Source organism: Paenibacillus dendritiformis, from assembly GCF_015845845.1.
In the GTDB taxonomy this organism is placed as follows: Bacteria; Bacillota; Bacilli; order Paenibacillales; family Paenibacillaceae; genus Paenibacillus_B; species Paenibacillus_B dendritiformis_C.
On record NZ_LDIG01000159.1, the window covers coordinates 115,344 to 165,829 of the forward strand.

General features: G+C 59.8%; 42 protein-coding genes. 40 read left to right on the forward strand and 2 right to left on the reverse strand.

Annotated features, from left to right (window positions below; all coding sequences use genetic code 11):
* Window positions 1-204: 204 nt before the first annotated feature.
* From ABD76_RS16235 to ABD76_RS16275, 9 genes are all read left to right on the forward strand, one after another.
* Complete coding sequence (locus ABD76_RS16235; protein ID WP_197258276.1) at window positions 205-1,389, forward strand: M20 metallopeptidase family protein; 1,185 nt, start codon at window positions 205-207, stop codon at window positions 1,387-1,389.
* Between the two features lie 56 nt (window positions 1,390-1,445).
* Window positions 1,446-1,874 (forward strand): CBS domain-containing protein, encoded by a 429-nt coding sequence (locus tag ABD76_RS16240; RefSeq protein ID WP_197258277.1) that lies wholly within the window; start codon window positions 1,446-1,448, stop codon window positions 1,872-1,874.
* 105 nt (window positions 1,875-1,979) lie between these two features.
* The gene (locus tag ABD76_RS16245; protein WP_197258278.1) at window positions 1,980-3,665 is read left to right on the forward strand and encodes a DNA repair helicase XPB; all 1,686 of its coding nucleotides are present in this window, start codon (window positions 1,980-1,982) and stop codon (window positions 3,663-3,665) included.
* Complete coding sequence (locus ABD76_RS16250) at window positions 3,625-5,604, forward strand: helicase-associated domain-containing protein (protein ID WP_197258279.1); 1,980 nt, start codon at window positions 3,625-3,627, stop codon at window positions 5,602-5,604. Before ABD76_RS16245 ends, ABD76_RS16250 begins: the two co-directional genes overlap by 41 nt.
* Window positions 5,605-5,630: 26 nt before the next feature.
* Entirely contained in the window at window positions 5,631-6,083 is a 453-nt protein-coding gene (locus ABD76_RS16255; protein ID WP_197258280.1) for a YlbF/YmcA family competence regulator, read from the forward strand.
* A gap of 33 nt (window positions 6,084-6,116) precedes the next feature.
* Window positions 6,117-6,380, forward strand: coding sequence for a YlbG family protein (locus tag ABD76_RS16260; RefSeq protein WP_197258281.1), 264 nt, complete (start codon window positions 6,117-6,119; stop codon window positions 6,378-6,380).
* A 509-nt stretch (window positions 6,381-6,889) separates the two neighbouring features.
* The gene (locus ABD76_RS16265) at window positions 6,890-7,327 is read left to right on the forward strand and encodes a hypothetical protein (protein ID WP_197258282.1); all 438 of its coding nucleotides are present in this window, start codon (window positions 6,890-6,892) and stop codon (window positions 7,325-7,327) included.
* Window positions 7,328-7,614: 287 nt separating this feature from the next.
* Window positions 7,615-8,529 (forward strand): selenium metabolism-associated LysR family transcriptional regulator, encoded by a 915-nt coding sequence (locus tag ABD76_RS16270; RefSeq protein WP_197258283.1) that lies wholly within the window; start codon window positions 7,615-7,617, stop codon window positions 8,527-8,529.
* Window positions 8,526-9,467, forward strand: a complete 942-nt coding sequence (locus ABD76_RS16275) for a PHP domain-containing protein (protein WP_197258284.1) — start codon at window positions 8,526-8,528, stop codon at window positions 9,465-9,467. The genes ABD76_RS16270 and ABD76_RS16275 overlap by 4 nt, the downstream gene beginning before the upstream one ends.
* Window positions 9,468-10,143: 676 nt before the next feature.
* Here the strand turns inward: ABD76_RS16275 and ABD76_RS16280 are convergent.
* Window positions 10,144-11,967, reverse strand: a complete 1,824-nt coding sequence (locus tag ABD76_RS16280; protein ID WP_197258285.1) for an Rqc2 family fibronectin-binding protein — start codon at window positions 11,965-11,967, stop codon at window positions 10,144-10,146.
* A 220-nt stretch (window positions 11,968-12,187) separates the two neighbouring features.
* Here ABD76_RS16280 and ABD76_RS16285 point away from each other — a divergent pair, with 220 nt between their 5' ends.
* The 19 genes from ABD76_RS16285 to ABD76_RS16375 all read left to right on the forward strand — a co-directional run bounded on the left by ABD76_RS16285 (window position 12,188) and on the right by ABD76_RS16375 (window position 34,633).
* The gene (locus ABD76_RS16285; RefSeq protein ID WP_197258286.1) at window positions 12,188-14,998 is read left to right on the forward strand and encodes a calcium-translocating P-type ATPase, SERCA-type; all 2,811 of its coding nucleotides are present in this window, start codon (window positions 12,188-12,190) and stop codon (window positions 14,996-14,998) included.
* A 222-nt stretch (window positions 14,999-15,220) separates the two neighbouring features.
* Complete coding sequence (locus ABD76_RS16290) at window positions 15,221-17,122, forward strand: bifunctional homocysteine S-methyltransferase/methylenetetrahydrofolate reductase (RefSeq protein ID WP_197258287.1); 1,902 nt, start codon at window positions 15,221-15,223, stop codon at window positions 17,120-17,122.
* A 32-nt stretch (window positions 17,123-17,154) separates the two neighbouring features.
* Window positions 17,155-18,039, forward strand: a complete 885-nt coding sequence (locus tag ABD76_RS16295) for a YicC/YloC family endoribonuclease (protein WP_197258316.1) — start codon at window positions 17,155-17,157, stop codon at window positions 18,037-18,039.
* Window positions 18,040-18,075: 36 nt separating this feature from the next.
* Complete coding sequence (gene remA, locus ABD76_RS16300) at window positions 18,076-18,336, forward strand: extracellular matrix/biofilm regulator RemA (protein ID WP_005548256.1); 261 nt, start codon at window positions 18,076-18,078, stop codon at window positions 18,334-18,336.
* 13 nt (window positions 18,337-18,349) lie between these two features.
* A complete protein-coding gene (gene gmk, locus ABD76_RS16305; protein ID WP_197258288.1) occupies window positions 18,350-18,928 on the forward strand; it encodes a guanylate kinase in 579 nt (192 codons plus the stop codon).
* Between the two features lie 390 nt (window positions 18,929-19,318).
* On the forward strand, window positions 19,319-19,522 hold the full coding sequence (rpoZ, locus tag ABD76_RS16310) for a DNA-directed RNA polymerase subunit omega (RefSeq protein ID WP_197258289.1): 204 nt from the start codon (window positions 19,319-19,321) through the stop codon (window positions 19,520-19,522).
* 208 nt (window positions 19,523-19,730) lie between these two features.
* The gene (coaBC, locus tag ABD76_RS16315; protein WP_197258290.1) at window positions 19,731-21,035 is read left to right on the forward strand and encodes a bifunctional phosphopantothenoylcysteine decarboxylase/phosphopantothenate--cysteine ligase CoaBC; all 1,305 of its coding nucleotides are present in this window, start codon (window positions 19,731-19,733) and stop codon (window positions 21,033-21,035) included.
* A complete protein-coding gene (priA, locus tag ABD76_RS16320) occupies window positions 21,025-23,637 on the forward strand; it encodes a primosomal protein N' (protein WP_206765686.1) in 2,613 nt (870 codons plus the stop codon). Before coaBC ends, priA begins: the two co-directional genes overlap by 11 nt.
* A 304-nt stretch (window positions 23,638-23,941) precedes the next feature.
* On the forward strand, window positions 23,942-24,424 hold the full coding sequence (gene def, locus ABD76_RS16325) for a peptide deformylase (protein WP_197258291.1): 483 nt from the start codon (window positions 23,942-23,944) through the stop codon (window positions 24,422-24,424).
* Window positions 24,421-25,362, forward strand: coding sequence for a methionyl-tRNA formyltransferase (gene fmt, locus ABD76_RS16330; RefSeq protein ID WP_197258292.1), 942 nt, complete (start codon window positions 24,421-24,423; stop codon window positions 25,360-25,362). The genes def and fmt overlap by 4 nt, the downstream gene beginning before the upstream one ends.
* Before the next feature lie 32 nt (window positions 25,363-25,394).
* Window positions 25,395-26,756, forward strand: a complete 1,362-nt coding sequence (gene rsmB, locus ABD76_RS16335; protein WP_197258318.1) for a 16S rRNA (cytosine(967)-C(5))-methyltransferase RsmB — start codon at window positions 25,395-25,397, stop codon at window positions 26,754-26,756.
* A 1,301-nt stretch (window positions 26,757-28,057) separates the two neighbouring features.
* Window positions 28,058-29,110 (forward strand): dual-specificity RNA methyltransferase RlmN, encoded by a 1,053-nt coding sequence (rlmN, locus tag ABD76_RS16340; protein ID WP_197258293.1) that lies wholly within the window; start codon window positions 28,058-28,060, stop codon window positions 29,108-29,110.
* A gap of 6 nt (window positions 29,111-29,116) precedes the next feature.
* On the forward strand, window positions 29,117-29,875 hold the full coding sequence (locus ABD76_RS16345) for a Stp1/IreP family PP2C-type Ser/Thr phosphatase (protein WP_197258294.1): 759 nt from the start codon (window positions 29,117-29,119) through the stop codon (window positions 29,873-29,875).
* 4 nt (window positions 29,876-29,879) lie between these two features.
* Entirely contained in the window at window positions 29,880-32,009 is a 2,130-nt protein-coding gene (gene pknB / locus ABD76_RS16350) for a Stk1 family PASTA domain-containing Ser/Thr kinase (protein ID WP_197258295.1), read from the forward strand.
* 134 nt (window positions 32,010-32,143) lie between these two features.
* Window positions 32,144-33,061: a ribosome small subunit-dependent GTPase A gene (rsgA, locus tag ABD76_RS16355; protein WP_197258296.1), complete on the forward strand. Its 918-nt coding sequence runs from the start codon at window positions 32,144-32,146 to the stop codon at window positions 33,059-33,061.
* A 1-nt stretch (window position 33,062) separates the two neighbouring features.
* Window positions 33,063-33,746, forward strand: coding sequence for a ribulose-phosphate 3-epimerase (gene rpe / locus ABD76_RS16360; protein ID WP_197258297.1), 684 nt, complete (start codon window positions 33,063-33,065; stop codon window positions 33,744-33,746).
* Window positions 33,747-33,775: 29 nt separating this feature from the next.
* The gene (locus tag ABD76_RS16365; protein ID WP_242069599.1) at window positions 33,776-34,042 is read left to right on the forward strand and encodes a hypothetical protein; all 267 of its coding nucleotides are present in this window, start codon (window positions 33,776-33,778) and stop codon (window positions 34,040-34,042) included.
* Between the two features lie 145 nt (window positions 34,043-34,187).
* Window positions 34,188-34,268, forward strand: a complete 81-nt coding sequence (gene spoVM, locus ABD76_RS16370; RefSeq protein WP_006675261.1) for a stage V sporulation protein SpoVM — start codon at window positions 34,188-34,190, stop codon at window positions 34,266-34,268.
* Window positions 34,269-34,357: 89 nt separating this feature from the next.
* Complete coding sequence (locus ABD76_RS16375; RefSeq protein WP_197258298.1) at window positions 34,358-34,633, forward strand: hypothetical protein; 276 nt, start codon at window positions 34,358-34,360, stop codon at window positions 34,631-34,633.
* Window positions 34,634-34,670: 37 nt separating this feature from the next.
* Here the strand turns inward: ABD76_RS16375 and rpmB are convergent, their stop codons facing one another.
* Complete coding sequence (rpmB, locus tag ABD76_RS16380; protein ID WP_087442928.1) at window positions 34,671-34,859, reverse strand: 50S ribosomal protein L28; 189 nt, start codon at window positions 34,857-34,859, stop codon at window positions 34,671-34,673.
* Window positions 34,860-35,029: 170 nt separating this feature from the next.
* Here rpmB and ABD76_RS16385 point away from each other — a divergent pair, with 170 nt between their 5' ends.
* From ABD76_RS16385 to ABD76_RS16440, 12 genes are all read left to right on the forward strand, one after another.
* Entirely contained in the window at window positions 35,030-35,389 is a 360-nt protein-coding gene (locus ABD76_RS16385) for an Asp23/Gls24 family envelope stress response protein (RefSeq protein WP_197258299.1), read from the forward strand.
* 54 nt (window positions 35,390-35,443) lie between these two features.
* Complete coding sequence (locus ABD76_RS16390; RefSeq protein ID WP_197258320.1) at window positions 35,444-37,138, forward strand: DAK2 domain-containing protein; 1,695 nt, start codon at window positions 35,444-35,446, stop codon at window positions 37,136-37,138.
* Window positions 37,139-37,154: 16 nt separating this feature from the next.
* Window positions 37,155-38,021, forward strand: a complete 867-nt coding sequence (locus ABD76_RS16395) for a DegV family protein (protein WP_197258300.1) — start codon at window positions 37,155-37,157, stop codon at window positions 38,019-38,021.
* A 21-nt stretch (window positions 38,022-38,042) separates the two neighbouring features.
* Window positions 38,043-40,091 (forward strand): ATP-dependent DNA helicase RecG, encoded by a 2,049-nt coding sequence (recG, locus tag ABD76_RS16400; protein WP_197258301.1) that lies wholly within the window; start codon window positions 38,043-38,045, stop codon window positions 40,089-40,091.
* 162 nt (window positions 40,092-40,253) lie between these two features.
* Window positions 40,254-40,541, forward strand: a complete 288-nt coding sequence (locus ABD76_RS16405) for a stage VI sporulation protein F (RefSeq protein WP_197258302.1) — start codon at window positions 40,254-40,256, stop codon at window positions 40,539-40,541.
* 337 nt (window positions 40,542-40,878) lie between these two features.
* Window positions 40,879-42,594, forward strand: coding sequence for an amylo-alpha-1,6-glucosidase (locus ABD76_RS16410; RefSeq protein ID WP_197258303.1), 1,716 nt, complete (start codon window positions 40,879-40,881; stop codon window positions 42,592-42,594).
* Between the two features lie 230 nt (window positions 42,595-42,824).
* Entirely contained in the window at window positions 42,825-44,555 is a 1,731-nt protein-coding gene (locus tag ABD76_RS16415; RefSeq protein WP_197258304.1) for a cache domain-containing sensor histidine kinase, read from the forward strand.
* Window positions 44,533-45,696 (forward strand): response regulator, encoded by a 1,164-nt coding sequence (locus ABD76_RS16420; protein ID WP_197258305.1) that lies wholly within the window; start codon window positions 44,533-44,535, stop codon window positions 45,694-45,696. The genes ABD76_RS16415 and ABD76_RS16420 overlap by 23 nt, the downstream gene beginning before the upstream one ends.
* Window positions 45,697-45,844: 148 nt before the next feature.
* Complete coding sequence (locus ABD76_RS16425; protein ID WP_197258306.1) at window positions 45,845-47,104, forward strand: ABC transporter substrate-binding protein; 1,260 nt, start codon at window positions 45,845-45,847, stop codon at window positions 47,102-47,104.
* Between the two features lie 73 nt (window positions 47,105-47,177).
* Window positions 47,178-48,095, forward strand: coding sequence for a carbohydrate ABC transporter permease (locus ABD76_RS16430; protein WP_168180850.1), 918 nt, complete (start codon window positions 47,178-47,180; stop codon window positions 48,093-48,095).
* Window positions 48,092-48,919 carry a carbohydrate ABC transporter permease gene (locus ABD76_RS16435; protein ID WP_242069600.1) on the forward strand — a complete coding sequence of 276 codons (828 nt, stop codon included), beginning with the start codon at window positions 48,092-48,094 and terminating at the stop codon, window positions 48,917-48,919. Before ABD76_RS16430 ends, ABD76_RS16435 begins: the two co-directional genes overlap by 4 nt.
* Window positions 48,920-48,957: 38 nt before the next feature.
* A complete protein-coding gene (locus tag ABD76_RS16440; protein WP_197258307.1) occupies window positions 48,958-49,938 on the forward strand; it encodes an EamA family transporter in 981 nt (326 codons plus the stop codon).
* Window positions 49,939-50,486 lie beyond the last annotated feature (548 nt).

Genomic DNA, 50,486 nt, shown 5'->3' on the forward strand with positions numbered 1-50,486 from the left:
ATGTTTCCCAGGCTTGCGCAAGACATCGCTTGCAGCGGAGGAGCGGATTGTTCAAAATTGAGGCAAAGGCGGTCGAACGAACGGGCCGGCTTGAATCGGAGCAAAAGGGGCCTCGTATACCCGGCTTTTATGGTACAATATAGAAAACGTTCACAACGGATAATGATTTCGGAATACAATCATGACAGATAAGGGGAATCGCTTATGATCAATACGACCGCACCGGTGTGGAAGGCCGCCTTGTCGTCCCGCTACGAGGAGACTGTCGCTTGGCGGCGCCATTTGCACCGGCATCCCGAAGTGTCTTATGAGGAAAGGCGGACCGCTCTGTTCGTCAAGGAGAAGCTCGAATCGTTCGGCCTGGAGGTAGCGGCCGGCGTGGGCGGGCATGGCGTGGTCGGCCACCTGAAGAACGGCGCAGGCCCGGTTGTCGCCTTGCGCGCCGACATGGACGCCCTGCCGATCCAGGACGAGAAGACATGCGAATACGCGTCGACCGTGCCTGGCGTCATGCATGCGTGCGGCCATGACGCGCATACGGCGACGCTGCTGTCCGTCGCCCGCGCGATGGCGGAGCACCGCGAAGGCTGGAGCGGGGAAGTGCGGTTTATATTTCAGCCGGCTGAGGAGGTCAGTCCCGGCGGTGCCCAAGCGATGATTAAGGAAGGGGCGCTGCAGGGCGTCGATCGGATGTATGGCGTCCACCTGTGGACCCCGATCCCTTCCGGCATCGTGGCGGTGCGGCCGGGGCCGATGATGGCGGCGGTGGATGACTTCTTCCTGACGGTATACGGCCGGGGCGGCCACGGCGGCATGCCGCATCTGTGCACGGATGCGGTCGTCATCGGCGTTCAGCTCGTACAGCAATGGCAGACGATCGTCAGCCGGACCGTGTCGCCGCTGCAGCCGGCCGTCGTGTCCGTCGGGGCGCTGCAGGCCGGCTCGACGCAAAATGTCATCGCCGACCGCGCGGTATTGAAAGGCACGATACGCTCTTTCGATCCGGCGGTCCGGAAGCTGCTTCGCGAGCGGTTCGAGACGATCCTTCAGCATACGTGCGCGATGCATGGCGCGGAATATGAGCTGGAATACCGCGTCGGCTATCCGGCGCTGGTCAACCATGAGAGCGAGGCGGAGCGGGTGCGCCGCGTCGCGGCAGGCTGCTTTGGGCCGGAGCGCGTGCAGGAGGCGGATATGCTGATGCCGGCCGAGGACTTCGCCTACTATATGAAGGAAGTTCCGGGCTGCTTCGTGCTGGTCGGGGCCGGCAATGGAGAGGCGGCCAGCTACCCGCATCATCATCCGCGCTTCGACATTGACGAGCCGGCGATGCTGACGGCAGGCGAGCTGCTGGCGGGGCTGGCATGCGACGCGCTCATGAATCCGTAATCCGGCATAATTCATAGGCATAACGGTTATCCTAATGGTTGAACAGGAGGATGATTATGCCAAACATTGAGAACATTATGACGGATTCCATCGTCACCTGCACGGCGCAGGACAATATTTATGAAGCCGCAGTCAAGATGAAGCAGCACGACACCGGATTCATTCCGATCGTTGACGGCGAACGCCTCATCGGTGTCCTTACCGACCGGGATCTCGTCATCCGCGCGATGGCCGAGAAGCACCCTGGGTCCACTTCCGTCCGTGACGTGATGACGGAAGATGTGATTTCCGTGGGTCCGGAGGCCACCATTGATGAGACGGCGGAGTTGATGGCCGACCACCAAGTGCGTCGTCTGCCGGTCGTCCGGGACGGCAAGCTGGTCGGCATCGTATCTCTCGGGGATCTTGCCGTACACGTGCATTTCGCGGATGAAGCGGGAGAGGCGTTAAGCGAGATTTCCGAACAATCGCCGTATACGCACTAGGCAAGGCTGGACGGCGCAAGTTCATCCTCTCTTCCGAGACGGATGAACTTTTTTGTGTTGCAGGACAGGAAAGGGGATAGAGGATTGGCTCAGGCATCTTTTCGAATGGTGGTACAACAGGATTGCACGGTGCTGGTGAACGAGCGGAGCCCGGACTATCCGGAGATTCGGGCGGCCGTGCAGCGGTTCGCCGAACTGATAAAAAACCCGGCGGGCATCCATACGTTCCGGATGACGCCGATCACGCTGTGGAACGCGGCCGCGAACGGCGCCACGGCCCAGTCGGTGGCGGAGACGCTGGATCGGTACGCGACCTACCCAACGCCCGTCAAGGTCAAGCAGGAGATCGAGATGTGGATGGGGAGGTACGGCCTGTTCATTCTGGAAGGGGAGGATAAAGAGACGCACTTCACCCTTCGCTCCGAGGATGAAAAGACGCTCGAACGATTCATGCACGATGCGGAAGTCGGCACGCTGTTCTCGGGCCGGCCGCAGCAGGGCCGGGTGCTCGTCCATGCCCGCAACCGCGGGCGGCTGAAGCGGGCCCTTGCGCGCGCGGGCTATCCTGTCATCGATCATTTGGGCTTCCGCGATGGAGAGCCGCTCTCATTCCGGCTGGAAGAGAGCTCATCCTTCTCCCTCCGGCCTTATCAGCAGGATGCGGTCGCCGCCTTCATCGGGTCGGGGACGCGGGCGGCCGGCGATGGCGTCATCGTGCTGCCCTGCGGAGCGGGCAAGACGATCGTCGGCCTGGCGGCGATGACGGCGCTGCAGAGCGAGACGCTCATTCTCACCTCGAACGCGACGTCGGTCAAGCAATGGAAGGAAGAGCTGCTGAAGCGGACGACCTTGAAGAGCGAGCATGTGGGCGAATATACGGGGGCGGACAAGCAGGTTCGCCCCGTGACGATATCCACCTATCAGATGATGACCTACCGCCAGCAGAAGGAGGGCGAATGGAGCCATATGCGTCTGTTCCATGAGCGCGATTGGGGGCTCATCATTTACGACGAGGTCCATCTGCTGCCGGCGCCGGTGTTCCGGACGACGGCGGATCTGCAGGCGACGCGGCGCCTCGGGCTGACCGCGACGCTGGTCCGCGAGGACGGCTGCGAGCGGGACGTGTTCTCTCTCATCGGGCCGAAGCGGTTCGAGCTGCCATGGAGGCAGCTCGAGGAGGCCGGGTGGATTGCCCAGGTGACCTGCACGGAGGTAAGGGTTCCGCTCCCTGCGGCGACCCGCATCGCTTATCAGCAGTCCGGGCTGCGCGAACGGGCGCGCATCGCGGCGGAGAACGGGGCCAAAATTCCGGTTGTCCGGAAGCTCATCGCGCGCCACCCGGGCGCGCCGACGCTGGTGATTGGGCAGTACTTGTCCCAGCTTGACACATTGGCCGCAGCTTTGCAGGCGCCGGTCCTGACCGGGCAGACGCCGCAGGCCGAGCGGCAGCGTCTCTATGAGGCGTTCAAGCGGGGCGAGCTGCCGGTGCTTATCGTATCGAAGGTGGCGAACTTTGCCGTCGACCTGCCGGACGCGACCGTGGCGATTCAAATATCCGGCAGCTACGGTTCCAGGCAGGAAGAAGCGCAGCGGCTCGGCAGGCTGCTGCGGCCCAAGAAGGACGGGCGGATGGCCTACTTCTATACGGTGGTAAGCGAAGCTACCAAGGAGCGGGATTACGCGCTCAAGCGGCAGCTGTTCCTGGTGGAGCAGGGCTATCGCTACCTTATCGAGGAGGGAGAAGAGAACCTTGAACACGAATCAGCTGTTGAAGCGGACGGAACCGGATGAAGTCTCGGCGCTCCGCCGCTGCTGGGAGCGTTATGCGCAGCAGCCGGAAGCGATTCGGGACGAGTTCCGGTCGCTTGCGCCGCCGCTGCGGCTTCCGCTGGTGATTATGTTGAAGCAGGCCGGCCCGCTCCCGTTCACGGTGGACAAGCTGCTGAGCTGGCATGGGCCGCAGGCGGCCGGAGCGGGGCTGCTGGCCGCTTGCGACCCGCTCGCCGAACGCGGGTTCGTGGCAAGCGTCAAGCGGGCGTGGGGCGAGCGCCTGCTCTTCCTGCCGTCGGATATATACGTTCACCTTCTGAGATGCCTGCTGGACGAACAGCTCCAGGCGGAAGGCGGTCAGCCGGAACGGGGGGAGCCAGAGGACAGGACGGCCGGTCCGGAACCGGAAGGCGATCTGTCCGAAGCGGGACGCGGCATCGTCTTCGGCCTCTTCTCCCTGCTCGCCTTCGCGGCGAAGGAAGGGCTGCCGCTGACGGCGAAAGGAACGCTTCACAAGCGTGCGGTTACCCGGCTGTCGGCGCTTAATCCATGGGCGGCAGCGGAGCTTCCGAATGATATGGGAGCGCAGTATCCGTTCGCCGACGCGCTGCCGCTCCCGCTTGCCCTGGTCATCGATATCGCGCTGCGCTTCGAGCTGCTGAAGAAGGAGGCGAACCGGTATGCGGTGAACGAGCCGGAGCTGGCCCGGTGGCTGCGGCTTCCTCCGTATGTCTGGAGCGAGGCGGTGATGTCCGTGGTGGAGGAGCATTATTTGCCTCCGGATGCGCAGCTGCGCCATCTCGTGCTGGCCGTGCGCCTTATCGGTGCGGACGGAGCATGGCATGGCGAGCGGGAGATCATTGCGCGGCTGAGCCGCCTCGGCCTGCTGGGCGAGGCGGACCGGGCGGAGCGCCAGCTTCGCGGCTGGCTGCGGACCTTCCACGCGCTCGGCTTCTGTCATCTGGCTCGGCCGGAGCAGGGGGACGGGGAGTGGGCTTACCGGCTCGCGGAACAGGACGCGGCGGAGGGGCCGGGGTTTTTCATTCAACCGGACTTCGAAATCTTGCTTCCCGCCTCGGCCCCGTTCTATCTCCGATGGGAGCTGGAAGCGATCGCGGAATGCGTCCGCACCGATCAGATGGATGTGTACCGGTTGACTAAAGCCTCTTTTGAGCAAGGGGTGGAGCATGGGCGGACGTTGTCGTCCGTCTTGCGCTTCATGGAGGCGCATGCCTGGACGGGCGTGCCCGAAAATATTCAGGACGCGATGGAGCTGTGGAGCTTGCAATACGGCCGCGTCCGCTTCGCCGAAGTGACGCTGCTTCGATGCGAGGACAGCGCCGCCGCGGCGGAAGTGAAGGAAGCGCTGCTCCGCGAACCTTCCGGGATGGCCGGAATCGAGCCGATCGGGGATCGGGACTTCATCGTCGATCGGGAGCGCGTCCGCGAGTTGGGACAGACGCTGGATAAAGCGGGAATCGCTCCTCTGCGCCAGTGGGCCGGGAAGGAGGAGACGGGCTCCATGATATCGGTGTGGGAGGAGGCTTCCGCCGACATGGGAGCGTCTCCGGAGGAAGCGGGGAAAGCGATGGTTTACAGTCCTTCTCCGTTGCAGTATTATGAAATGGAAACCGAACCGCTGCTTGGCGAAGAAATGGCGGCGCCTTATCGGGAGGTGCCCGGCCAATGGACAAGAACGCTGCGTTCCTATCATGCTTCCACACAGAAGGATTTGGTGTCGACGGCCATTCGGCTCTTGACCCCCATCGAAGTGGAGCAGTCGGGGCAGTGTTCCACGCTTATTCCCGTTCGTATCCGGGACGGAGAGAAGGAAGCGTGGCTGTTGGAAGCTTATGATGCCGGCGAGGGAGACGCCGCTGAGCTGAAGACATGGTCCCCGGCCGATTGGGAACGGCAGCGGCTGGTGCTTCCCGCAGGTTGCCCTGGATCAAGCCGGTAATTTTAGATAGAATTGAGCGTGATAACATGTCAGTAGGACCGTATGAATCCGTTGTCGACATGGCCGTTCTGCTCACGAACGCTTACCAATTGGGCGATATGATTAACCAGTCGGCGGAAGTAGCCGAATATCTATATTGGAAAGAACGTATGGAGCAGAACGCGGAGGTCAAGCGCCTCGTTCGCGAATTCGCTCGCAAGAAGGAGCTGTTCGAGGAGACGGAGCGCTTCGGACATTTCCATCCGGATTATCACCGGGCGAAGGATGAAGTGATGGCCGTGCAGGCGCAGCTGGACGCGATTGACGAAGTGGCCCGCTTCAAGCAGGCGGAGCAAGCGCTGGACGAGCTGCTTCATGACCTGTCAGAGGTGATTGCCCATGCGGTCTCCGATACCATCAAAGTACCCGGCAACGACCCGCTGCCGTCAAAAGGCTGCGGAAGCGGAGGATGCAGTGGCGGCTGCAGCAGCTGCTCTTAACCAGCCTTCATTCGGGGGAAAGCGAGGAGAATTATGTTTCCTGAACGAACGGGATATATTATATGGGTCACCGATGTGAAGGCGGCCCGGAATTTGGACAAATACGGAACGCTTCACTATATTTCTCGCAAAATGCATTATGCCGTTCTGTATGTCAACTCGGATCGAGCCGAGGATACGATGAAGAATATTCGCCGGTTGAATTACGTCAAAAAAATCGAACGCTCGTACCGGAACGAAATCAAGACGGAATATAGCGGGGAGACGCAGGACAAGACCCAATATTTCGGAATGTGAGAGCATGGATCCAGACCTATTCCTACAAACGGAGTAGGTCTTTTTGTTACGGACGTACCGCGCCGCTCCGGACTCCGTTCGGGAGGGTTGTCCGTCTGAGACCGATCTGTTGCCAGTTTCCTGCCGATTTGTTGCCGGTTTGCTGGTTGTTGCCGGACTGCTCCGGACTGCTGCCGGATTGCTGTCGGTCTCCTGCTGGACTGCTGTCGGTCTGCTGTTGTCGGTCTGCTGTCTGTCTGCTGCCGGACTGCTGCCGGTCGGTTGCGGAAGGCGTTTATGCGGCAAAGATTGCTCGCCACACTCGTCCGGGAAGGGTTGATTTGCAGAAAAAAGTGGAAGCGGAACTAGAAAAGGTTGGAGAATGTGTCTTTTTTGGAACACTTTGTTAAAATTGCGTAAAAACCGGCCTGGAGAGCGTGGGGTGAACTTGAGAACGGGTTCCGCTTCATGTAATATATTGGGTAAATATACATAGACAAAAAGACCTAACGTGGTGGAGAGTGGTACCAGTGAGAGATAAAGTCATGGAACGATGGAGCACGTACGAACCTTTTTACGTCTTGTTAGGGGAGAACAAGGTGGCTGATATCGTCATCACCCATCATGCCAGATCCCGCTGGGCAGATCGGATTTCCAAGACAGATGCCGATACCGAATCGATCGCCGCGTTTATGTGGGATTGTCTGAAGCAGGAACGAATCGCTCCTTATTACCGCAACGAGCAGGATGTGTTTCTGATTGACGGAGACTTGGTCGTGGTGGCGGAATTTACGCCTTCCGATCGGGACTTCGATCTGGCGGGAGAGCCGATGATGAAGATGATTGTCGTTACGTTTCTTGGCAAGATGTCGGAGACGATGGAACTGCGGGATTTGAAGACATACTACTCCTGGCTCCGTCATTCCCGCCGCATGACGCTCGTGAAGAACAGCCGCAAGCGCAAGTAGCGGGAGCGCTTCCGAAGCGCGCCGCACAGGCAGCTCTGTATAACATACGCCATTCCATAGGAGGCCGCCCCTGCCCGGGGACGGCCATTTTATTGTTGCGGTACGGCGTGGGCGGGAACGACGGTCGGCCCTGCTTCGGCTCAAGCCGCTCCTGCCGCGCAGCCGTCCACCTCCGCCGCGCAGCCCGCTGCCGTCCGGCTGGAGCGGTCTTTGCGGGCAGACTTTCTAATGTTTGCTCCCGTTGGAGTATAATGAGGTAGAGAGTCATGGGAGAGGATGAAGGACGCATGGGGTTGAGTTTCCATCAGCTTCATATTTTCTATACGGTCGCCACGCGGGGCAGCTTCTCCGCGGCGGCCCAGACGCTGCATATGACCCAGCCCGCGGTGACGATGCAGATTCAGGCGCTTGAGGAATATTTCGGCACGAAGCTGCTGCACCGCTCTACGAAGAAGCTCAATCTGTCCGAGGCCGGGCAGAAGCTGCTGCCCTATGCGAAGCGTTGCCTCGATCTCGTCCGCGAGACGGAAGAGATGATGTCCAACTATACGCTTGATCTGCAGGGCAGATTGAAGCTGGCCGCCAGTCTGACGATTGGCGAATATGCGCTGCCCCATTTGCTCGGCGCGTTCGCGAAGCAGCACCCGCAGCTGGATATCCAGCTTCAGATTATGAACACGTCCCAGATTGTGGCCGGCGTCCGTTCGCAGCAATTGCATCTCGGGCTGGTCGAGGCTCCGGTGACCGAGACGGACATCCATGTCGAAGCGGTGATGGAAGACGAGCTTATGCTCATTACCCCGCGCGATCATCCGCTCGCGAAGGCGGAGAAGGTTCGGCTGGAGGATGTGATGCAGTATCCGTTCGTGCTGCGCGAGACCGGATCGGGAACGCGCATCGTGATGGAAGAGGCGCTGCGCGCGTACGGGGCCGATCCCGCCAAGCTGCGGGTCGTCATGGAGCTGGGCAGCACCGGCGCGGTCAAATCGGCCGTGGAGGCGGGCATCGGCATTACGATGCTCTCGCCGTCCGTCGTCCGCCACGAACAGGCGCTGGGCCTGGTCCATGTGCTCCGCATCGAGTCGCTTCGCATCAAGCGGCAGTTCTATGCGGTGCATGCCCAAGCCGGCCTGCTGTCGCTGCCGGCAACGACCTTTATGACCTATTTGCGTACCCGACAAGAAAAGGAGTGGTTGCCATGACCGATTCACAACATGTTACCTCCGCTTCAGCGGATGCGGAGCAGCCGCGGCTGGCGGCGATGGAAGGCGCTGGGGGTTCCCCGGTCCGGACAGGGGGAGCGGATCTGCACACCCATACGGAGGCCTCCGACGGAATGACCCGGCCGGAAGAGAATGTCCGCTTGGCGAAGGAGGCCGGGCTTGAAGCGTTGGCCATTACCGATCATGACACGGTGGCCGGCATCGGAGAGGCGCTCGCCGCCGGCCGGCGCTTGGGCATCGAGATTGTGCCCGGCGTCGAGATCAGCACGGTCGAGGAGGGCACCGATATTCATGTGCTCGGCTATTTCGTGCGGGTGGAGGACGAGCGGTTCCTGCAGCGGTTGAGCGAGCTGCGCGCGGTCCGGGACCGCCGCAACGAGATGCTGATCGCGAAGCTGAACGAGCTGGGCATTCCGCTGACGATGGAGGAGGTTCTGTCCGGCCTCCGCCGGCCGCTGTCGCCGGGCGAAACGGTGGGCCGCCCGCATATCGCGGACGCCCTCGTCCGCCGCGGCGCGGTGCGGGACATGCAGGAGGCGTTCGAGCGCTATATCGGCGTCGGCGGGGCGGCTTACGTCAATCCGCCCCGCATCCGGCCTGGCGAGGCCGTGCGCTGGATCAAGGAAGCGGGAGGCGCCGCCGTGCTCGCCCACCCGGGCATCTACGGCAATGACGAGCTGGTCGCGCGGCTGCTGGATGAATCGCCATGGGACGGCATCGAGGCATGGCATTCCGATCATTCAGCCGCGGACGCGGAGCGGTATTTGCAGTTGGCGGAGCGGTACGGCCTGATCGCGACCGCCGGCTCGGACTTCCATGGCGCGCGGCAGGGGAAGGTGTTCCATGGCGCGCTGGGCGGCCGGCGCGTCGGGCTGGAGGCCGTACGGCGCCTGAGGGAGCGAAGCGGGCGGGATTGACCCGCGGCCGGCGTCCGTTCTCCCCTGGAGAGCGGGCGTGCAGGCAGGCGACCGGAGCAGGGGCAATCCTGCAAAACTGCAGCATTTTTCAAGGGGAACGGCTGATTTGGCGGAAAATCCTGCAAAAGTGCAGGAATCTGCGCCTATTGAGCCCTGAACGCGTGGTTGAGACGGGGAAAAGATGCATTTTTGCAGGAATCGTTCGCCGTGTATCTGCAATGTTTTGAAAAGATGTAATTTTGCAGGATTTCCGCCGCCGCCGCGGCTTCTCTTAACGAGACTGCACCGGAGATGTATGTCCTGCACCTGTACGGAACGCGCCCGGAGATGCATCTTGCGTACTTACTGGACGCGCTCCCGAGGCACACATCCCGCAATTGTACTGGACGCGCTCCCGAGGTACACATCCCGCACCTGTACTGGACACACTACGCAGACATCCATTCCCGTACTGTCCCGGATATGCTCCAAACACGCTCCGGGCATGCCCCAATCTTGCTCCAGTCTTGACCCAGACTAAGCCCCGGACCGAAAATGCCATCGTCCCGGAAGGAGCCTCTTCTCGGGAAAACGGGAACAGCTGCGGAGCCGCAACGCAGACATGAACGGGACAAAAAAGCCTGGAAGCAAGGAACCGAATGGTTCCTACCCCAGGCGTCTTGCTGTGTGTGCTGGTTCAACCGCTCGTCTTGACGGTGACCGGAAGCTGTCCGACCCGATCCGCGTCCGGCGTAATGAACAATGTCTTCTGCCGCTCGTAAATGACGAAGCCCGGCTTCGCCCCGTTCGGCTTGCGGACATGGCGGATGAGTGTGTAGTCGACAGGGACGAGGCTGGAATGCTTGCCCTGGCTGAAATAGGCTGCCAACTGGGCCGCTTCCTCCAGGGTGGCGTCCCCGAACCGCTCGCTCCGGATGACGACATGCGATCCGGGAATGTCCTTCGTGTGAAGCCATGTGTCGTTCGGCTGGGCCAGCCGGTTGGTGACGTACTCATTTTGCAAGTTGTTCTTGCCCACATAGATCGGTATGCCCTCGGAGGAGGTGTAGCAGTACACCGTCGGCCGCGCGTCTTTTTTCTTCCGCTTGCCCTTCCGTTCCCGATCGCGCAAATAGCCTTCCTGGACGAGCTCCTCCCGAATCTCCTGCGCATCCTGCAGATTGGCTCCCGCGAGCTGATGCAGCAGCATCTCGAAGTACCGGTTCTCTTCCTCCGCCGCGCGCATCTGCTCCTGCACGACGGCGATGCTGTTCTTCGCCTTGTTGTATTTCTTGAAATAGCGCTGCGCGTTGTCGGAAGGCGAGAGCAGCGGGTCAAGCGGGATCGTGATCATGCCCCCGTCCTCATCATAGTAATTCGGAAGCTCGACCGAAGCGTCTCCCTTGCGAAGCATATGGAGCGAGGCGAACAGCAGCTCGCCCATCACCCGGTAGCGGTCCGCATCCTTCGCATCCTCCAATGTCGCCTGGAGCTTCTCCAGTTTTTTCGTGTTTTTGTCATGCTCCTGCTGGAGGAAGCGGGCCAAGTCGCCTACGCGCTGCTTGATCATGTCCCGTTCGGCCTTGTCGCCATAGAAAGCCTCCATGCAGTCGCTCATCGATTCATATTGCTTGCGGGTCCCCTCAATATGCGTAAGCGGCAGCGCCGAGAAGTAGGATTTGCCGGCTTCATCCTCGACGAGCGTCGGCTCGTAACGATGGTCCCGCACCTGTTCCATCATGCGGGAGAAGGCCTCCCAGAGCGCCGGACCGTGAAGAAGCCCATCCGCGTTCGCTTCCGCCTGGCCCGCGCGGTAGACCATCTCTTCCGCGAGCCGGGGGCTGAGCCCGGAGAAGCGGCTGACAAGCCACTTGGCCGCCTGCTTGGCAGGAAGGCCACGGCTCGCCCCGGATTCGTCCATTGCCGCGGGGAGGTGATCGGCCGCGGTGGCCTCCGCAGCGGCTTCCTCCCACCATGCGAGGAACTGCGCCGAGTCCGTGCCGAGCGGATCGGCCTTATGCTGCTCCGGCGGAGCCGTATAGGCGAAGCCCGGCATAACGATGCGGTAGCTGCTGATGGCCGGGGTCACATGGTGAATGCCGTCCACAATGGCGGCGGTCGCCGCATCAAGCAAAATAATATTGCTGTGGCGTCCCGTCAATTCCACCACAATCGTTTTGATCGCCTCATCCCCCAGTTCGTCCCGTTGGCGGACGCGGAAGTGCAGTATCCGCTCGCTGCCGATCTGCTCCACTTGCTCGATAATGCCGCTTTCGCAATATTTTCGCATCAGCATGCAGAACATGGGCGGCTCCGGCGGATTGGCGAAGCTCTCTTCGGTAAAATGCACCCGCGGGTAGGTCGGGTTCGCGGACAGCAGCAGCTTGCGGTTCCGTCCCGCTGTCCGGATATGAAGCACGATGTCATGCTCGGTCGGCTGATAAATTTTATGAATGCGCGCGCCGGTGGTCTGCCGCAATTCATGCGCAAGGGCGCGGGTAACGATTCCATCCAATGCCATATTGATTGCTCCTATCCTGCGGGGCCGGGGTCGGTCTCCCGCTCATTTGCCTTATCTCCCTATGATGCCATATTTTTGGACAAAACTTAAGAGTTCCGTGTGCACATTGGGATATTTTCCGACTTGTCCGAATAAAGTTACCCTGAAGACCGTTTCTTTGGACGAGTCGGATTGTCCCGCCAAAGAGGGCCATCATTCGGGAGGAAAGGGGAACGTACCAATGGATCAATTAAAGTGGCACCAGTCAACGGCAGAAGACTTGCTGAACACGTTGGGGGTCCACGCCGATCAAGGCTTGACTGAGGAAGAAGCGGCGGCGAGAAGGGAGCGATACGGATCCAACGAGTTGTCGGCAGGGCGGCGCGTTTCGCCGATAACGTTATTTTTGAATCAATTCAAAGATTTCATGGTGCTCATTTTGGCGGGGGCGACTCTCGTCTCGGGCATGCTCGGCGAATACTTGGACTCGATTACGATTATCGCGATAATTTTGCTGAACGGCGTGCTTGGATTCATTCAGGAGTTCCGGGCCGAGCGCTCTCTGACCGCCTTGAAGCAGCTGTCCGCGCCGACGGCCAAAGTGATGCGCTCCGGCACGGTAAGCCACATTCCTGCCAAACAGCTCGTTCCCGGCGATATCGTTCTGCTCGAGAGCGGCGATCGCGTTCCGGCCGATATTCGCTGGGTGGAGACCAATAGCTGCTATGTCGAGGAATCGACCCTGACGGGCGAATCGGTTCCGGTCAGCAAGCACCATCAACGGATTCCGGAAGCGGAGCTGCCCCTCGGAGATCAGAAAAATATCGGCTTCATGGGCACGATGGTGACGCGGGGGACCGGGAAAGGCGTCGTCATTCGCACGGGAATGGATACCGAGATGGGCAAGATCGCTCATCTGATCGAAAATACAGAAACGATGGACACGCCGCTGCAGCATCGGCTGGAGCAGCTTGGCAAGATGCTCATCATCGTGGCGCTCATCCTCACCGTCATGGTCGTCGTTGCGGGCATCATGCACGGCCAGCCCGCCCTTGCCATGTTCCTGGCCGGGGTCAGCCTGGCGGTGGCCGCCATACCGGAAGGGCTGCCGGCCATCGTGACGATTGCGCTATCGCTTGGAGTCCAGCGCATGATTAAGCGCAAAGCGATCGTGCGCAAGCTGCCTTCGGTGGAGACGCTGGGCTGCGCCTCCGTCATTTGCTCCGACAAAACCGGGACGCTGACGCAGAACAAAATGACGGTGACCCGGATGTGGCTTGGCGGACGTCTGCTGGAGGTGACCGGAGAAGGCTTCGAGCCGCACGGTCAAGTGTGCGAGAAGGGGAAGCCGATCGAGCTCAAGCATGATCAGGAGCTGCGCCGCTTCCTGCAGATCAGCGCGCTCTGCAACAATGCAAGCTTGACGGAAACTTACCCGGAGGAGATGCGAGCGGCGAGAGGGGGGCGCAAGGGAGACAAAGCGGCCGAGCCGCAAGACCTGAAGGCCGTCTGGAACGTGACGGGCGATCCGACGGAAGGGGCGCTGCTCGTCCTCGCGGCCAAGCTGGGCATGACGCCGAGAGCGCTGCAAGGCATGTACGAACGGACGCAGGAGTACCCGTTCGATTCCGAGCGCAAGCGGATGTCGGTCGTCGTCACGCATCAGGGAGGACGCCATATCTTGACCAAGGGCGCGCCGGATGTGCTGCTGGAACGCTGCAAATATATGCTGTGGGACGGCAAGGTGGTGCCGTTCACGGGAACGCTGAAGCAGAAGGTGCTGGCGGAGAACGAGGCGATGGCGAAGCAGGCTTTGCGCGTGCTCGGTCTGGCGTACCGGGAGCTTAAGCCGCACGAGACAATTCATGATGAAGCGGAAGCCGAGTCCCAGCTCGTGTTCGTCGGGCTCGCCGGCATGATCGATCCGCCGCGCCGCGAAGTGCGCGAAGCGATCAGCTTGTGCCGCCGCGCCGGCATCAAGACCGTGATGATCACGGGAGATCATCAGACGACGGCGGAAGCGATTGCGAATCAGCTTGGCATCATTCCCCGGGGCGGGATGAGCGTGAACGGGGCTCAACTGGCCGGGATGGATGACGAAGCGCTGGACAAAGTCGTCGACAACGTCTATGTCTATGCCCGCGTGTCGCCGGAGCATAAGCTGCGCATCGTCAAATCATTGCAGCGCCAAGGCCATGTCGTGGCGATGACCGGCGACGGAGTGAACGACGCACCGGCGATCAAGGCCGCGGATATCGGCATCGCGATGGGCGTGGCCGGCACGGATGTGTCGAAGGAAGCTTCGTCGCTTATTCTGAGCGATGACAACTTCGCCACCATCGTCGCCGCTATCGAGGAAGGGCGCGGCATCTACGAGAACATCCGCAAGTTCATCCGCTATTTGCTTGCTTCCAATGTAGGCGAGATATTGGTCATGTTCCTGGCGATGATGATGGGGCTGCCGCTGCCGCTCGTGCCGATTCAGATTTTGTGGGTCAATCTCGTGACCGACGGCTTGCCGGCGATGGCGCTCGGCGTCGATCAGCCGGAGAAGGATCTGATGGAGCATCGGCCGCGTTCCGCGAAGGAGAATATCTTCGCCCGCCGTCTCGGCTGGAAAATCATCAGCCGCGGCATTCTTATCGGCGTCTGTACGCTGATCGCGTTCTGGCTGACGCTGCAGGTCGATCCCGGCAGCGCCGAGCAGCTGACGAAGGCGCAGACGGTCGCCTTCTCCACCTTGGTGCTCGCCCAGTTGATTCACGTCTTCGATTGCCGGAGCTCGCGGTCGATTTTTCATCGCAACCTGTTCCAAAATAAATATCTGGTGCTCGCGGTGATCTCCTCCTTGATTCTGCTGCTCGGTGTGCTGTACATCGAACCGCTTCAGCCGATATTCAAGACGGTTCCGCTCGGCTTCCGGGATTGGGCGATTACCTTCGTCATGGCCGGGATACCGACCTTCCTGCTCGGCATCGGCTCGGTGATGAGCGGCCAGAAGAAGAAGCCTTCCGGCGGCAGACCCGCTTATCCGAAGCGTCATGCGGCATAACCATAGTATTTTTATTCATTATGCGGTATGATGGTAGGAAATTGACCGGAGGACGCTGCGAGGCCGCCGTGCCGGCATCAGTCCGGGCGCATAAGCTGTGAACTGCACCGATGCACTAAAGACGCTCCCGTCGGAGCGTCTTTTATTTCAAGAAGCGCCGTTTCTTGATAAAATGGGGTAGATGACGCAGACATAGAAGATTGGGAGAAGGGTGGAGACGGGATGAAGGACTTGCGTCAAGTGCTGCAAAGGGAAATTATTGTCGGTGACGGGGCCATGGGCACCTATTTATATCAATTGGGCTACCCGGTAGGGATCTCCTATGAATCGCTCAACATCAGCGAGCCGGAACGGATCCGGGACATACACCGCGAATACGTGAGCGCAGGCGCCCGGCTCCTGGAGACGAATACATTTACGGCGAACCGCGAGAAGCTGTCGAAGCATGGGCTGGAGAAGCAGGTGAAGGAGATTAACCGCGCCGCCGCCCGGCTGGCGCGCGAGGCCGCGGCAGGCCAAGCCTATGTGGTCGGGGCGCTGGGCTCGATCCGTGCCGGCAAGCGGGAAAATATCGAGACGGAACAGGTCAAGCGCGACTATACCGAGCAGCTGTCGGCCTTGCTGGAAGAGGGCGTCGACGGGATTATGTTCGAGACGTTTTATGATATGGAGGAAATGAAGCTTGCCCTTCAAATCGTGCGCGCCCTGGACGATCGCATTCCGATCATCTGTCAATTCGCGGTCGAGGAATCGAATCGGACGAAGGACGGCCTTCGCCTCCTGGATGCGTTCCGCCTGCTGCGCGAGGAGGGCGCTGACGTCGTCGGGTTGAACTGCCGCATGGGGCCGAACGGCCTGATGCGGGCGATGGAAGATCTCACCGGCCGGCTGGCGCTGCCGATGTCGGCCTTCCCGAACGCCGGTTTGCCGGATTATGTGGACGGAAGGTACAACTTCGTGGCTACGGCGGACTATATGGCAGAGAGCGCCGTGCGCTTTGCCGAATTGGGCGCGCGCATTATCGGAGGCTGCTGCGGGACGACGCCGGAGCATATCCAGGCGATAGCGCAAGCCCTCGCTGACATTGAGGCTCCAGCCCTTCCTACGCTTGCCGAGGAGGAGGCGCAAGCCCAAGCCGTTCCGCCGCTCGAGATCGAAGAGCGCGGCGCCGGACCGGTGTCCGGGCAGGGGGCCGTGGCACGCGGGCCATCGCTTGTCGATACGGTCCGTGAACGCCATACGGTCATCGTGGAGCTGGATCCGCCGCGGGATCTGGACATCGCGAAGTTCATGCTCGGCGCGCAGGCGCTGAAGGACGCGGGGGCCGACGCGCTGACGCTGGCGGACAACTCGCTTGCCGTCACCCGGATGAGTAACATGGCGCTCGGTTATTTGGCGCTCGACAAGGTCGGCATCCGGCCGCTCATCCATATCGCCTGCCGGGATCGCAACCTGATCGGCACGCAGTCCCATATGATGGGCCTGGATGCGCTCGGCATCGATCATGTGCTCGCGGTAACCGGGGATCCGGCCCGCTTCGGCGATCTGCCGGATTCCAGCTCGGTCTATGATATGACTTCCTTTGAGATTATCCGCATGATCAAGCAGTTGAATGCGGGGCTCGCCTTCTCGGGCAAGGCGTTGAAGCAGCGCGCGAATTTTGTGGTCGGGGCTGCGTTCAACCCGAACGTGAAGCATCTGAACAAGGCGATCGAGCGCTTGGAGCGCAAAATCGAGGCCGGCGCGGACTATATTATGACGCAGCCGGTATATGACGCTTCCTTGATCGAGCGGATTGCGGAAGGGACAAAGCATTTGAATGTGCCGGTCTTCCTCGGCATCATGCCGCTGGCCAGCGGGCGGAATGCGGAATACCTTCATAATGAAGTGCCGGGCATTCATCTCTCGGACGAGGTGCGGGAACGAATGAAGGGACTCGAGGGCGAGAGCGGGCGCCGGGAGGGCGTGGCCATCGCCAAGGAGCTGCTGGATGTGGCGATGAAGCATTTCAACGGAATCTACTTCATGACCCCGTTCATGTTCTACGAGATGACCGTCGAGCTGACGGAGCATGTGTGGCAAAAAGCGGAACGCCCGACCGACCCCTTGTATCGGCATACGTAATGAATTAAAATAGGATAATGGATGTGGTACCCATGGTATACAGCATGACCGGTTACGGCCAGTCCGTCCGAACCGTCGGCGGATACAAAATTACGATTGAAGCGAAGTCCGTTAACCATCGTTATTGCGAGATCATGCTGCGCATGCCGCGTGAATGGACAAGCTGCGAGGAGCCTTTGCGCCGACTCGTTCAGCAGTCCGTCAAGCGCGGGCGGGTAGACGTGTTTATTAACAGAGAGCGTGAAGGGGAAGCGAAGACGGCGGTAGCCATCAATGAGCAGACCGTGAAGGCCTATATGGAGGCCAGCCGGCTGCTTCGCGAGCAATACGGCGTCTCCGGGGAGATGACCGTCAATGACTGGCTTCGCTTGCCTGATGTATTTACCATCCAGGAAGAGCAACCGCTGTCCGGGGAAGAGCTGCTTCGCGAGCTTGAATCCGGCCTGGCGGAGGCGATGGATGGTTTATGTCGGATGCGGGTCATGGAAGGCAACCACCTCGCCCAGGATATGAAGGAACGACTGGACCGCCTGGAGTCGTTGCATGCGGACATTTCCACACGGGCTCCGCTCGTCGTTGCCGAGTATCGCGCCAAGCTGCAACAGCGGATAGAGCAACTGCTGGACGCCGAATCTTCCTTGGACGAATATAAGTTCGGCATGGAGGTAGCTCTGTTTGCAGATCGCTCCAACATCGATGAAGAATTGACGCGGCTACAGAGTCATTTCAACCAGTTCAGACAGCTGCTGGACAGCACGGAACCGATCGGAAGGAAGCTCGATTTTCTCATCCAGGAGATGAACCGGGAAGCGAACACCATCGGTTCCAAGGCGAACCATCTGGAGATTATCAACCATGTCGTAGAGATGAAGGCAGAGTTGGAAAAGATTCGCGAACAAGCCGCGAACATGGAATAAATATGGAGCGTTCGAAAGTAGAGGGAGGACCTGTAAATGGCCATTAAACTGATTAATATCGGTTTTGGTAACATCGTATCTGCCAACCGTATCATCTCAATCGTGAGCCCGGAATCGGCTCCTATTAAAAGAATCATCCAGGAAGCGCGCGATCGTCACATGCTGATTGACGCGACTTACGGCCGGCGCACCCGCGCGGTCATCATTACGGACAGCGACCATGTCATTTTGTCTGCGGTCCAGCCGGAGACGGTAGCGCATCGCTTATCAACGAAGGATGACGACAACGACGAATAAAATGGAGATGAACATGAAGAAAGGATTTTTGATTGTGCTATCCGGCCCTTCCGGCGTCGGCAAAGGCACGGTATGCAAATCTTTATTGAAGCGGCTGCCCGATCTGATTTATTCGGTGTCCGCCACAACGCGAGAGCCCCGTCAAGGGGAAGTCGATGGAGTGAACTATTTCTTCAAGTCGCGGGAAGAGTTCCTGGATATGATCGAGAATGACAAGCTGCTGGAGCATGCCGAATATGTCGGCAACTACTACGGCACCCCGCGCGACTTCGTGGAGCAGACGCTGAACGAAGGGCAGGACATCATTCTGGAGATCGAGGTGCAGGGCGCGCTGAAGGTGAAGGAGAAGTTCCCGAACGGGATCTTCATCTTCCTGCTGCCTCCGTCGCTGGATGAGCTGGAGGATCGGATACGCGGCCGGGGCACCGAGAACGATACGGTCATCGATCACCGCATGACGGCGGCGGTCGAGGAAATGGCCATGATGGCGAATTACGATTACGCCGTCGTGAACGATGAGATCGACTTGGCGTGCAAACGTATAGAGAGCATTATTATAGCCGAACATTGTAAAATCAGGCCTAATTGGTAAGACGGCAGTCAGCGGGGCGCACTTTCCATAGAGCACGTGTTCAAAAAGGTCGTTTTTCAGCACCGAGAAGGTTGCAAGAACTCGAGGCGTATGCTTCCGATGGGAGTTTTGCTTCGCAAAACTTGTAAGGAGCAACGGAGTGTAGGCGGGACTACATGAGCAGCCAAAATGTTTCCCAGAGGAAACATACTTCGGAAGCATATGCTCTACAAGCGTGAATGCAAGATTCGATGCCGAGTTCCTTCCTGAATCACTTCGTGATCAAAAGCGGACTTTTTGAACAACCTCTATAAGTGTGCCTCGTCACGCGCTGCGCAGGATTCGAGGTTGAGTAAGTAGCGGTCCCGGCGGCAAGGGCATCGGGACAAGCAGGAGAAGGAGTGCGGAACTATGCTATATCCATCCATTGACGAATTGATGAAAAAAGTCGACAGCAAATACTCGCTGGTCGTGGCGGCGGCCCGCCGGGCGCGCCAACTGCGCGACGGGGAGCGGACCGAATTGCAGAATCCCAAATCATACAAGCAGGTCGGCGTGGCGCTGGAAGAGATCTACGGCGATCATATTACGGTCGAGCAGGACAATGCGGTGTAATACCGATCCGGCTGCGGAATCGGTTCATAGACGGTGAGCGGGACAGCCGAACCGGCTGAAAGACCGCCGCCCATTAATTGAGCAGGGAAGCAAATAACAACCGTCAGGTTGTTATTTTTTTCAAATGACGAGAATGCTCCCTATCCGGGAGGGCAGGCAGCCGCCGGGATGGAGGCTTGCGCGATAGAGGAGCGGAAAGGCGGGGCGTATGCTGCAAGGAAAATCGATATTGCTCGGCGTCACGGGCGGCATTGCGGCTTACAAGGCTGCAGCGCTGTGCAGCAAGTTGAAGCAGGAGGGAGCCGAGGTGCACGTCATTATGACGGCATCGGCGACTCAGTTTATTTCGGAGCTGACGTTCCAGACATTGTCGCGCCAGCCGGTGTATACGGATACGTTCGACGAGCGGGACCCTTCGGTCGTCTCCCACATCGATCTGGCGGATCATGCGGATCTGGTGCTGGTGGCGCCGGCTACGGCGAACGTGATCGCCAAAATGGCGCACGGCCTGGCGGATGATATGCTGACGACGACATTGCTCGCCACGACGGCGCCGGTCATGGTCGCTCCGGCCATGAATGTACATATGTACGCCCACCCGGCCGTCGTGCACAATATGGATATATTGCGGTCGCGGGGCGTCCGGTTCATCGAGCCGGAAGAAGGTCTTCTCGCTTGCGGGTATACCGGCAAGGGAAGGCTGGCCGAGCCGGAGCATATCGTGGAATATGTGAAGCGGTGGTTCGCGGAAGGCGGCGGAGAATCTGCATTGCGGCCAGCCGGCGCAGCCAGCCAAGGAAGGGAACGGCCCGGACTGCTTCAAGGCAAGCGGGTGCTGATCACGGCAGGCGGCACCATCGAGCGCATCGATCCGGTCCGCTACATTACGAACGATTCGTCCGGGAAAATGGGCTTCGCGGTCGCGGAAGCCGCCCGCGACATGGGGGCCTGCGTGACGGTCATCGCCGGGCAGACCCAGTCGGTTCCTCCGGAAGGCGTCGAACTGATCCGCGTCGAAACGGCGTTGGATATGCGGGATGCCGTCATCGCGCGGTACGTGGATGCGGACATTGTCGTAAAGGCCGCGGCCGTCGCGGATTACCGGCCCGTACACCGGGCCGCCCACAAGCTGAAAAAGACGGGCGAGCGGCTCGTCATTGAGCTGGAGCGGAATCCGGATATTTTGCAGGAACTGGGCGAGAAGAAGAAGAAGAATCAGCTGCTGATCGGGTTTGCCGCCGAGACCGAGCAACTGGAGCAGTACGCCTTGGACAAGCTGGCGCGCAAAAATCTCGATTATATTGTTGCGAACGATGTCTCTCGAACGGACGCCGGCTTCGGCTCCGAACGCAATGAAGTGCATATATATAGTAAAAATGGACTCGTTGAGCGTATCCCGCTCACGGCGAAAAGCGAGGTAGCACGCCGGCTGTTGCAGATTGCCGCTCAGGCGATCTCCGCGGGAGGCGAACCGCCATCCCTGCCTGACGAGGTGCATTCGCTTGAGCCATAATGGAGCGGGTCGGATTCGGGACGAAGCGCATGCGGAGGCACTCGGAACTCATCCCGGCTCGCCGATTGCGCGCGTTATTGTCGATGTGTCGGTCAAAGACACGGATCGGCCGTTCGACTATGCGGTTCCTCCGTCCATGGCGGAATGGATCGAAAAGGGCAGCCGCGTCGGCGTCCCGTTCGGGGGGCGGACGGTGCAGGGCTTCGTCATCGGATTCTCCGATCGGACGGATGTGCCGCTCTCCCGGCTAAAGCCGATTCAGCAGCTCCTGGATGTCGTACCGCCGCTCCCGGCCGATCTCGTCGATCTCGGAATGTGGATGAGCGATCGCTATGTATGCACCTTAACGGCCGCTCTGCAAGCGATGATTCCGGGAGCCATCAAGGGCAAGCGGGAAAAGGCCCTCTCGCTGGGCGACGATGCCCGCCTGTTCCTTCAAGGCGCCGACGGCGGAACGGATGAATTGACCTTGCGGCCGGATCGTCTGCTGGACGACCCGCAGACGCGCAGCCTGCTTGCTTATGTGCAGCGCAATGAGCCGCTGCCAGCGCCAAAGCTGCTGCAGGCTTTTCCCCAGGCAGCGCGCCTTATCAAGGAAGCGCTCCAGCACGGCTGGCTTCAGGAGACGGAGCGGATTAAGGATCGCATCGGTGTCAAGCGGTTGAAGCGGGTAACGCTAACGGTCGATGATGTCGACGAGGCGGTTGGCAAGCTGGGCAGCCGGGCCGGAAGACAGCAGGAAACGCTGCGCCTTCTCCAGGAGTACGGCGGTGAACTGCCGCTCAAAAGCTTGAACGCCTCCGCGGTCAAGGCGCTTGAGGCCAAAGGTTATGTGGCTGTCGACGAGGTCGAGGTGCTGCGCGATCCGTACGCTCAACGCCGCTTCCGGCCATCGAAGCCGCTGCCGCTGACAGAAGAGCAGTCGCGTGTCTTCGAAGCAATCGCGCTCGCGGTGGACGGACAGGAGCATCAGACGTTTTTGCTGCACGGGGTAACCGGGAGCGGCAAGACAGAGGTCTATTTACAGGCCATCGAGCGGTGCCTCGCTTCCGGACGCGAAGCGATCGTGCTCGTGCCGGAGATCTCGCTGACTCCGCAGATGGTCGAGCGCTTCAAGGGGAGATTCGGCTCCCGGGTAGCGGTCATGCATAGCCGACTCTCCCAGGGCGAACGTTACGACGAGTGGCGCAAAATCCGGGAAGGCCGCGTTCAGGTGGCGATCGGGGCCCGCTCGGCGGTGTTTGCCCCTTTTCCCCGGATTGGCCTTATTATTATGGATGAAGAGCATGAGTCATCCTACAAGCAGGAAGAGACGCCGAAATATCACGCCCGCGATGTCGCGATCGAACGGGCGCGCCGGCAGGGCGCCGTCGTCGTCCTCGGTTCGGCAACGCCTGCGATGGAGACGTATTACGCCTCCTGTCTGAACGGTTACGAGCAGATCCCCGCGGGGCTGGAGCCGCCCCCATGGGAGCTGACTCCGCTGGCGATGCCTTCGCGCGTCGGCGGCAGACCGCTTCCTCCGGTCACGATCGTCGATATGAGGGAGCAGCTGAAGCTCGGCAACCGTTCCATGTTCAGCGCTCCGCTGGAGGCGGCACTGGAGCGGCGGTTGGAGCGTCAGGAGCAGACCGTGCTGCTGTTGAACCGCAGGGGCTACTCGACGTTCGTCATGTGCCGCAGCTGCGGCTATGTGGCCCAATGTCCGGAATGCGATATTTCATTGACGTATCATATGAAGACGGGGCATATGCGCTGCCATTACTGCGGCCACGCGGAGCGGGCGCCGGAAGTATGCCCGTCCTGCGAGAGCGAGCATATCCGTTATTTCGGCACAGGCACCCAGCGGGTAGAGGAACAGCTCGCCCGCCGCTTCCCCGGCATTCGCGTCATCCGAATGGACGTGGACACGACCTCGGAGAAAGGATCGCATGAGCGGCTGCTGCAGCAGTTCCGCGAACGGAAGGCCGACGTGCTGCTAGGCACGCAGATGGTGGCGAAGGGGCTGGACTTTCCGCATGTCACGCTGGTTGGCGTTATTGCCGCCGATTCGGCGCTGCATATGCCGGACTTCCGCGCGGCCGAGAAGACGTTCCACCTGCTGACGCAAGTCGCCGGCCGGGCCGGACGCCATGATCTGCCGGGGGAAGTCATCGTGCAGACCTACGCGCCGGAGCATTACTCCATTATCCATGCGTCGGGGCATGATTACCGCGGCTTCGCTTCCGAAGAGCTTCGGCATCGGCGCAACCTGATGGTTCCGCCCTTCTGCCGTCTGGCACTGCTGTCGATGTCGCATGAACAGCTGCCGCTGCTCGTGCGCGTGGCCGAGAATGCGGCTCAGCGGCTCAAGGAGCTGGCGGAGCGCCAGGGCTGGCTGCTTCCGCTTCATGAGCATGCGGACGCAATGGAGATTCTCGGGCCGGTCGCTTCTCCGATTCCGCGCATCAAGAACCGCTACCGCTTCCAGTGCATTATCAAATGCCGGGGAGAGGTAAATCTGTCGGGTCTGCTGGCGGAAGCGATGCGCGAGTTCGATTCGATCGCCAAAGAGCAGGACGTCCGGTTCAGCGTCGATATCGACCCGCAGATGATGATGTAGCGGCTGAATCGGATGAAGGGGCCGGAATAGGTGGGCCGCTGGCCGTTTGCAGGGCATGCCGTGATTGTGCTGTGGACAGAGCCGACTCGCTGGAGATGATTGGATGGTTCCGCTGTCATGCGAGCTGCCGGTCTGAGAGGGCGTTGAACGGGCTTGTTAATTATAGAAGGAATCATATAATGCGGGTTCGGTTTTTTCTTAGATAGAGACAGACCCGCTCCATATCGAGCATTGAATTCAAAACGCGAAGCACGGCTTCCGTCAGAATGATGCCGACTAAGACAAATAAAGGATGGTGTGCCCTATGGCATTGCGGATTATTGTACATGAACCGGATCCGGTTCTTCATCAGGTAGCTAAAGAGGTCACGAAGGTGACGCCGAATATCCACAAGCTGCTGAATGATATGGCGGACACGATGTACCATGCGGAGGGCGTTGGGCTGGCCGCGCCTCAGATCGGGATTTTGAAGCGTGTCATCGTCGTCGATGTCGGAGACGAGCACGGCTTGATCGAGATGATTAACCCTGTCATTCTCAAGGCGGAAGGGGAACAGCTCGGCCCGGAGGGATGCCTCAGCATTCCGGGGCTGAACGGCGATGTGCGCCGCCATCAGCATATTACGGTGCAAGGGCTTGACCGTCATGGCAATGCGTTCACGGTGGAGGCGTCGGATTTCCTGGCCCGCGCTTTCCAGCATGAGATTGACCATTTGAACGGCATTTTGTTCACCGAGATCGCGGAGAGCGTGTATGAAGTTCCGCGCGAAGGCAGGAAGTCGGAATGACGAAGATCGTATTTATGGGGACGCCGGATTTTGCCGTCGCTTCCCTCCGCATGCTGATCCAGGAAGGGTATGAGATCGCGGCTGTCGTGACGCAGCCGGATCGTCCCGTCGGCCGCAAGCGGGTGCTGACCCCGACGCCGGTGAAGGCGGAAGCGCTGCAGCACGGATTGACGGTCTGGCAGCCGGAAAAGCTTCGCACCTCGGATACGGTGGACGATATCCGCGCCCTGCAGCCCGATCTGATTGTGACGGCGGCGTACGGGCAGATCTTGCCAAAGTCGGTGCTCGATATTCCCCGGCTCGGCTGCATCAACGTGCATGGATCGCTGCTTCCGAAGTACCGGGGCGGCGCTCCGATTCAGCGTTCAATTATGAACGGAGAGACGGTGACGGGCGTCACCATTATGTATATGGCGGAAGGCATGGATACCGGCGACATGATTAGCCGGGTCGAGGTGCCGATTGGCCCCGACGACAATGCGGGCACGATGTTCGCGAAGCTGAGCGAGGCCGGAGCGGATCTGCTCCGGCGGACGCTGCCTGATATTATTGCCGGCCGGGTCGAAGCGGTGCCGCAGCCTCATGACGAGGCGACCTACGCGCCGAATCTGAAGCGCGAGGACGAGCGAATCGATTGGACACGCCCAGCGGAGCAGATCGCCAATCAGGTGCGGGGTCTTGTTCCGTTTTCCGGCGCCTTCACCACCTGGAACGGCGAAGTATTCAAGGTATGGGCATGCCGGCCGGAACCCGCTGCCGCGGGAGACGCCGAGGCTGCCCCGGGCACTGTCCTGACGGCCGGCGCGGACGGCCTTCGCGTCCAGACCGGACAAGGGGTTCTTAACCTGCTTGAAGTGCAGCCCGCAGGCAAGAAGGCCATGCCGGCCTCCGAGTTCCTTCGCGGCGGCAAAATGGAGCAAGGGACGGTGCTGTCGTGAACGGAGGAGAACGCCGTCCGCCCCGCAGACGGATGACGGCACGCGATGTCGCGCTGGAGGTGCTTGTCCGGGTAGAGAAGGAAGGCTCCTACAGCAATCTGGAACTGAACCGGGCGCTGAAGGAAGCGCAGTTGGAACGGGCGGACGCCGGGCTGGCGACGGAATTGGTGTATGGCACGATTCAGCGCCTCAACACGATCGACGGCGTGCTGGCGCGGAAGGTGCAGCGCGGCTTGGCGAAGCTGAAGCCCTGGGTCCGCAATCTGCTCCGCATGACGGTCTACCAGCTTCGCTATCTTGACCGCGTGCCTCCGCATGCGGCGGTGAACGAAGCGGTCGCGATCGCGAAGCGGCGCGGTCAGCAGGCGATGGGCGGCTTCGTGAACGGCGTTCTGCGCGCCATCATGCGCGAACCGGAGCTGTGGGACGCTCCGCCTGCCGAAGGCGCCGTAAGCCGCATCGCCTGGGAGCATTCGCATCCGGAGTGGCTCGTCGCCCGCTGGATCGCCGCTTACGGCGAAGCCGAGACGGCCGCCATGTGCGCGGCGAACAACCGGCCGCCGCATGGCAGCGCGCGGGTGAACCGGCTGCGCGGCACGCGCGAGGCGCTGCTGGCCGAGATGCGCGCGGACGGCTACGGGGCCGAAGCGTCCGCGCTCTCGCCCGACGGCATCGTAGCCGCCGGCGCCGGCAATCTGGCGCACAGCGCCTGGTATCGGGACGGCCGCTTGTCGGTACAGGACGAGAGCTCGATGCTCGTCGTTGAGGCGCTGCGTCCGGAACCGGGCATGCGCGTCCTCGACTGCTGCGCCGCGCCAGGCGGCAAATCGACCCATATCGCCGAACGGATGGGCGATATGGGCGAAGTGACGGCGAACGACGTCCACGCCCACAAGGTGGCGCTTATCGAGGAGCAAGCCGCCCGGCTTGGCTTGACGTCGCTTCGCGTGTTGAATGTCGATGCGGCGGAGCTGGGACAAGCTCTGAAGCCCGCATCCTTCGACGCCGTGCTGCTGGATGCGCCGTGCACCGGCTTCGGTGTCATTCGCCGCAAGCCGGACATTAAGTGGGCAAAGCGCGAGGAGGATGTCGCCGCAATCGCCGCGCTTCAGGAGCGGCTGCTCGCGGAAGCGGCGCGGATGGTGCGCCCCGGCGGCCGGCTCGTCTATTCGACCTGCACGGTCGAGCCGGAAGAGAATGGGGACGCCGTTCGCCGCTTCCTGGAACGAACGCCCGGCTGGGCGCTGGATGCGTCGTGGACGCGCGCCCTGCCGCAGGACGCGCTGGACGCAGCGCTGCGCAGGAGCCCGGCCGGCATGCTGCAGGTGCTGCCGCAGGATGCCGGATCCGACGGCTTCTTCATTGCCTGTCTGCAGCGTACGGACGAGCCGTAAGAAGCGAGCGTGGAACGGAACTGAGGCAATAGAGCAGGCATATAGCCGCATCGACCATACGGTGGCCCCGTCTGGAAGATGCGGCTATTGGCGTTCTATTAGCAAGTTATCGCATATGGTCAGGAAAGAGGCGGTGCGCAGGTTCTTTATAGGTAGTATCCCATACGGTCAGGAAAGAGGTGATGCGCAGATTCCTTATAGGCAAGATCCCAACCGGTCAGGAGAGAGGTGGGCGCAGATTCCTTATAGGCAAGATCCCAATCGGTCAGGAGAGAGGCGGTGCGCAGGTTCCTTATAGGTAGTATCCCATACGGTCAGGAAAGAGGCGGTGCGCAGATTCCTTATAGGCAAGATCCCAATCGGTCAGGAGAAAGGCGGTGCGCAGGTTCCTTATAGGCAAGATCCCAATCGGTCAGGAGAGAGGCGGTGCGCAGGTTCCTTATAGGTAGTATCCCATACGGTCAGGAAAGAGGCGGTGCGCAGATTCCTTATAGGCAAGATCCCAATCGGTCAGGAGAAAGGCGGTGCGCAGGTCCTTACAGGAAAAATCCCATAGGGTCAGGAAAAAGAGCGACTCCACTTTCTTTTTACGCAATATTTCAATGTATCATAGAAAAACGGGCAGTGGGTGCCTATCGATAGGCAAATGGGAAAAGCTTATTTCAATGCAGTTTGCGGGGTGAGGTAAAACCTGAGCGGTCGGGAGAACGTGCAAAAGAAGTGCCGAAGAACTGCCCAGAGCGGTCTTGAGAACGAGCAAAAGAACGGCCGAAGAACTGCCCAGAGCGGTCGGGAGAACGATCAAAAGAACGGCTGGAGAGCTGCCCTGAGCGGTTGGGAGAACGAGCAAAAGAACAGCCGAAGAGCTCCCCCTGAGCGGTTGGGAGAACGAGCAAAAGAACGGCTGGAGAGCTGCCCTGAACGGTCGGGAGAACGAGCAAAAGAACGGCCGAAGAACTGCCCTGAGCGGTTGGGAGAGCGTGCAAAAGTACCGCCGAAGAGCTGCCTGAACAGTTCAGGTGTCACCCCTGAGGAGTAAATTTAAATCGACGTTTCAGGGGGACATGCGCATATATGGGGGCAGGTTGGTTGTATACTCGGATTAGAGGCTCTTGACGGTGAGATGGACTGCGGGGCTTTGGAAGCAGCGGGCAGGCCGGAAGCCGGGAGGAGGGGCGCTTGCGGAAGCGGCGAGCCTAGGACGGAGGATGCGAATTTGGCTTGGCTTTTGGCAAGGGCGCCATTTGTGGTAAAATAGATCGACTACATGACAAGTGATGAGGCGAAAGGTTGAACTATACATGAAACCATTTATATACGACTATACGTTTGAGCAGCTTGAGCAATGGCTGAAGGAGCAGGGGGAACCTGCTTTTCGGACGGGGCAAATTTTCGATTGGCTGTATGTGAAGCGGGTAACCCGCTTCGAGGAGATGACGAATCTGTCCAAGGGGCTGCGCGGCAAGCTGGATGAGAGCTTCGATTTCGTCAACTTGAAGGTGATTACGCATATGAAGTCCCAGGACGGCACCGTGAAGTTTTTGTTCGGTCTGCATGACGACCATGCGATCGAGACGGTCATCATGAAGCATAACTACGGGAACAGCATTTGCGTGACGACCCAGGTCGGCTGCCGCGTTGGCTGCACGTTCTGCGCTTCGACGCTGGGCGGGCTGAAGCGCAACCTGACGGCGGGAGAGATCGTCGCGCAAGTCGTCACGGCGCAGAAGATGCTCGACGAGACGAACGAGCGCATCAGCAGCATCGTCATTATGGGGACAGGCGAGCCGTTCGAGAATTACGACGCGACGATGGCGTTCCTGCGGACGATGATTCATGAGAGAGGGCTGAATATCGGGCAGCGCCATATTACCGTGTCGACGAGCGGCATTGTGCCGAGCATTTACCGGTTCGCGGACGAGAATACGCAGATTAATCTCGCGATCTCGATCCATGCGCCGAACGACGCGCTGCGCTCGAAGCTGATGCCGGTGAACCGCCGCTATCCGTTCATCGAGGTGATGGAGGCGCTGAAGCACTATCAGGTGAAGACCGGGCGCAGAATTACGTTCGAGTACGCTCTCATCGGGGGCGTGAACGACAAGGTGGAGCATGCGGAGGAGCTGGCGGACGTGCTGAAGCGGATGGATATGCTGGCCCACGTCAACCTGATTCCGGTCAACTATGTGCCGGAGCGGAATTATATCCGCACTCCGCGCAACGATATTTTCAAGTTCCATCGCACGCTGCTGGATCGGGGCATCAACTCGACCATCCGGCGGGAGCAGGGGCATGATATTGCCGCCGCTTGCGGCCAGCTGCGTGCCAAGCATTTGGAGTCCAATGCGAGGTGAGGAAGAATGAGAGCTGTGCATCGTTCCGATGTTGGACGCGTGCGCGCAGTCAATGAAGATCGGGCCTATGTATCCGAGCTGGCGAACGGCTATGATATCGCTGTCGTCGCGGACGGCATGGGCGGACATCAGGCAGGCGATATCGCGAGCCGCTTGGCGGTAGAGACCGTGGTCTCCGAGCTGGCGGCCCTCCCGCGGCAGCTGGAGGAGCAGCAGTTGGCGGGAGCGTTGGAGGACGCGATTTTGCGCGCCAACCATACGATCTTCCATATTGCATCCCAGGATGAAAAGTACCACCACATGGGAACGACCATTGTGGCGGTGCTGTTTCCGTCTGGGCAGACGAGCGGATACATAGGCCACATCGGCGACAGCCGAGCCTATCGAATCGGCCGGCGGGGGATCGTTCAGTTGACGGAGGACCATACGCTCGTCAATGAACTGGTCAAGAGCGGCCAGATCGGCCCGGAAGAGGCGGAGCGCCACCCGCGGCGCAATGTGCTGGTGCGGGCGCTCGGCACCGATGAGCAGGTGAAGGTGGATATTATCCCGGTGGAGTACGGCGAAGATGATACGCTGCTGCTGTGCAGCGACGGGTTGACCAGCATGGTGGATGAGGATCATATCTGGAGCACGGTCATCGATCCGTCGCTTCCGTTGTCGGCCCGGGCAGACCGGCTGCTTAGCCAGGCGCTGGAGGCCGGCGGAGACGATAACGTTACGGTCGTCCTGCTGGAGCATCCTGACGCCGGGAAGGAGGAGTGAGTAAGTGATAGGAACAACACTTGCCGGAAGGTATGAGATTACCGCCCGAATCGGCGGGGGCGGCATGGCTCTCGTCTATAAGGCATTGGATAATCTGTTGAACCGTTATGTCGCGGTCAAGGTGCTGCGCCAGCAGTTCGTGCATGACGAGGAGTTTATCCAGCGCTTTCGGCGAGAGGCCCAGTCCGCCGCTTCGCTGAGCCACCCGAACGTGGTCAGCATTTACGATGTCGGCCAAGAGGACGACACGCATTATATTGTGATGGAATATGTGGAAGGGCATAATCTGAACGAGATTATACAGCAGCGTGCCCCGCTGCAGGTCGAGGAAGCGGTGCGGATCGCGTGCCAAATATGTGATGCGCTCGACCATGCCCACCAGAACCGGATTATTCATAGAGATATTAAGCCTCATAATATACTGATCGGCCGCAATGGCCGGGTAAAAGTAACGGACTTCGGCATCGCCCGGGCCGTCACGTCGTCGACCATTACCCAGACGGGATCGGTCGTCGGATCGGTGCATTACTTCTCGCCGGAGCATGCCAAAGGAATCTCGGCGGGGGAAAAGTCCGATTTGTATTCTCTCGGCATCGTGCTCTATCAGATGCTGACCGGCAGACTGCCGTTTTTGGGGGAAAGCCCGATCAGCGTCGCGCTCAAGCATTTGCAGGAGCCGTTCGAGGAGCCGCGGAAGGTGAATCCGCATATTCCGCAAAGCGTGGAAAATATTATTTTGAAGTCGATGCGCAAAAACCCGGCGGAGCGGTACCAGTCCGCCGCGGAAATGCTGCGCGACCTGGAGACCAGCCTGTCTCCGGAGCGCGCGCATGAAGCGAAGGTGATGTTCGCCCAGCGCAAAGTGTACGAGGACCCGGAAGAAACCCGCGTCATGCCCGCCATTCGGGCGCAGGAGCGGGAGGAGCGCCCGCCTGCGGATACGTATCCCGGAGCGGCCCCCGCGCCTGCGGCGCCCCCGGTGGCAGCCGGCAGGGAGCCGGCCAAGCCGGCTCAGAAGGGGTGGGTGAAGCCGACGGTCTGGATCGGGGGAACGCTGTTGTTCCTCGGTATCCTGGTTGGCGTGGTTATATATGTGAAAAGTCTGCTTGTCGTCAATGATGTGGTCATGCCGAACCTCATCAAAATGACGGAGCAGGAGGCGCTGAACACGTTGGCCGCGCTGAAAATCGAGGTGGAAGATCCGATTGTCCGCGAGCCGAAGGAAGGCTTCGAGAAGGGCGTGGTCTTCGATCAGAGCAAGCCGGAGGGCACGAAGGTCAAGGAAGGCTCGAGCGTCCGGCTGTATGTCAGCGAGGGAACGCCGTATATTAATATGGAGGATTATGCCGGCAAGCCTTCGGAACTGGTCATTCAGCAGTTGATCGAAATCGGCTTCGACAGCTCCCGGATCACGAAGGATCCGGTCTTTGACGATGAAGCCGAGCCGGGCACGGTGGTCGGAACGACGCCGGCTGCCGGGGAGAAGGTTGATCCGCGCAATGCTTCCGTGAAGCTGCTGGTCAGCAAAGGCAAGGAAACGTTCGGCATGCCGAATCTCGTCGGCGCGACGAAGGAAGAGGCCATCGCCAAGATTGAAGCGAGCGGGTTGAAGCTGGCCAAGGACGGCGTTATCGAGGAGCCGAGTTATGAGCAGCCGGCTGGCCGCGTATTCAAGCAGCAGCCGTTCGAGCCGAACGATCCGGTCGCCAAGGGCTCGGAGGTCCGCATCTATGTCAGCTCGGGCTACCCGCCGGAGGCGCTGCGCTATACGTTCCCGCTGCCCGTGGCTCCCGTGGAGCACGGCAAGACAAGCACGATCCGCATCGTCTATACGGACGCAACCGGAGAGAATAAAGAATGGGGAACACAGAAAATCACATCAAGCCAAATCTTCAACGTAGAGCTCGTGCTCGCTCCGAACAAAGACGGGGTCGTACTATTGTATCGGGACGGCGACTTCCTGGATACGTACACGGTGAGCTATACCGATGCCAAGCAGGGCACGGTGCAGATACCGGTGATAGACGACCCCTCGGCCAGGCAAGGGCAAGAAGTTGAAGGAGAAATTCAAGGACAGAGCGAAGGAGAAGGGGAAGGGCAAGAAGATGGGGGAGGAATAGACCCGGGCGAGTGAGTGTCCGCAAGCCTTTTTCCAGGATGAGATCGGCCGCCCTTCCATCGCGCGTCTGAGATCGAGATGTGCCGGCGGAGGGGCCCCTATAACTTCGAATTACATGGAGGGAATCGATATGTTCGTGGTAGATAAGCATGCCTAAAGGCCTTATCGTCAAGGCGTTGAGCGGATATTATTATGTGGAGGAAGAGGGGAAGCGCGGCGGAGGGACGGTGCAGTGCCGGGCGCGCGGCATTTTTAAGAAGAAGGGCGTGTCTCCGCTGGTCGGCGACCGCGTCGTCTACTCCTTCACCGAGAACGGAGAGGGCGTCGTAGACGAGATCGAGCCGCGGGAGAGCGAGCTGATCCGGCCGCCCATCGCCAATGTCTCGCTGGCGGCGCTCGTGTTCTCGGTGACGGAGCCGGAGCTGAACATGCAGCTGCTGGACAAGTTCCTCGTCCATATCGAGCATGCGGAGGTGGAGGCGGTCATCCTGCTGACGAAGTGGGATCTGCTCGATCGGCTGCCGGGGGAGGAGTCGGCCCGTCTGCGCCGGCGGATGGATGAGTTGATCGCCTTGTACCGGCGCATCGGATACGAAGTGATCGCCACGAGCGCCAAGGGCGGCTTCGGCTATCAAGGCGTGGCGGACCGTTTGGCCGATCAGATCAGCGTCTTCGCCGGCCAGTCCGGCGTCGGCAAGTCCTCTCTTTTGAACGCGATGCTCCCTGGGGTGTCATTGGAGACGAACCAGATCAGCCAGCGGCTGGGACGGGGCAAGCATACGACGCGTCACGTCGAGCTGCTGCCGCTCCCTCAGGGCGGATATATTGCCGATACGCCCGGATTCAGCCAGCTCGATTTCCTTGAGCTCGGGGTGGATCAGCTCGGCTGGTGCTTCCGTGAATTCCGAAGCTATGCGGGCGACTGCAAGTTCCGGGGCTGCACTCATATTCACGAACCGGGCTGCCGGGTGAAGGCGGCGCTTCAGGAAGGCTTGATCGCGGATTCGCGCTATGAACATTACCTGTTATTTTTCGAGGAAATGAAAGACAAACGACGGAGGTACTGACATGACAGCACTGCAAACGATTCGTATCGCCCCTTCTATCTTATCGGCCGACTTCGCCAAGCTGGGCGAAGAGGTTCGGAATGTGGAGCAGGGAGGCGCCGACTGGATTCACGTGGACGCGATGGACGGCCGCTTCGTGCCGAATCTGACGCTCGGGCCGAACATTGTGCAAGCGATCCGCCCGCATACGGCGCTGCCGCTGGACGTGCATTTGATGATTGTCGAGCCGGAGAAGTATATCGATGCGTTCGCCGCCGCCGGAGCGGATGTCATTACGGTGCACGCGGAAGCATGCCCTCATCTTCATCGGGTCGTCCATCAGATTAAGGAGGCCGGCGCCCGGGCGGGCGTGGCGATTAATCCGGGAACGTCGCTGACGGCGATCGAAGAGGTGCTGGCGGATCTGGATCTGGTCCTTATCATGACGGTGAATCCGGGATTCGGCGGACAGAAGTTCATCGCTTCGATGACGGACAAAATTCGCCGTCTTCGCCAACGGCTGGACGAGCTGGGCCGGGCAGAAACTCATATCGAAGTCGACGGCGGGATTACGGCCGAGACGGCGCCATTGGTCGCGGCGGCCGGAGCGGACGTGCTCGTGGCCGGCAGCGCGGTCTACGGAGCGGCCAGCCGGGAAGCGGCCATTCGGTCCATCCGGGAATCCGCGGAGCGAGCGCGGGCATGACTCGAACGGAGGGGCCGGAGAAGGGGAGAATGCCTATGTGGAGAACGGCGCTGACGCTGGCGTCGTACAGCTTTTTGTGCGGCACGCTGGTCGGATTTTACGCTTTTTTGAATTTCCCGTTAAATATCCTTTGCTCACTCGGCGCGATTTTGCTTGGAATTCGCTTTTTCAAGCGGAATCCGACAAAGGGGATGCGCATCGGCTTGATCCTGTTGTCGATTTTGTTCTATTTTATCTTTGTCTTCATGATGTCCGTATATTTATACATGCAGCAGATGCCGGCACCCGCCGCATAAATGGGCGCGAATCGGGCTTGTCGCCCGTGCATAGATGAATGGCCTGCGGCATATGATGGTTACATGAGCACAGATCTCTCATGTAACCTTTTTTATGTTGCAAGAGACTAGCGGGGTAGGATGAGAATGACGAGGAGGGTGGAAGATGAAGTTTTATACGTTTAAGCTGCCGAAGTTTTTGGGAGGTTTCGTCAAGGCGATTTTAAATACGTTTCAAAAAAGCTGACGTTCCAGGCGGCATTGAAGCTGAGTCGGTATCCATCCATCCGATCCGCGAGCGCATGTGCGGGAGCGGGGCAACAGGCAGTAACGGTGATGAGCTCCGGACGGCTGTCCGGCAAGCATGGGGCAGCGGGCCAGCCGCATTTGGATGAGGATGCCCGTTCGGCGGAGGATTGCCGAGGTGCCATCCGCCGCACACCATGCCGGACAAGAACCATCCCTAACCAGTCGCCGGCGGTGCCGCGCTGGAATGACAGCGCCGGGGCCGCGATCCCCCAAGGCAAGCCGTGGCCGTTGAGATACAAGCCTATCCGAGGTCTTTCGAGGCGAAAGAGCGCGAATGAACTGGCGATCAAAAAAAGCACCTGATTGCGCTTCAGGTGCTCTTTCTATATGGAGGCCGGGATTAGACGCGAGTCACTTTACCTGCCTTCAATGCACGCGTGCTCACGTATACGCGTTTCGGTTTGCCATCGACCAAGATGCGAACCTTTTGTACGTTCACGCCCCAAGAGCGGCGAGATTTGTTGTTCGCGTGCGATCTGTGATTACCCGAGCCTGGTTTTTTCCCCGTTACATAACATTTGCGAGCCATGCCTTACACCTCCTTATCCCAAAGCACCCTTCATACGTTAAATACCTAAATATGATATCATATTTTAAAATCCGTAGTCAACCGAATCAAAAACTTTGTTTATTTCTCTTTTCTATTATAGTACAATGTTGATTAGTCCATAATACTCAAAAAAAGGAGTGGAGTGAACCATGGCCATCCAACTCGATATGGAATTCGGCAAGGTGAACATTTCGAAAGAAGTCGTGGCGGTGATTGCCGGTTCCGCGGCTATGGAATGTTATGGACTCGTTGGAATGGCATCGCGCAAGCAATTGAAGGACGGCATTGCCGAATTGCTTGGACGCGGCAATTTGTCGCGCGGTGTCGAAGTGCGCCAACAATCCGATAGTCTACATATCGATTTATATATTATTGTGAGTTACGGAACCAAAATCTCCGAGGTGGCGCACAACATCCAAGCCAAGGTGAAGTATGTACTCGAACACGACATCGGTCTCGCGGTGGACCAAGTGAACATCTTTGTACAGGACGTACGCGTACTAAGCTAGGAAGGGGAATATTCGTTGAACAAGCGTTCTTTAAATGGAGCACAATTTGCCAGTATGGTGCTGGGCGGGGCCGATTCGCTCAATCGCCATGCCGAACACGTCAATACGTTGAACGTCTTTCCAGTCCCGGATGGAGATACGGGGACGAACATGAATTTGACGATGACTGCGGGCATTACCGAAATGAAAGCGAAGCCGTCCACGTCTATCGCCAAAACGGCGGAGGTGCTGTCGAAAGGGCTGCTAATGGGCGCCCGGGGGAACTCGGGAGTGATTCTGTCCCAATTGTTCCGGGGATTCAGCCGGGCCGTAGCCGGCCTTGACGAAGTGAACGCATTCCAATTCGCCCACGCGCTGCAAGGCGGCGTGGACACTGCCTATAAAGCTGTGGTCAAGCCCGTGGAAGGCACGATACTGACGGTAGCGAGAGAGGCGGCCAAGCATGCCGTCTATATTGCGCGCCGGACGCCGGACTTGGTTGAGTTCATGCGGGAAGTGACGAACAAGGCCAAGGAAGCGCTGGCCAAGACGCCGGAGATGCTGCCCGTGCTCAAGCAAGTCGGGGTCGTCGACTCTGGCGGACAAGGCTTGGTCTATATTTATGAAGGATTTCTGGCGGTGCTGGAAGCAGGGGCGGAAGGTGCCGCCGAAGCCGTCATATCGGTCCCGGTCGAGAAGGCGGCCGCGGCGCCAATGCCTGCCCAAGCCAAGCTGCAAACGGAAGACATCGAGTTTTTATATGATATGGAATTCTTTATCGATCGTACCCGCAATCGCGCTGCAGCCATGCCGTTTCATGAAGATATATTTAGGAAAGCGCTTGCAAAAAATGGGGATTCCATTATCGTCATCGCAGACGACGATATTATCAAAGTCCATGTACATTCCCGCAAACCGGGCGAAGTGCTTGATCTGGCGATGCAGTACGGGGAATTAATCCGGATTCATATTCTGAATATGCGCGAGCAGCATCGCGATATTTTGCAGGGGGAGCATGGAGAGGTGTCCGCGATGCCGGAGCTGTTCGCGGAGATGCCGCTTACGGATATCGCCACGGAGAGCGTTCCGGTTGAGCCTCCTGCGGACGAGATTGCTGCTTACGGCTTCATTGCCGTAGCGATGGGACAGGGCATCCACGACATTTTCACCAGTCTCGGGGTGGACATTGTCCTGTCCGGCGGACAGACGATGAATCCGAGCACGCAGGATTTCATCGATGCCATCGGCAAGATTACGGCGCAGCACATCTTCATCCTGCCGAACAATTCGAATATCGTGATGGCGGCGAAGCAGGCTGCGGAATTCGTGGACCGTGAAGTGACGGTTATCGAGACGAAGACGATACCGCAAGGCATTGCGGCGGCCTTCGCCTTCCAGGAGGACGAGGACCTGGAGGTGAACCGGGCGGCGATGCAGGATGCGGTCAGCCATATTGTGTCTGGACAAGTTACCTACGCCGTGCGCGATACGACGCTCGACGGGCTGGATATTAAGGCGGGCCACTATATGGGCATCGCCAACGGCAAGATTGTCGTCACGGCGGAATCGATGAGCGACACGCTGCAGCAACTGCTCGTGAAGATGCTGGAGGACGGCGGTGAGGTGATTACGCTCCTCACCGGCGAAGAGGCGAAGACGGAAGATACGGAAGCGCTGGTGGAGTGGCTGAACGAGCATTATCCGGATGCGGAAGTGGAAGTTCACGAGGGCGGACAGCCTATTTATGCATATCTTATTTCTGTAGAGTAGCGAAGGAGGGATGTTAATGGCATCTATCCGTATCGTCACGGATAGCACGGCGGATATTCCGCAGGAATTACGCGAACGCTACGGCATTGAGATGATTCCGCTGAAGGTGCATTTCGGGAACGATATGTACCAGGATGCGGTGACGATCAGTGCAGAGCGGTTCTATCAATTGCTTGTTGAAGCGAAGCGGCTGCCTACGACGTCCCAGCCTTCTCCGATTGAGTTCCTGGAGGTGTTCAAGCGGTTGAATGCCGAGCATGACACGCAGATCATTTCGATTCATCTGTCGGCCGCATTCAGCGGAACGTATCAATCCGCCGTGCTCGCGAAGAACATGATGGAAGAAGAGGTCGACATCACGATTGTCGATTCGAAGTCGGCATCCTACGGCTTCGGGCTCATCGTGGTGGAAGCCGCCAAGATGGCGGAGGCCGGCCGCTCGAAAGAAGAAATTTTGGCCATGATTGAACGATATCAGCGGGAACGCAAGCTTTTTTTCTTGGTTGATACATTGGAATATTTGCAAAAGGGCGGCCGCATCGGCAAGGCAGCGGCTATGTTCGGCACACTGCTCAATATTAAACCGATTCTCTCTATCGATGATGAGGGGGAAGTGTATGCGGTGGAAAAGGTGCGCGGACATAAGAAAGCGGCGGCCCGCATCCTGGAGATGCTGAAGCAGGAATTCGAGGGAAGACCGGTGCATGCGGTTATGGGATATACGAGCAATCCGTCGGCGGCGGATGACTTGGCGGCAGCGATTCAAAATACATTGGATGTTCGATCCATGGACTACACGATCGTGGGATCCGTTATCGGTACCCACGTCGGGACCGGCGTCGCCGCCGTCTTCATGTGGCCTGCGGATGAAGCATCGTCCTGACAGGATAGGACGTTACCGGCCATGATTCCATTGAGTCAATGTCCCGTAACCATGGTCAAAGGCGTGAGCGCGTTGAAACAAACCGAGCTTCACGCCTTTGGCATTTTTACCGTTGCCGATTTGCTCGATTATTTCCCTTTCCGCTATGAAGATTTTCATCTCCGCCGCCTGAACGAAGTGAAGGATGGCGACAAAGTTACGGTAGAAGGGCGCATTATGAGCCAGCCCGTCCTGCAGCGGTACGGCCGCAAGTCCAGACTGACCTGCCGCGTGCTGGTCGAGGAATGGCTGATTACGGCCACCTGGTTCAACCGTCCGTACCTGCGCGAGCAGCTGGAGCAGGGGCGGGATATTGTGCTGACCGGCAAGTGGGATCAGCGCCGGATGCAGCTCACGGTGTCGACATCGGAATTTCCCGACAAAGGGACGAGCCGGATTGGCACGCTGCAGCCGGTCTACTCGGTCGGGGGCAAGATTACGCAGGCGTGGATGCGCAAGACGATTGCCCAGGCGCTGCAGCAGTTCGGCGAAGCGATCACGGAGCCGCTGCCGCCGGAGATGCTCCGGCGCTATCGGCTTCTGCCGCGCAAGCAAGCGGTGCGGGCGATGCATCTGCCGCATGATGTCGAAGAAGGCAAGCAGGCGCGGCGGCGGCTCGTCTATGAGGAGCTGCTGCTGTTTCAGTTGAAGCTGCATGCCTTCCGCGCCCTTACCCGCCAGCGTTCCGACGGCGTCGCGTTCGCGGTCGACAATGCGACAGTGCGACAATTTACCCGGAGCCTGCCGTTCGAGCTGACAGACGGGCAGAAGCAAGCGATCACCGAAATTTTGCATGATATGCGCCAGCCGTCCTGCATGAACCGGCTGCTGCAGGGCGATGTCGGATCCGGCAAGACGGTCGTTGCGGCGACCGCTTTGTATGCCGCTGTCCGGGCGGGGTACCAGGGGGCGTTGATGGTCCCGACGGAAATTTTGGCGGAGCAGCATATGCGTTCGCTGTCGAAGCTGTTCGAGCCGCACGGCATTCAGGTCGGCCTGCTGACCGGCAGCCTGACCGAGCGGAAGCGCCGCGATGTCCTTGCCGCGCTGCAGATGGGCATGATCGACATCCTCGTCGGTACGCATGCGCTCATTCAGGAGGATGTCCATTACCGGAAGCTCGGTCTCGTCATCACCGACGAGCAGCATCGCTTCGGCGTCAATCAGCGCAGCATTCTGCGCCGGAAGGGCTGGAATCCGGATGTGCTGACGATGACGGCCACCCCGATTCCGCGAACGCTGGCGATTACGGTCTTCGGCGATCTTGATGTGTCATCGATTCGCGAACGTCCGGCGGGCCGCAAGCCGATCAAGACCTATTGGGTCAAGCACGACATGCTCGATCGGGTGCTGGCCTTCATTCGCCGGGAAGCGGAAGCCGGGCATCAGGCTTATATCATCTGTCCGTTGATCGAGGAATCGGACAAGCTGGATGTGCAGAACGCCATCGACGTGCATGTGCAGATGCAGCAGGCCTTCCCCGATCTGCCCGTCGGGCTGCTGCACGGAAGGATGACGCCGGCCGAGAAAGATGAGGCGATGCGCTCCTTCAGCGCGGGAGAGACGAAGGTGCTCGTCTCGACGACGGTCATCGAGGTCGGGGTGGACGTGCCGAATGCGACGCTCATGATCGTGATGGATGCGGAGCGGTTCGGGCTGTCGCAGCTTCATCAGCTGCGGGGCCGGGTCGGCCGGGGCGGGCATCAGTCGTATTGCGTCCTTATCGCCGATCCGAAGTCGGAGGTCGGCCAGGAGCGGATGCGCATCATGACCGAGACCGAGGACGGCTTCGACCTGTCGCAGCGCGATCTGGAGCTGCGCGGTCCGGGGGATTTTTTCGGAACGAAGCAGAGCGGATTGCCGGAGTTCAAGCTGGCCGATATGACGAACGACTACGCGGTGCTGGAGCAGGCGCGCGATGATGCGGCCGCGCTGATCCGGTCGGAGACGTTCTGGACGTCGCCGGATTACGGCGGTCTGCGCGAGGTGCTGCAGAGCGAGCAGCTGCTCCAGGGGGAGCGGATGGACTAGCCCCGAGCCGTGCGCGGGCGGCCGGACGGATGTCATCCGGCGGGTTCGGCAAATTCGGGCGGATAGCAGACAAGCGTTCGCACATATATTGGAACAGAGTGCCATCAGAGCTCGCTGCGATGAGCTCTGGCCAACTTGTGTTCCGGAGGTGTGCCGACGAAAATGAGCTATACGAAATACGGGATCAGCCCGCAGCTTGTTGAACGAATCAAACTGAAGATGAAGCAGCCGGCTTTGAAGGAGCGGGTCAAGCAGATTGTGGACGGCGTGACGAAGGCGGATCTCCAGAATCGCCAGACGGTCCGCCGGCTGCTGCGCAAAATAGCGAGCGCGCTGAACGAGAACATCAGCGCCCAGCAGGAGGAAGCGATCGTGCACTTCGTGCTGGCGCAGAAGATTGACCCGAACAATACGTTCCATCTCCTGAAGCTGTGGGGGATGTTCCGCTAAGGCACAGGAGGCTGTCGCCTCAAAGCCCGGTTCTATAGGACCGGGCTTCTGTCTTGTGAGGGGACCTGTCGTCGCAAGGACTGGATTCGGCCCCGCATCTGGCTTCTACAGGATGCGCGGTTGCCTCACAGGATGATATAAGACAAAATCCCCCTTCACGCCGAACAAAAGAACGAAGCGGCCGCGCGCCCGGACATCTCGCCCCCCAAGTCCGCACAGCCCGGCGCCGTCTTGCCCGGCCGAACCCGCTACAATAGAAGAGGGAAGAAGCAGAGCGTCTCTATTTGTGAAAGCGTTTGCTTGAGGGGGCATGGCGAGACAGAAGGGGGATATAAAAATGAAGCTTGCATTTGATATACGCACCGTGCCGTTCAGCCGTTACGGATCCTTTTTGGCGGTCTCTTGGCTGCCGGCGCGCCCGGGACAAGAGGAAGGCGTCTATATCCGCACCGTGCGCGGCGGGGATGCGACCGCGGGAGCGGCGTTCCGCATCGAGCTGGTGCGGGACGGAGAGAGCCTGGCCTTCACGTCCCGCGCGACGCCGGGATTGCTGGAGCTGGAGAGCGGCGACGGCGGCCAGGCGGAGCTGTGCATCGATGCGTCCGATCGGATTCGCCTGCGCGCACGCCATGTCGGCCTGCGCCTGACCTTGGCGGGAGGAGACTACGACTATGCGATGGAGCGGCCGGAGGGGCGTTGGGAAGTGAATGATTTCCGCAACGAGGTTCGCTTCATGCTGACGCCGCTGCAAGGGACGCTGTCGATGGACGCTCCCTGGCGCAGAACCCGCTGCGAGTATATCGCCGCTGCCATGGAGCCGGACGGCTCGGAGACGGCCGAGCTGCTCATCCAGGAGTACCGGACGGTATGGGAGAAGCCGGCCGCGCTCCCGCTGTTCGCCGACAGCGTGGCGCACGTGGAGGCGGAGTTCGCCGCCTGGATCGGCAAGACGCCGGCGGTGCCGGCCGCCTATGAGGAGGGCCGTCTGCTGGCCGCTTATATTACCTGGTCCTGCGTCGTTCCGGCGGACGGGTATTTGCCGCGGCCGGCCATGTATATGTCCAAGAATTGGATGACCAACATCTGGAGCTGGGATCACTGCTTCAACGCGATGGCGCTCATTCGCGAGCAGCCGGCCTTGGCGTGGGATCAGTTCATGATCTTCTTCGATCGCCAGGACAAGAGCGGGGCGCTGCCTGATTTCATGAACGACAAATACGGCCTCTGGAACTGCTGCAAGCCGCCGATCCACGGCTGGACGCTGAGCTGGATGATGGAGCGCAGCGAGTGGATCGGTCCCGAGCAGCTCCAAGAGGTGTACGGGCCGCTCTCCCGGTGGACCGAGTGGTGGTTCCGGTATGGCGACGATGACGGAGACGGCATGCCGCAATACAGCCACGGCAATGACAGCGGCTGGGACAACAGCACGATTTTCCACGAGCCGGGCGCCGTGGAGAGCCCCGATCTCGGGGCCTATCTCGTGCTGCAATGCGATGCGCTGGCCGAGATCGCCCGCCGGCTGGAGCGGCCGGAGGAGGCGGCGGCCTGGAGGGGCCGGGCGGATTGCACGCTGGAGCGGATGCTGGCGCATTGCTGGCGCGACGGGCGCATGACGGCCGTCCGCACAGGCACGCATGAGCCGGTCGGCGAGGACAGCCTGATCGCGTGCCTGCCGCTCGTGCTCGGGCGCCGGCTGCCGCAGGAAATCCGAGGGGCGCTCGTGCAGGCGCTGGCGGATGAGCGGCGCTTCTTCACGCCGCACGGCTTCGCGACGGAGAGCATCGGAAGCCCGGCCTATGAGCCGGACGGCTATTGGCGCGGCCCGATCTGGGCTCCGGTCATGATGCTTCTCGTCGACGGCTTGGCTCGCTGCGGCGAGGCAGAGCTGGCCGCCGAGGCGGCGCGCCGCTTCTGCGATATGGCCGCCCGCAGCGGCATGGCGGAGAACTTCGATGCGCTGACGGGGGAAGGGCTGCGCGACCGGGCCTTTACGTGGACATCGAGCGTCTTCCTCATGCTGGCCCATGAATATGCGCGGCCGCGCAGCGAATAGGGGAAGAGGCCGCCCCCTTCCAGGCGAAGGGGGGCGGCCAAGGCAGCAGGTCCGGCGCGGCGGGATCCGGCTCTTCCGTCCCTGAGACAAAGGATTCGATAAGCTTGATTGGGAAGGACGCACGCCTTTTGCACCAGGAAAATCGTGTGTCTTTTTCTCTTGTCCTTTCCTTGATATAGTTAGGACACACATTACAACATCGCCGCGACACCGCAGAAGGAGGATTGCCTATGGCCCGTATCCCGTTCCTGTCCCGCATCCCTTGGCCGCGGCGCAATCTGCGCGTCAAGCTGGTCGGGCTGTTCCTTGGGGCCGCCGTCTTGCCGCTGTTCACGCTTGGCCTGCTATCCTATTTCAAGTCGTCCGAGCTGCTGCAGGAGCAATTCGGGCGCTATGGCTCGAACTTGGTCACCCAGCTTCAGCATCAATTGGACACCGAGCTGAATCATCTGCAGTTGATGGCCGGCTCCATTCAGTCCTATCTGCTGAACCCGGCCAGACGCGTGCTGTATACCGAGATCCCGTCGACTTACGGGGAGCTGAAGGATCAATATGAACTGGAAGATATGCTGAATGCGCTGAAGACGGTGAAGGATCGGGGCATTTTCATCGTCACCGAATCCGGTTATTTTTATGGCGAGAACACTATCGATACGAAGCTGCTGTTCGCCGAACCGTGGTGGCAGGCGATGCCGCCCGATTACAATGGCGAATATTGGCCCGGGCTGTACACGTCCCGCCATTACAAGAAGGCGGATCAGGAGGAGCGGCTGCTTGGCCTGGTCGTCCCGATCCGGAACCAGAGCGGGCCGCTGCGGAACGGGCGCATCCTGCTGGAAATGAAAGCGGATAACTTGTTCGCGCTGTTCGCTTCCTTCGAGAAGGATACGCATGCCATGCTGACGATTACGGACGGCGAGGGACGGACGATCTACCGCACGGCGGGGGCGGATGCCGCCAAGCCGGATGATATGATATGGAAGACGAAGCTGGCTTCGAACGACTGGACGATCGAAGCCCGGATGCCGCATGGCCTGTTCTATCAGTCGACGGACGTGATCCGGTCCTATACGGCGATCGGGTTCGTGCTGTCGGTGCTGCTGGCCCTGCTGCTCGGTTATTTGTTCTCCTCGACCGTCACGAAGCGAATCAAGCGGCTGAAGGAGTCGATGCTGCTGGCCGGCAGCGGCAAGTTCGGCACGCGCCTGCCCGTGCGGGGCGAGGACGAGCTGAGCGTGCTGGCCCACAGCTTCAACCGGATGGCCGGACAGCTTGAAGAGCTGGTCGAGCAGATTACGGTGAAGGAGAAGCTGAAAAAGGAAGCGGAACTGCGGGCGTTTCATTATCAGATCCATCCGCATCTGCTGTTCAACACCTTGAATTCGATTCAATGGAAGGCCCGGCTGCAGGGCAATGAGGAGATTCGCCGCATGCTCTATCATCTGACGATGGTGCTGGAGGGGGGGCTCGATATCGCCCAGGAGCTGGTCGCGGTGCGGCGGGAGCTGACCGTCATCGAGCATTTCCTGGAAATCCAGCGTCTTCGCTATGAGCATGAGTTCCGTTATGAGACGGATCTCAATGAGTCCCTGCTTGAGTATGCGATGCCGCGCATGACGCTGCAGCCGCTGTTCGAAAATATTTTTTTCCACGCGTTCGAGGACGGGCGGGGAGTCATTCGCTTGACGATCGCCGAGCAAGGGGACGATCTCGTGCTGACGCTGTCCGACAACGGCAAGGGCATGAGCGACGAGCGCAGGCTTGCTCTGCTGGGCGAAGCGCCGGATCGGCGGAAGAAGCGGGGCATTGGCGTCTACAACGTCGATCGCAAGTTCAAGCTGCATTTTGGCCCGCAATACGGATTAACGGTGCACTCGGAGCCTGGGCGCGGAACCGATATGGTACTGCGCTGGCCGAAACGACAGGAGGAGAAGCTTCATGGAACAGATGATGCCGATTAAAGTGCTGATTGCCGACGACGAAAGCATTGTCCGCAAAGGATTGATGGCGACCGTGGATTGGGCCCGGTACCATATGACGGTCGTCGCGGATGTCCCGAATGGAGCGCGGGGATGGGAAGCCTTCCTGCAGCATCGGCCGGAGGTCATCATTACCGATATCGTCATGCCGGAAATGGACGGCATTGCCTTGGCCGAGCGGATTAAGGCGGAGTCGCCCCAGACCAAAATCCTGCTGCTGAGCTGCCATCGCGATTTCGAGTACGCCCAGCAGGGCATTCGGATTGGCGCTTCCGGCTATTTGCTGAAGACGGCGTTCGAGGACAGCGAGCTCGACTACTATTTGCGCAAATTCCAGACGGAGCTGGAAGCGCACCCGGAGCCTCAGCCCGAGAGCGACGCCGCCGGCTGGGAGGCCGCCTTCTATGCGTGGCTGTCCGGCTTCGATTGCGGCTTCCGCGCCGAGCTGGAGCGGCGCTGGGCCGCCTGGCGGCTGCCCTTGCCCTGCACGGTCTATGCCGCGAAGGCGGAGGAAGCGGCCCGCCCGTGGAGCGGGCTGGAGGCGCGGCTGCCGCAGCCATGCGCCGCGCTGCCGTGCGGAGCCGGCCGGCGCTACTATACGGTCTGCGCCGAGGCCGGGGAACGGATGGACCGGATATTGAACGACGAGAAGCAGCGGCACGCCTCGCTTCATTGGCATCGCCTCGGACCGCTCCAGGGGCTGGACGATTGGCTGGAGGCTCTCGCGAAGCTGCACCGCGAGGCGGAGCTGGAGCGGCGCTATGGCCTGCAGCCGCATACTTGGCCGGAGACGATCGGCGAGGCGGTCCGCCTCGTCGCCAGCGATCTGAGCGAGCCGTGGTCGGCCAGCGATGTCGCCCGCCGCGTCGGCTTGAGCCGCAGCCATTTCAGCATGCTGTTCAAAAAGACCGTCGGCGAGAGCTTTCTGTCCTTTTTGTACCGGATGCGGCTCGATGCGGCGATGGATCTGCTGGCATCGACCGATCTGACGCTGCAGGAGATCGCCGAGCGCATCGGCATGATCGACGGAAAGTATGTAAGCAAATGGTTCAAACGCTGCTGCGGAGTGACGCCGTCGCAATACCGGGCCGAACAGAAAGGCGAATCGCGCAAGTCATCTTGACCCACGAACGGGCGAAAAGGGCGCAGTACGAACAAAATGCCCCCTGGCGCCTGACAGCAAGCGGTTTTGAAAACGCTTTATTTTTTCTAAAGTGGAGATAGCTTTAAATGAACTAGTAGAGGACATTATCGAATCAGGGGGAGAACACATGACCAAAAAACGCTTGTTGACAGCGGTGCTGGCCGTCATGCTTGCCGTCGCGTTGGGGGGCTGCGGCGCCTCGAACTCCGGCGGAGGCGGGGAGGCCGGCGAACAGAAGGTGCTTCGCTTCGCGACCTGGGATACCGGGGACAGCCTGAAGGTACAGGAGGATATCGCCAAGGCGTTCGAGAAGGCGCATCCCGGCGTGAAGGTGCAGGTGGAGCCTTACGCCGACGGCTTCGACCAGAAGCTGGCGGCCTCGTTCGGCGCGGGCAATCCGCCCGATGTGATGCTGATGTGGGATTTCCCGACGTATCATGCCAATCTGGAGCCGCTCGACGAGTATATGAAGAAGGACGAGAATCTCGGTCTGGATGACATTTACGACAGTCTGTTCCATTATGTGAAGGTCGACGACCAGACGTACGGGCTGCCGAGCGGGTTCACGACAAGAGCGATGTACTACAATAAGAAGCTGTTCGACGAGGCGGGCATTCCGTATCCGAAGGACGGATGGACCTGGGACGAGTTCAAGGAGATCGCGAAGAAGCTGTCCCATCCGGAGAAGAAGCAGTATGGCTTCGGCCTGCGGGCGACGAATGACCCTTACGATCTGCAGGGAATCGTCTGGAGCAACGGCGGCAGCTTCGTCAGCGAGGACGGGAGCCGGATCGACGGGTTCATGAACGGGCCCGAGACGGCCGGCGCGATTCAGTTGTTCGGCGACCTGCTGAAGGATAAGGCGGCTACGCTGGTCGGCGGCAAAAATCAGATGAGCGGGGAAGATGTGTTCAAGGCCGGCAAAATCGCCATGTGGGAAAGCGGCGTCTGGCCTCTGGACGGCTTCAAGGAAGCGAAGGTCGAATTCGGCACGGTCGAGATGCCGGCATTTCCGGGCAAGCCGGTCAAGGGCATCGTCGCCCTGAGCGCCGTCTCGGTCGCGAAGCAGTCGAAGCAGAAGGAGCTCGCCTGGGAGTTCACCAAATACTTCATCTCGAATGAAGCGATTAATATGCGCAGCAATTCGGACCTGCCGATCCGCAAGAGCATCGTCCAGGAGAAGAAATTCGACCAGGATCCGCTGTATGCGCCGTTCTACACGATGCTGGAACGGTCCGACATGACCCCGTCCTTCCTGCTCAACAAGAACTGGAAGCTGGTCAACCGCTATTTGTCGACGGCGATTGATTCGGTCATGCTCGGCCAGGACGCGAAGACGGTCCTCGACCGGGCGGTGGGGGATGCCTCGAAATATGTAAATCAATAAGACAGGCGGGGCCCCGGCAGATGACCGTTCTCCGGGGCCTCCCGCTTCTCTTCAGCGGAAAGGACGATGAACGATGCAACGAACGACCCGGCGGATGACCGCTCTTCCGCGGCAGGCAGCCATTCCTTATTTGTTCATAATGCCGTGGATTATCGGTTTTCTCGCTTTTACCTTAGGACCGCTCGTGTTCTCGCTTGTCATCAGCTTCTATGAATGGCCGATTGTCGGCGAGAAAACCTTCGTAGGCATAGCCAACTACGTGGAGATGTTCCGGGGCGACCCTCTCTTCTGGACCTCGCTCGGGGTGACGCTCAAGTTCGCGGCGCTGTTCGTGCCGCTCAATATCGGGGTGGCGCTGCTGCTGGCGATTCTGCTGAACCAGCGGGTCCGGGGAAGCGGGTTTTTCCGTTCCGCCTTCTACTTGCCGTCGGTCATCTCCGGCGTGGCGCTGGCCATGATCTGGTCGTGGGTGTTCGACGGGGAATACGGCATTTTGAATTATTTACTGTCGATCTTCGGGATCGAAGGGCCGAATTGGCTGAATGATCCGGCGTGGGCTCCGGTGGCGATGGTGATCGCCAGCCTGTGGGGACAAGGCACGATGATGCTGATCTTCCTCGCCGGGCTCAAAAATATCCCGAAGGATCTGTACGAGGTGTCTGCCATCGACGGCGCGGGCCGCTGGACGCAATTCGTGCGCATTACGCTGCCGATGCTCAGCCCGACGATTTTGTTCAATCTCATTACGACCATCATCGCGGCGTTCCAGCAATTGACGCTGGCGCTGGTCATGACGGGCGGGGGACCGTTGAACTCCACTTATTTCTATGCCATGTACATGTATGAGAACGCCTTCAAATATTCGAAAATGGGGTACGCCTCCGCCAACGCATGGTTCATGTTCATCATCGTGCTGGCGCTGACGGCGCTTGTCTTCCGCTCTTCATCGGCCTGGGTCTATTACGAAGGGGAAATGAGGAAAGACAAATGAGAGAAACGCGCATGAAATCGGTTGTCGTCTACAGTCTGCTGTTGTTGTTCTCGCTGCTGTTCCTTGCGCCCTTCTATTGGATGATCACGACGGCGGTCAAGACACCCGAAGAGCTGTATCTGTTTCCGCCGAAATGGATTCCGTCCGTGTTCCAATGGGATAATTTCGCTAAGGCGTGGCAATCGCAGCCGTTCGGCACCTATCTGAACAATTCGCTTATCGTGACGGGGCTGTCGCTTATCGGGCAGCTGCTCTCTTCGTCGCTGGTCGCCTACGGCTTCGCGCGCTTTCGCTTCCGCGGCAAAGACGCGCTGTTCCTGATTCTGCTCGCATCGATGATGATTCCGTGGGAGGTCACGATGATTCCGCTCTATATGGAGTTCAATGCGCTCGGCTGGATCAACACGCTGAAGCCGCTCATCGTTCCGGCCTGGTTCGGGTCGCCGTTCTTTATTTTTCTGCTGCGGCAGTTCATTATGGGCATCCCGACCGAGCTGGAGGAGGCGGCCCGCATCGACGGCGCCAACCCGGTGCAGATTTTCCTGCGGCTGATTGTTCCGCTGCTGCGGCCGGCGCTCATTCTCGTCGGCGTGTTCCACATCTTGAGCAGCTGGAACGACTATCTTGGCCCGCTTATCTTCCTGAACGATCAGACCAAGTATACGCTGACGCTCGGGTTGTCGCAATTCCGGGGCATGTTCGGCGTCGATATGGTCTCCATCATGGCCGTAACCTTCCTCATCTGCCTGCCGCCGCTCGCCGCCTTTTTCCTGGCGCAGCACTACATTGTTGAAGGCATTGCGACGACCGGCATCAAAGGATGATTCATGGAAGGATATGAACATAAAGGGGGACATCCGGTGTGAATCGGGCGCGGCTATCCGAGTTATGCTTATTGATTACGGCTCTCATCTGGGGATCGACCTTCCTTATCGTGCAGAGAGCGCTTGATGACGTATCTTCCCTGGCGTTCAACGCGGCGCGCTTCGCCGGAGCGGCTCTGCTGTTCCTGCTGATGATGCTGGCGAGCGGCCGCCTGCGCAAGGCGCGGTGGAACCGCGGGCTGATCCTTCACGGGGGCGTGCTCGGCCTGTGGCTGTTCGGCGCCTTCTCGCTGCAGACGGCCGGCCTCCAATATACGACCTCGACGAATACCGGCTTCATTACCGGCATGTCGGTCGTGTTCGTGCCGTTCGCTTCGCTGTTGATCGCGAAGCAGCGCCTGTCGGCCGCCACCTGGATGGCGGCGGGGGCGGCCTTCGCCGGACTGTATCTGCTCGCGGTGGACGGCGGCAGCCTGTCCTTGAATCGCGGGGATATCCTCGTCTTCTTCGGGGCGGTCTGCTTCGCTCTTCATATCGCGGTGACGGCCTTGTATGCGCCCCGGCATGAGACGATGCCGCTCGTCACCGTTCAGTTCGCCGCGGTGGGCGTGCTCGCCGCGCTGCTCTCGGGCCTGATCGAGACGGCGGCTCCGCTCGGCGAAAGGCTGGCCGGCTTCGCGAAGCCGGAGGTGCTGTTCGCCCTGCTCGTGTCCGTCCTGCTCTCGACGGGCTTCGCGTACTGGGCGCAGACCTGGTGCCAGCAGCATACTTCCGCGGCGCGGGTGGCGATTATCTTCGCCACCGAGCCGGTGTTCGCCGCCTTGACCGGCGTCATCTTCGCCGGCGAGCGGCTCGGCTGGTCCGCCGTCCTGGGCTGCGCGCTCATTCTCGGCGGCATGCTCTACGCCGAGCTGGCGGATCGCCGCCCGGCGGACGCGCCGCCGCAGCCGAAGCCGGACGCGCCGCCGCTCGGCGGGGACCCGAGCCCGCGCCAGGGCAGCGGCCGGCGCAGTTCTTGACGGCGCGACGGGCGTGCCGCCTCTGCCTCCGCCGAACAGGCCGGATAGTCGGGCAGGCCGGACAGGCAGGCCCTGCCTGTCCGGCCTGAACGCAAGAGAGGCTGTCCCATCAGCAGTATCTAACTGCAGTGAGACAGCCCCCTCATTCTCCAAGCTCGGCTTGCCGAAATAATGCAAAAGTGCAGGAATTTCAGGCTGTACCATAGATAGAGCGCAGGAATCAAGCAAAATAACAGTAGCGTTGCATCAATCTTTTTACGAAAATTTCTATCCCATAAGTCTCTATATTTGTAACTTATTGAACTATATTCGTGGACAAAAATAAAGAAATCTCCTATTGTTGAGTTACCCTCAGCGTTATCCATAAAACGCTCAACAAAGGAGATTTCTATGGATAACGTACATAATCAAAACGTCATTTGTCAATGCCTAAAATGGTTACATGTGAATTCCACTCGAGATAAGTCATTGGACTACCGAGCCCAAAAGTTGTTTGTCGGCGCTTCGACACTCTTGTTTGTAGAGGCACAGCTCCAGCAACGAGACTC

Bases quoted from the DNA above. Each gene is read 5' to 3' on its own strand.
- ABD76_RS16235 (WP_197258276.1), top strand. From the start codon at position 205: ATGATCAATACGACCGCACCGGTGTGGAAGGCCGCCTTGTCGTCCCGC.
- ABD76_RS16240 (WP_197258277.1), top strand. From the start codon at position 1,446: ATGCCAAACATTGAGAACATTATGACGGATTCCATCGTCACCTGCACG.
- ABD76_RS16245 (WP_197258278.1), top strand. From the start codon at position 1,980: ATGGTGGTACAACAGGATTGCACGGTGCTGGTGAACGAGCGGAGCCCG.
- ABD76_RS16255 (WP_197258280.1), top strand. From the start codon at position 5,631: ATGTCAGTAGGACCGTATGAATCCGTTGTCGACATGGCCGTTCTGCTC.
- ABD76_RS16260 (WP_197258281.1), top strand. From the start codon at position 6,117: ATGTTTCCTGAACGAACGGGATATATTATATGGGTCACCGATGTGAAG.
- ABD76_RS16270 (WP_197258283.1), top strand. From the start codon at position 7,615: ATGGGGTTGAGTTTCCATCAGCTTCATATTTTCTATACGGTCGCCACG.
- ABD76_RS16275 (WP_197258284.1), top strand. From the start codon at position 8,526: ATGACCGATTCACAACATGTTACCTCCGCTTCAGCGGATGCGGAGCAG.
- ABD76_RS16280 (WP_197258285.1), bottom strand. From the start codon at position 11,967: ATGGCATTGGATGGAATCGTTACCCGCGCCCTTGCGCATGAATTGCGG.
- ABD76_RS16285 (WP_197258286.1), top strand. From the start codon at position 12,188: ATGGATCAATTAAAGTGGCACCAGTCAACGGCAGAAGACTTGCTGAAC.
- ABD76_RS16290 (WP_197258287.1), top strand. From the start codon at position 15,221: ATGAAGGACTTGCGTCAAGTGCTGCAAAGGGAAATTATTGTCGGTGAC.
- ABD76_RS16295 (WP_197258316.1), top strand. From the start codon at position 17,155: ATGGTATACAGCATGACCGGTTACGGCCAGTCCGTCCGAACCGTCGGC.
- remA (WP_005548256.1), top strand. From the start codon at position 18,076: ATGGCCATTAAACTGATTAATATCGGTTTTGGTAACATCGTATCTGCC.
- gmk (WP_197258288.1), top strand. From the start codon at position 18,350: ATGAAGAAAGGATTTTTGATTGTGCTATCCGGCCCTTCCGGCGTCGGC.
- rpoZ (WP_197258289.1), top strand. From the start codon at position 19,319: ATGCTATATCCATCCATTGACGAATTGATGAAAAAAGTCGACAGCAAA.
- coaBC (WP_197258290.1), top strand. From the start codon at position 19,731: ATGCTGCAAGGAAAATCGATATTGCTCGGCGTCACGGGCGGCATTGCG.
- def (WP_197258291.1), top strand. From the start codon at position 23,942: ATGGCATTGCGGATTATTGTACATGAACCGGATCCGGTTCTTCATCAG.
- fmt (WP_197258292.1), top strand. From the start codon at position 24,421: ATGACGAAGATCGTATTTATGGGGACGCCGGATTTTGCCGTCGCTTCC.
- rsmB (WP_197258318.1), top strand. From the start codon at position 25,395: ATGACGGCACGCGATGTCGCGCTGGAGGTGCTTGTCCGGGTAGAGAAG.
- rlmN (WP_197258293.1), top strand. From the start codon at position 28,058: ATGAAACCATTTATATACGACTATACGTTTGAGCAGCTTGAGCAATGG.
- ABD76_RS16345 (WP_197258294.1), top strand. From the start codon at position 29,117: ATGAGAGCTGTGCATCGTTCCGATGTTGGACGCGTGCGCGCAGTCAAT.
- rsgA (WP_197258296.1), top strand. From the start codon at position 32,144: ATGCCTAAAGGCCTTATCGTCAAGGCGTTGAGCGGATATTATTATGTG.
- rpe (WP_197258297.1), top strand. From the start codon at position 33,063: ATGACAGCACTGCAAACGATTCGTATCGCCCCTTCTATCTTATCGGCC.
- ABD76_RS16365 (WP_242069599.1), top strand. From the start codon at position 33,776: ATGCCTATGTGGAGAACGGCGCTGACGCTGGCGTCGTACAGCTTTTTG.
- spoVM (WP_006675261.1), top strand. From the start codon at position 34,188: ATGAAGTTTTATACGTTTAAGCTGCCGAAGTTTTTGGGAGGTTTCGTC.
- ABD76_RS16375 (WP_197258298.1), top strand. From the start codon at position 34,358: ATGAGCTCCGGACGGCTGTCCGGCAAGCATGGGGCAGCGGGCCAGCCG.
- rpmB (WP_087442928.1), bottom strand. From the start codon at position 34,859: ATGGCTCGCAAATGTTATGTAACGGGGAAAAAACCAGGCTCGGGTAAT.
- ABD76_RS16385 (WP_197258299.1), top strand. From the start codon at position 35,030: ATGGCCATCCAACTCGATATGGAATTCGGCAAGGTGAACATTTCGAAA.
- ABD76_RS16390 (WP_197258320.1), top strand. From the start codon at position 35,444: ATGGTGCTGGGCGGGGCCGATTCGCTCAATCGCCATGCCGAACACGTC.
- ABD76_RS16395 (WP_197258300.1), top strand. From the start codon at position 37,155: ATGGCATCTATCCGTATCGTCACGGATAGCACGGCGGATATTCCGCAG.
- recG (WP_197258301.1), top strand. From the start codon at position 38,043: ATGATTCCATTGAGTCAATGTCCCGTAACCATGGTCAAAGGCGTGAGC.
- ABD76_RS16405 (WP_197258302.1), top strand. From the start codon at position 40,254: ATGAGCTATACGAAATACGGGATCAGCCCGCAGCTTGTTGAACGAATC.
- ABD76_RS16410 (WP_197258303.1), top strand. From the start codon at position 40,879: ATGAAGCTTGCATTTGATATACGCACCGTGCCGTTCAGCCGTTACGGA.
- ABD76_RS16415 (WP_197258304.1), top strand. From the start codon at position 42,825: ATGGCCCGTATCCCGTTCCTGTCCCGCATCCCTTGGCCGCGGCGCAAT.
- ABD76_RS16420 (WP_197258305.1), top strand. From the start codon at position 44,533: ATGGAACAGATGATGCCGATTAAAGTGCTGATTGCCGACGACGAAAGC.
- ABD76_RS16425 (WP_197258306.1), top strand. From the start codon at position 45,845: ATGACCAAAAAACGCTTGTTGACAGCGGTGCTGGCCGTCATGCTTGCC.
- ABD76_RS16430 (WP_168180850.1), top strand. From the start codon at position 47,178: ATGCAACGAACGACCCGGCGGATGACCGCTCTTCCGCGGCAGGCAGCC.
- ABD76_RS16435 (WP_242069600.1), top strand. From the start codon at position 48,092: ATGAGAGAAACGCGCATGAAATCGGTTGTCGTCTACAGTCTGCTGTTG.